Raw genomic sequence first — 53,487 nt, forward strand, 5'->3', positions numbered from 1 at the left:
AACTGCTGGACGAAGGCCGTGCAGGTGAGAACGTAGGTGTTCTGCTGCGTGGGACTAAGCGTGACGAAATCGAACGTGGTCAAGTATTGGCTAAACCAGGTTCAATCAAGCCACACACAACTTTCGAGTCAGAAGTTTATATCCTGAGCAAAGATGAAGGTGGCCGTCATACTCCATTCTTCAAAGGTTACCGTCCACAGTTCTACTTCCGTACAACTGACGTAACCGGTACTATCGAACTGCCAGAAGGCGTAGAGATGGTCATGCCAGGTGACAACATCAACATGATTGTGACCCTGATTGCACCAATCGCAATGGACGAAGGTCTGCGTTTTGCAATCCGTGAAGGCGGTCGTACTGTAGGTGCTGGTGTTGTTGCTAAAGTGATCGCATAATTTTTTTAATGTGTTCATTTTGGAAGGGCATCGATAGATGCCCTTTTTATACGTTGTCTTAAGAAGAACCTATCTCATCAATAGTTGTTCATTAAATCACTCTCCGATGGCAGACAAATCGCCGTTTGACAGTTATCCTTAATTGTTGGTGAGATAGGCTCTTGATACAACGGATGGGATTTGATATCGCTGAGATATATACTCAAGGGATTTCAAGAGGCAGCCGACAAAGCTGCAACTGAAAAGACGAAGAGTATAAAAGTCCTGCTGAATTATGGCGCCGAGTCAGATACAATTACAATTATCTTTGGGTTCGGTCTGATTTGTTTTGCTCTTGCGAGGCAAGCTGGCTATCTATTTACATCATAGTTACTTACATATAGTTACAGGTTGGTTTATGAGTGCGAATAGCGATGCTCAAGAAAGCGGGCGTGGTCTTGATATAGCAAAATGGCTATTGGTAGCTGTGCTGCTGGTAGCTGCTATAGTGGGTAATTATTATTACCGAGAGTATAACCTGCCTCTGCGTGCGATAGCCGTTGTGGCTATTGCTGCCTTTGCAGGAGCAGTTGCATTGTGGACAGTGAAAGGTAAAGCTGCATTAGCATTTGCCCGTGAAGCCCGCATTGAAATGCGTAAAGTCATTTGGCCAACTCGCCAGGAAGCTCTGCATACGACTTTGATTGTTGCAGCTGTAACCGCTGTCATGTCTCTGATCTTATGGGGACTGGACGGTATTCTGGTGCGTTTAGTTTCATTTATTACAGGCCTGAGGTTTTAAAAATGTCTGAATCCCCAAAAAAGCGTTGGTATGTCATACAGGCATTTTCTGGGTTTGAAGGTCGTGTTGCGCAATCTCTGCGTGAGCATATCAAATTACAAGATATGGAAGATTCTTTCGGCGAAGTAATGGTGCCGACAGAAGAAGTGGTTGAGATCCGCAGTGGCCAACGCCGTAAAAGCGAGCGTAAATTCTTCCCTGGTTATGTTTTGGTACAAATGGTAATGAACGATGCAACTTGGCATCTGGTTCGTAGTGTACCTCGCGTAATGGGTTTTATCGGTGGCACGTCTGACCGCCCGGCACCAATTAGCGATAAAGAAGTTGATGCGATTATGGATCGTCTTCAGCAAGTTGGTGATAAACCACGGCCAAAAACTCTGTTCGAGCCAGGCGAAATGGTTCGAGTCAGCGATGGTCCATTTGCAGACTTCAATGGTGTGGTAGAAGAAGTCGATTACGAGAAGAGCCGTTTGAAAGTATCGGTTTCTATCTTTGGTCGTGCTACGCCTGTTGAGCTGGACTTTAGTCAGGTAGAGAAAGTTTAATCTGACGATAAATCAAACAAGCTCACTTGCAAAGGGTGTGAAATTAGCATACAATTTCGCGCCTTTTGTTTTTATCTAGGCATTATTTTTTAATCATGTTTTCTAGATAACTTAGGTAAAAGTTTTAAGTGGTCTGGTCTTTATAGACGGGGCCTAAATTGTCAGGGGAGCCTCGCTTTGAGGCGATAAGACCCATATAGAGGAAATAAGATGGCTAAGAAAGTACAAGCCTACGTCAAGCTGCAAGTTGCAGCTGGTATGGCTAACCCAAGCCCACCAGTTGGCCCAGCACTGGGTCAGCAGGGTGTTAACATCATGGAATTCTGTAAAGCGTTCAATGCTAAAACTGAAAGCATTGAAAAAGGCCTGCCAATTCCAGTTGTTATTACTGTTTATGCGGACCGTTCTTTCACTTTCGTTACCAAAACCCCACCAGCGGCAGTTCTGCTGAAAAAAGCAGCGGGTGTCAAGTCTGGTTCCGGCAAGCCGAACAAAGACAAAGTTGGTAAAGTAACCAGCGCTCAGATTCGTGAGATTGCTGAAACTAAAGCTGCGGATATGACTGGTGCTGATGTTGACGCGATGATGCGTTCAATCGAAGGTACTGCTCGTTCCATGGGTCTGGTAGTGGAGGGTTAATCAATGGCTAAACTGACTAAGCGCATGCGCACTATCCGTGAAAAAGTTGATGCAACTAAACAATATGACATCAACGAAGCTGTTGCCCTGCTGAAAGAACTTGCTACCGCTAAATTTGTAGAAAGCGTTGACGTAGCTGTTAATCTTGGCATCGATGCTCGTAAATCTGACCAAAACGTTCGTGGTGCAACTGTGTTGCCACACGGTACCGGTCGTTCAGTACGTGTTGCTGTATTTACTCAGGGTGCAAACGCTGAAGCGGCTAAAGCTGCTGGCGCAGAACTGGTAGGTATGGAAGATCTGGCTGAACAGATTAAGAAAGGCGAGATGAACTTCGACGTAGTTATCGCATCTCCAGATGCAATGCGCGTTGTTGGTCAGCTGGGCCAAATCCTGGGTCCACGTGGCCTGATGCCAAACCCTAAAGTTGGTACTGTAACTCCTAACGTTGCTGAAGCGGTACAAAACGCTAAAGCTGGTCAGGTTCGTTACCGTAACGACAAGAACGGTATCATCCACACCACCATCGGTAAAGTTGACTTCGACGCTGACAAACTGCAAGAAAACCTGGAAGCTCTGTTGGTTGCGCTGAAAAAAGCCAAGCCATCTTCTGCTAAAGGCGTTTACATTAAGAAAGTTAGCCTGTCCACTACCATGGGTGCAGGTGTTGCGATCGACCAGTCTGGTCTGAACGCATCAGCAGCTTAATCATTATAAGCTGAGATAACGCTTTACCTTAGCGTCAGATTTGTCTAAAATCTGACGCTTAAAATTTGCCTGATTGTGTGTTTAATGACACATCACCTTTGAAAAATAAGGGGCTATCGGCAAATAACAAGTTTTCGGTTGGAGCTTGGCCTTAATCCAAGCCCCGTCCAAGACCGCAGGCGTAAGTACGTAGAAATAAATTACTTACTTAATATCCTGCGTAGACGGTGACAGAGCCAAATGAAATTTATTTTCTGGATTCTGCTCACCGTGTTTTAGCGCTCAGGCACATCCTGTGCTTTGAGTGAAGTGAGTTCCGGGTTTTCCCGGTTAATCCAGGAGCAAGAAGCTAATGGCACTAAATCTTCAAGACAAACAAGCGATTGTTGCTGAAGTCAGCGAAGTAGCCAAAGGCGCGCTGTCTGCGGTTGTTGCGGATTCTCGCGGCGTTACTGTAGATAAAATGACTGAACTGCGTAAAGCATGCCGTGAAGCTGGTGTTAGCGTACGTGTTGTACGTAATACCCTGCTGCGTCGTGCTGTTGAAGGTACTGAATATGAGTGCCTGAAAGAAGCGTTTGTTGGTCCAACCTTGATTGCTTTCTCTTCTGAACATCCGGGCGCAGCTGCTCGTCTGTTCAAAGATTTCGCGAAAGCGAATCCAGCATTCGAGATTAAAGCGGCAGCCTTTGAAGGTGAGTTTATCCCAGGATCAAATATCGATCGTCTGGCGACACTCCCAACTTACGATGAAGCAATTGCACGCCTGATGGCAACCATGAAAGAAGCCTCCGCAGGCAAACTGGTTCGCACTCTGGCTGCGCTACGCGATCAGAAAGAAGCAGCTTAATTGGCTATTTCCTTCGTTGCTTTTTAACGTATAAACTTTTTCTGAATTTTAGGAACACTTGTTATGTCTATCACTAAAGAACAAATTCTGGACGCAGTTGCAGAAATGTCTGTAATGGACGTTGTTGAACTGATCAGCATGATGGAAGAAAAATTCGGCGTTTCTGCTGCTGCAGCTGTTGCTGTAGTTGGTGGTGCTGCTGAAGCAGTTGAAGAAAAAACTGAATTCGACGTAATCCTGACTGGCATCGGTGCTAACAAAGTTGCTGTAATCAAAGCAGTACGCGGCGCAACTGGCCTGGGTCTGAAAGAAGCTAAAGACCTGGTTGAAAGCGCACCAGCAACACTGAAAGAAGGTATCAGCAAAGATGACGCTGAAGCTCTGAAAAAATCTCTGGAAGAAGCAGGTGCTTCTGTTGAGATCAAGTAAGATCAGTTTGAAGTTCGCAGCCTGATTTGTTAAGGCTGGCGGCTGGCGATTTTTTAATCGCCAGCCTTTTTGTGCTGTAAGGACATTGTTTGTAAGGTTTGTGGTTAATGGCCTTGTTTTAACAGCATTGTCTGAAAGCCAAATCATATTGCCTGCATAGATATATTGCCTGAAAGCAATATAACCTGAAAGGCATTATGTAGGGAGTTAACAGCATTTCACACTGTTTAGCTGTTAATGAACCCAGAATACTTCTTTCTATTGACGACTTAATATACTGCGTTCTCAGCTACGATCCACTCGGGTAGCTCGGTAGTCAGGTAACGCAATGAAATGATTTAAGAGTAATGGCAATGAGTGTTACGGAAAATATTCTATTTTCTGTTCGAAAAAATAGTGTTGCAGAGAGCTGTCCTTAAGGGCGGGCAGAGTGGGTCACTTATCAGCGAGCTGAGGAACCCTATGGTTTACTCCTATACCGAGAAAAAACGTATTCGTAAGGATTTTGGTAAACGTCCACAAGTTTTGGATGTTCCATACCTTCTTTCTATCCAACTTGACTCGTTCCAGAAGTTTATCGAGCAAGATCCTGAAGGCCAGAATGGACTTGAAGCGGCCTTCCGTTCTGTGTTCCCAATTCAGAGCTATAGCGGCAATTCAGAGCTGCAATATGTAAGCTACCGTCTTGGCGAGCCTGTTTTTGATGTTCAAGAGTGTCAGATCCGTGGTGTTACTTATTCCGCACCGCTGCGCGTTAAACTGCGTCTGGTGATCTATGAGCGCGAAGCGCCAGAAGGCACAGTCAAAGACATCAAAGAGCAAGAAGTCTACATGGGTGAAATTCCACTCATGACTGATAACGGGACTTTCGTTATCAACGGTACTGAGCGCGTTATCGTATCTCAGTTGCATCGTAGCCCAGGCGTTTTCTTTGACAGTGATAAGGGTAAAACCCATTCATCCGGTAAGGTACTGTATAACGCACGTATCATCCCTTACCGTGGTTCATGGTTAGATTTCGAATTTGATCCAAAAGATAACTTGTTTGTACGTATCGACCGCCGTCGTAAATTACCGGCTTCGATTATTTTGCGTGCGATGAGTTACTCCACTGAAGAAATCCTGAACCTGTTCTTCAACAAAACCGTTTTCGAAATTCGCGACAACAAATTGCAGATGACTCTGGTTCCAGAACGTCTGCGTGGCGAGACCGCTTCATTTGATATCGAAGCAAATGGCAAGGTCTATGTTGAAAAAGGCCGCCGTATTACCGCTCGTCATATCCGCCAGTTAGAAAAAGATCAGGTAAACTGCATTGAGGTACCTGTTGAATATATCGCTGGTAAGGTTGTAGCAAAAGATTACATCGACCAGAACACAGGTGAAATCATCTGTGCTGCTAACATGGAACTCTCTTTGGATCTGCTGGCGCGTCTTAGTCAGTCTGGTCACAAATCTATCGAGACCCTGTTTACCAACGATCTGGATCACGGTGCATACATTTCCGAAACTCTGCGTATTGACTCAACCAATGATCGCCTGAGCGCACTGGTTGAAATCTATCGTATGATGCGTCCGGGTGAACCACCGACACGTGAAGCTGCAGAGAATCTGTTTGAGAATCTGTTCTTCTCTGAAGATCGTTACGATCTGTCTGCGGTTGGCCGCATGAAATTCAACCGTTCACTGGATCGTGAAGAGGTTGAAGGTTCCGGTATCCTGAGCAAAGAAGACATCATTGACGTGATGAAGAAGCTCATCGATATCCGTAACGGTAAAGGTGAAGTCGACGATATCGACCATTTGGGCAACCGTCGTATCCGTTCCGTTGGCGAAATGGCTGAAAACCAGTTCCGTGTTGGTCTGGTACGTGTTGAGCGTGCAGTGAAAGAGCGTCTGTCTCTGGGCGATCTGGATACTTTGATGCCACAAGACATGATCAACGCGAAACCGATTTCTGCGGCGGTGAAAGAGTTCTTTGGTTCCAGTCAGTTGTCCCAGTTCATGGATCAGAACAACCCACTGTCTGAAATTACCCATAAACGCCGTATTTCTGCGTTGGGTCCAGGCGGTCTGACCCGTGAGCGTGCAGGCTTTGAAGTTCGAGACGTACACCCAACCCACTATGGTCGTGTATGTCCAATCGAAACGCCTGAAGGTCCGAACATCGGTCTGATTAACTCATTGTCCGTTTATGCGCGTACCAATGAGTACGGTTTCCTTGAAACCCCTTACCGTTTAGTTCGTGATGGTGTAGTGACCGATGAAATTCACTACCTGTCTGCGATCGAAGAAGGTAACTATGTTATTGCACAGGCTAACTCTGTATTGGATGAAGAAGGCCACTTCGTAGAAGAATTGGTCACTTGCCGTCATTACGATGAATCCAGCTTGTTCAACCGTGATCAAGTCCAGTACATGGACGTTTCGACACAACAGATCGTGTCTGTTGGTGCTTCCTTGATCCCATTCCTTGAACACGATGACGCCAACCGTGCCTTGATGGGTGCGAACATGCAACGTCAGGCAGTCCCGACTCTGCGCGCTGACAAGCCGTTGGTTGGTACAGGAATGGAACGTGCAGTAGCGGTTGACTCCGGTGTAACCTCTGTTGCTAAACGTGGTGGTGTGGTTCAGTACGTTGACGCATCCCGTATTGTAATCAAGGTTAACGAAGATGAAATGTACGCGGGTGAAGCGGGCATTGATATCTACAACCTGACCAAATATACCCGTTCTAACCAGAACACCTGCATCAATCAGATGCCATGTGTTTCTCTGGGCGAATTGGTAGAGCGTGGTGACGTACTGGCTGATGGTCCATCTACCGATTTAGGTGAGCTGGCACTGGGTCAGAACATGCGCGTGGCATTCATGCCATGGAATGGTTATAACTTCGAAGACTCCATCCTCGTATCTGAGCGTGTTGTTCAGGAAGACCGTTTCACCACTATTCACATTCAGGAACTGGCTTGTGTGTCTCGTGACACCAAACTGGGACCAGAAGAGATCACAGCCGACATCCCTAACGTGGGTGAAGCTGCACTGTCTAAGCTGGACGAGTCCGGTATCGTTTATATCGGTGCGGAAGTGAAAGGCGGCGACATTCTGGTTGGTAAAGTGACACCGAAAGGCGAAACTCAGCTGACACCAGAAGAAAAACTGCTGCGTGCGATCTTCGGTGAGAAAGCATCTGATGTGAAAGATTCTTCACTGCGCGTACCAAACGGTGTTTCCGGTACGGTTATTGACGTACAGGTCTTTACCCGTGATGGCGTAGAGAAAGATAAGCGTGCGTTGGAAATCGAAGAGATGCAGCTGCGTCAGGCGAAAAAAGATCTGACGGAAGAACTGCAAATTTTCGAAGCTGGTCTGTTTGCCCGTATTAACTCCGTGCTGGTTTCCGGTGGGGTTGAAGCGGAAAAACTCAATAAGCTGCCTCGTGGACGCTGGTTGGAGCTGGGCCTGGCTGATGAAGAAAAACAAAATCAGCTGGAGCAGCTGGCAGAACAGTATGACGAACTGAAAGCAGAGTTCGAGAAAAAACTGGATGCTAAACGCCGTAAGATCACACAAGGCGATGATTTGGCACCAGGCGTACTGAAAATTGTCAAAGTGTATCTGGCTGTGAAACGTCAGATCCAGCCTGGTGACAAGATGGCGGGTCGTCACGGTAACAAGGGTGTTATCTCCAAAATTAACCCGATCGAAGACATGCCTTACGATGAAAACGGAACAGCGGTAGACATCGTATTGAACCCGCTGGGCGTACCATCACGTATGAACATCGGTCAGATTCTGGAAACTCACTTGGGTATGGCGGCAAAAGGCATTGGTGACAAGATCAATGCGATGCTGAAACAGCAGCAAGAAGTTGCCAAACTGCGTGAATTCATCCAGAAAGCTTATGATTTGGGTGACGATACTCGTCAGAAAGTTGATTTGAGCACTTTCACCGACGAAGAAGTGATGCGTTTGGCAGAAAACCTGAAAAAAGGTATGCCAATTGCAACGCCAGTCTTTGACGGTGCGAAAGAAACCGAAATTAAAGAGCTGTTGAAATTGGGTGGCTTGCCGACTTCTGGTCAGATCACACTGTTTGATGGTCGCACCGGTGAACAATTTGAGCGTCAAGTAACTGTTGGTTACATGTACATGCTGAAATTGAACCACTTGGTTGATGACAAGATGCACGCCCGTTCTACCGGTTCTTACAGTCTGGTTACTCAGCAGCCGCTGGGTGGTAAGGCACAGTTCGGTGGTCAGCGCTTCGGTGAGATGGAAGTGTGGGCATTGGAAGCATACGGTGCTGCGTACACCCTGCAAGAAATGCTCACAGTTAAATCCGACGATGTTAACGGTCGTACCAAGATGTATAAAAACATCGTGGATGGTAACCACCAGATGGAACCAGGCATGCCGGAATCTTTCAACGTATTGCTGAAAGAAATCCGTTCGTTGGGTATCAACATCGAGCTGGAAGACGAATAAACCGTTTTCCCGCCAGTGATTATATACCCAATGGATTTCAAGATGCAGCGCGACGGCAAGGGAATGACAAATTCGTCGGGAACGAATTTGCCCAGCCAAAGGCTGGCCTCCGGTGAAAGGCTGGAGCCTTTCATTAATCCCCTGGAGCATAATAACTATGTGACAGGGGTGAGTAAGCGCAGCCAATAAAGCTGCAACTTGAAAGACGAAGGGTATACTGGTTATAGAGGTGAGTGGCATGGGCCACTCACCTAACAGGTCTAACTCCGACAGGAGCTATTTCGTGAAAGACTTATTGAAGTTTCTGAAAGCGCAAACTAAGACCGAAGAGTTTGATGCGATCAAAATTGCTCTGGCCTCTCCAGATATGATCCGTTCATGGTCATTCGGGGAAGTAAAAAAGCCGGAAACTATTAACTACCGTACGTTCAAGCCTGAGCGTGACGGTCTTTTCTGCGCACGTATTTTCGGGCCAGTAAAAGATTATGAATGCTTGTGTGGTAAATATAAGCGTTTAAAACACCGTGGTGTGATTTGTGAGAAATGTGGCGTTGAAGTCACCCAGACTAAAGTTCGTCGTGAACGTATGGGTCACATCGAGCTGGCATCTCCAACCGCTCACATTTGGTTCCTGAAATCTCTGCCATCCCGCATCGGTTTATTGCTGGATATGCCTCTGCGCGATATTGAACGCGTATTGTACTTCGAATCCTATGTGGTTGTTGAAGGCGGCATGACCAATCTTGAGCGTAGACAGATCCTGACTGAAGAACAGTATCTGGATGCGTTGGAAGAGTTCGGTGATGAATTTGACGCAAAAATGGGCGCAGAAGCGATCCAGTCTTTGCTGAAAAACATGGATCTGGAAAACGAGTGTGAAACCCTGCGTGAAGAGTTGAACGAAACCAACTCTGAAACCAAGCGCAAGAAGCTGACCAAGCGTATTAAACTGCTGGAAGCTTTCATTCAGTCTGGTAACAAGCCAGAGTGGATGGTTCTGACCGTTCTGCCAGTTCTGCCACCGGATCTGCGTCCACTGGTTCCACTGGATGGCGGTCGTTTCGCAACTTCAGACCTGAACGATCTGTATCGTCGAGTTATTAACCGTAATAACCGTCTGAAACGCCTGCTGGATCTGGCTGCGCCAGACATCATCGTACGTAACGAAAAACGTATGTTGCAGGAAGCGGTTGATGCGCTGCTGGACAACGGCCGTCGCGGTCGTGCAATTACCGGTTCCAACAAACGTCCTCTGAAATCCTTGGCTGACATGATCAAGGGTAAACAAGGTCGTTTCCGTCAGAACCTTCTGGGTAAACGTGTTGACTACTCAGGTCGTTCTGTAATTACCGTAGGTCCATACCTGCGTCTGCATCAGTGTGGTCTTCCTAAGAAGATGGCTCTGGAGCTGTTCAAGCCATTCATTTACGGCAAGCTGGAATTGCGTGGTCTAGCGACTACCATCAAAGCAGCCAAGAAAATGGTTGAGCGTGAAGAAGCCGTTGTATGGGATATCCTGGATGAAGTGATCCGTGAGCACCCGGTTCTGCTGAACCGTGCACCTACCCTTCACCGTTTGGGTATTCAGGCATTTGAACCTGTTCTGATCGAAGGTAAGGCTATCCAGTTGCACCCATTGGTGTGTGCGGCGTATAACGCCGACTTCGATGGTGACCAGATGGCTGTTCACGTACCGTTGACACTGGAAGCCCAGTTGGAAGCGCGTGCGTTGATGATGTCTACCAACAACATCCTGTCTCCAGCGAGCGGTGAACCAATCATCGTTCCATCTCAGGACGTTGTATTGGGTTTGTACTATATGACCCGTGACTGTGTTAACGCGAAAGGCGAAGGCATGGTTCTGAGTGGGCCTAAAGAAGCAGAGCGTGTTTACCGCGCAGGTCTGGCTTCTCTGCACGCTCGCGTTAAAGTTCGTATCACTGAAGAAGTGAGAGATGGCGAAGGCAATGTTACTGTTAATACAGGTTTGGTTGATACCACTATCGGTCGTGCCATCCTGTGGATGATCGTACCGAGAGGTCTGCCATATTCACTGATTAACCAGGCGCTGGGTAAAAAAGCAATTTCCAGAATGCTGAATACCTGTTACCGCATACTGGGCCTGAAACCAACAGTTATCTTAGCTGACCAGACCATGTATACCGGTTTTGCTTATGCTGCCCGTTCAGGGGTGTCTGTAGGTATCGATGACATGGTTATTCCTGAGAAGAAAGAAGGCATCATTGCTGAAGCGGAAGCTGAAGTGGCCGAAATTCAGGAACAGTTCCAGTCTGGTTTGGTAACTGCTGGCGAACGTTATAACAAGGTTATCGATATCTGGGCTGCGGCGAACGAACGTGTTGCTAAAGCGATGATGGAAAATCTGTCTACTGAAACTGTTATTAACCGTAACGGCGAAGAAGAACAGCAGGTTTCTTTCAACAACATCTTTATGATGGCCGATTCCGGTGCGCGTGGTTCTGCTGCTCAGATTCGTCAGTTGGCGGGTATGCGTGGCTTGATGGCAACTCCAGATGGTTCGATCATCGAAACACCAATCACCGCGAACTTCCGTGAAGGTTTGAACGTACTCCAGTACTTCATCTCAACCCACGGTGCTCGTAAAGGTCTTGCGGATACGGCATTGAAAACCGCGAACTCCGGTTACCTGACCCGTCGTCTGGTTGATGTTGCCCAAGACTTGGTCGTGACTGAAGATGACTGTGGTACTCACAACGGTATCCTGATGACTCCGGTTATCGAAGGTGGTGATGTTAAAGAACCACTGCGTGAGCGCGTATTGGGTCGTGTAACGGCTGAAGATGTTCTGAAACCAGGCACTGCGGACATTCTGGTAGAGCGTAATACTCTGCTGAACGAAAAATGGTGTGATCTGTTAGAAGAAAACTCCGTTGACAGTGTGAAAGTACGTTCTGTAGTAAGCTGTGAAACTGACTTCGGTGTTTGTGCGAACTGTTACGGTCGTGACCTTGCTCGTGGTCACCGAATCAACAAAGGTGAAGCTGTTGGTGTTATCGCGGCACAGTCAATCGGTGAGCCGGGTACACAGCTGACGATGCGTACGTTCCACATCGGTGGTGCGGCATCTCGTGCGGCAGCAGAATCCAGCATTCAGGTACGCAACAAAGGTCATTTGAAACTGAGCAACGCGAAATTCGTGACGAACTCAGCAGGCAAACTGGTTATTACTTCCCGTAATACCGAATTGCGCCTGATCGATGATTTCGGTCGTACGAAAGAAAGCTATAAAGTGCCTTACGGCTCGGTATTGGCGAAAGGTGATGGTGAGGCAGTAACCGGCGGTGAAACCGTTGCAAACTGGGATCCACATACCATGCCAGTCGTGAGTGAAGTGTCCGGTATCATCCAGTTCTACGACATGGTTGATGGCCAGACCATTACCCGTCAGACGGACGAATTGACCGGCCTATCTTCACTGGTGGTTCTGGATAGTGCAGAGCGTACCGGTAGTGGTAAAGACCTGCGTCCGGCACTGAAAATCGTAGATGCTCAGGGTAACGACGTTCTGATCTCAGGTACAGATATGCCAGCTCAGTACTTCCTGCCGGGTAAAGCGATTGTTCAGCTGGAAGATGGCATCTCCATTTCTGCGGGTGATACGCTGGCACGTATTCCTCAGGAATCTGGCGGTACTAAAGATATCACCGGTGGTCTGCCACGCGTTGCAGATTTGTTCGAAGCTCGTCGCCCGAAAGAACCTGCTATTCTGGCAGAAATCAGCGGTATCGTTTCCTTCGGTAAAGAAACCAAAGGTAAACGTCGTCTGGTGATCAGCCCGCTGGATGGTAGTGACGCATACGAAGAGATGATCCCTAAATGGCGTCAGCTCAACGTGTTCGAAGGTGAGGTTGTTGAACGCGGTGATGTTATCTCCGATGGCCCAGAGTCTCCACATGACATTCTGCGCCTGCGTGGTGTTCATGCGGTTGCTCGTTACATCACCAACGAAGTGCAGGAAGTTTACCGTCTGCAAGGCGTTAAGATTAACGATAAACACATCGAAGTTATCGTTCGTCAGATGTTGCGTAAAGCAACTATCGCAAATGCGGGTAGCTCTGAATTCCTTGAAGGTGAGCAGGTTGAATACGCGCGAGTTAAAGTCGCGAACCGTAAGCTGGAGCAGGATGGTAAAGTACCTGCGACTTTCCAACGTGATCTGTTGGGTATTACCAAAGCATCACTGGCAACAGAATCCTTCATCTCTGCGGCGTCGTTCCAGGAAACAACCCGCGTACTGACTGAAGCTGCTGTTGCAGGTAAACGTGATGAGCTGCGTGGCCTGAAAGAGAACGTCATTGTTGGTCGTTTGATCCCTGCTGGTACAGGTTATGCCTACCATCAGGATCGTATCCGCCGCCGTCACGAAAATGAAGTGACCGAAGCGCCACAAGTTAGCGTTGATGAAGCAACCGCAAACCTTGCTGAATTGTTGAATGCAGGTTTCGGTAGCAGCAATAACGAGTAATATCGTGATGAGTAGCATACTCTATATGTGTAGCTAATCGTGAAATGCCCTCTCTTAGTAGAGGGCATTTTTTTGGATGAAAAATAAAAATGAGACGAATCGTTCATGTTATTGCAATAGTTTCCTTACCGTTTTTGATGTGTTTTTCCAATCCGGTTTTAGCGCAACATCATAGCCAGCCAAGCTACCGTTATATGGAGATGATAAGAGATAGTGAAATCTATGCTTGGGTAGGTGAGCATGTTATTGAGGTTGGAGTAATCAAAAAAGGACAAATTTTACAAGCTATTAAAGAAACAGGAGAAGAAAGTGATTATTATGAATTCCATTTTGGTAATGGTAGTGGCTATATTGCCAAAGGAAATTTAAAGGGAATAAAGAAATCTGCATTTCCCAGTGATCCCTTCGATATTCTTCACAAGAAAGCCTCTCAAAATTTGGTGATTTTTAAAGCAGCTCAAGTCCACAGTACACCTGAAACTGATAGCAAACCAATTGCAGTTTTGATGGGAAATCTCCGCTACCCGGTTTTAGACAAATTACGTGATCATTCATACCATACTTGGTATGAAATTAATTTCGGGGATCGACTGGGTTACATTAGTGATCGGGATGCTGAACTAGACAATGGTGTTCCTCTGTTAACTTATCACCATATTCTTCGTGATAAAGAGAATAAACGTTTTCGCCACACCTCAACAACGACGTCTCTGACGGCTTTTCGTGAGCAGATGGATTACTTGAAACAGGCAGGTTACACGACTATTTCATTGTATGAACTGGAGGGCTATTTAAATAGTACGATTAATTTACCAGCAAAAGTGGTTGGTTTGACTTTCGATGATGGGTTAAAATCCGTTTACCGTTATGCTTACCCCATTTTGAAAAAGAATAACCAGAAAGCGACATTCTTTATTATTTCATCCCGAATTAAACGCTATCCACAAAAATGGAATCCTGATAGTTTACAATTTACTAGCCTTTCTGAATTATATGCTATGCAGGATGTGTTTGATTTCCAATCTCATACTCATTTTCTGCATCGTTTAGGAAAAGAGAAACAGCCCATATTATTTAGTCGGTCAAGTAATACTATTTTATATGATTTTGAACGTTCGAGACGTGCCTTGTCACAATTTAATCCACATGTGCTTTATCTCTCTTATCCTTTTGGTGGATACAATCTAAAAGCAATGAAGGCTGCTGAAAAAGCTGGGTTTCATTTAGCTGTCACTACGATACAAGGCAAAGTAAAACTGGGAGATAATCCATTTTCTTTGAAACGTTTATATATATTACGGACAGATCCCATTGAAAAAATGGCAAAAATGATTGCTAATAATCCAGATCCAATGTCTTTGCAACCGATTGATAATAGAATGTAAGATATAAAATCATTTAGTCGATAAATAATAATTGGTCACTCTTAATGTGATAATTTTTTCTGAGGATGGAAATTATGGATTTCTTGGAATTAATGCTGGAAATTTTTTATGACTTCATAAAGTGTATTATCAAGTTTTTTGCCTAGATATTTGAGATTACCATGAAGGATATTGTTGTTTCATTGCTTTCTATAGGTGTTTTATGCTGTATTATATTTTTATTCATAATGCCTAAGTTTATTTTCAATATCTTGTTATTGTTGATTTTTATTTGTTTGGTTTTTAAATTCCGTGGAAAAATAAGAAGATATTTGAATAAGAAAGTCTTTTAATAGCCTATTTCGCTGGGATCTTAAGTTAAATATTTCTTTATACCCTATAAACTTCAAGTTGCGGCTCGTAAGACGAAAACTGCTTATTATCTCCCCGCAGCGCGGGGAGATAATGAATGCGTATTGAAGTACAACGACAATATAATTATTTGGTAACTCAATCTATTTTTTGTTTTTTTATCATCTTGATAAAAGTTTCCCGTGCAGTTGGGGAACCCAGGCGTTCTGCTTCATCCAAAAATTTTAATGCCTTATCAATATCACCATTGCTAATTGCCTTCTTAATGGCATCATTAAAATACTGTTCGGTATCGTTCAGTACAGGCTTAATTGTGGTAGTAGCAGGTTGCAACGTAACTGTAGCCGGTGTTATCACAGGTGCAGATAATGTTTGTGTAGAGCCGACAGTGAGCGGTTTTGGTGCTGGTGTAGAAAATATTTGACCAATCAATATATTGCCTGCATTACGTTCTGATTTAACTTGTAGAGCTAAAGTCCCGGTTTCTGTATGGCGGGCGATGGGGTCAGGAATATTGGGGACTACGTTTCCGACTCCTTGAGCATAGGCTTTAGCAGGGTCGGTCATTTGTGTCGAGGTCTTTAAATCAGCAAGCGTAGTATAAACCAGCAGATAAATTCTCTGTTGTCCCAATGCAGGTGTTAGTTTTAATGTGCCTTCCAGTCTATCGACGGACATAATACCCGGCTGTTGATAGCGAAAATAATGGCTTGGGTAAAAAGCAGCAGGGCGTAGTTGTTCATCAAATATTAAAACATTTGGCGAATATACTTGTTTATCCTTAACCAAACTATTTAGTGTGACTTCCAATGAACCTTGATTAGTCGGTAGAGCAAATGTAGCTATTGCCCCACGAATATTTCCATCATTAAGTTGTTGTGATGAACTATCGAGACTAATAGTCTGTGTGGCATAAGTATTAATTGGCTGCCATTGTAATCTTTGTAAGGTTGGCAGGGGTAGAACCGATGCAATATCTTTGATTGTTTCTACGCCAGATTCTGTTCTATGAATTATTGCTGTATCAGATTTTACAGTATCTGATGCAGCATAACTTACAGTAGGAATTAGGTTACAAAGCAAAGCGCCGTAACACAATGAAAGTAATTTTTTTTTCATTACCACCAAGCCTCAAATTGGGCACCAAACGTAAATTCGTCATTTTTACCACGGCTGAATTGATGTGCTGCTGTATCACGGTAAGCTACTCCGTTGGTATAACCCCACTTTTCATTCCATTTGGCATAAGTAGCAAATACACGAATAGCAGGACGTGACCAGATACTGTCGCCGGCTTGCCATTGTTGAGCTAGAGTAATTTTGTACTGATCATTGTTGGCTTTGGTACGTTGAGATTTCACATTGTCATAGCCAACTTCCATCAAGGTACTCATTATGGGTGTCCACTTATACATTGGGCGGACACCAACGGTGTACCATGTGCTGCCGTTGTTATTGTCACGGTCAATATTCTGGTACATGGCAACATACATGAGATCCCATTTATTTGTGAGACTGATGGCGCCATGATTCAGAATGCGCAACATATGTCCGTCATTATTGACACTGGCTCCTTCGGAGCGGCCATTGTTGCTGGAGGTCATCGCATCAGTTGCGTATTGTAAGACAAATTTATTGAAGCCACCTAACATGCTTTGAGTATGTTCGGCAGTCAGCATCACACCGTCTTTGGAGGCTTTTTTATCAAGCTGGTATCCCTTGCGTGCATTAGCACGCCCATAATCAATACCAAATTCCAGTGTACCACCAGTATTGACAGGTAAGTTGGCTAACCGTATATCGAAAACATCATTTGAGGTTGGAGTCGGCTTACGTTCGCTTGCAATCCAACCATACGAACCGCCTTCTTCTGTATTACGGGTGACAGCGAAGGACAGCTTACCAAAACCGAGATCGACATTTTCTAAACCTGCGCCAGGACCGGAAATATCCCAGTAATAGAAATCGATCATATGTACATCGTGTCGCTGGTAGAAACGTTTACCAGCCCACATTGTTGCGCCAGGCAACCATTCAATGATATTGGTTGCTTGCACGTTAGCTTCACGAAATGCAGGGTTAGTGGTTTCCCAATCTTTTTCCTGAGCGACCGAGTAAGCTAAGTTGGTATCAAAGTAGAAACGTTTGTCACCATCTTTCCATAATTCTTGTCCTAACTTAAGTTCTGCGTAGGTCTCGCATTCGTTGCCGAGGCGGTACTTACTTTGGGCACCCGTGGTCGGGGTACATTTCTGTTCACCACCACGGCTTGCCCAGCCAATGCCTGAACGGGCATAGCCGTGGAAATCTACAGCAGCAGCCTGTATGGATAATAAACCAGTGAACATAGCCAATGAGATAGGCAGTATACGCATAATAATTCTCCTGTTATTTTTGGTAGCCGCAGATTTAGACTCCGGGTTCTTTATGTAAACGCTGGCATGCGCTTCCATCTTCACGGAAAAGATGACAGCGGTGGGGAGCTAACCCGATAGTAAAGTTCACTCCTTCTTCCACGAGAACAATATCAGGCTGGCGATAAACCAAATTTTGATGAATGGCAGGTATGCGGATGTGGATCTGAGTTTCATTGCCCAGTTGTTCTACGATCTGCACTGTCCCCTCTAACGTAACATCGGCTACATCATTAGGCAAAAGATGTTCAGGGCGGATACCCAGAGATACATTGTTTCCAACTGTGAGTCCCTTACTTTCGACAGGTAACCAGACAGGCTGACCATTAGGTAAAATTATTTGTACCTGATCGACGGCAATAGCGGAGACTTTTACTGGCAGGAAATTCATTTTCGGCGAACCAATAAAACCTGCAACAAAGCGATTGGCAGGGTAGTGATAGATTTCAAGAGGTTTGCCGACTTGAGCAATATTTCCCCCCTCCAGCACAACAATCTTATCTGCCAGAGTCATCGCTTCGGTTTGATCATGGGTTACATAGATCATCGTACGTTGCAGACGTTTATGCAGGCGCGAAATCTCAATTCTCATCTGCACACGTAAAGCAGCATCCAGATTGGAAAGAGGCTCATCCAACAAAAAAATATTTGGTTCGGCAACGAGTGTTCGGCCAATAGCAACCCGCTGACGCTGCCCACCAGACAGTGCTTTGGGACGACGATCCAGCAGATGGGCTAGCTGGAGGGTTTCTGCGACCTGTTGTACTCGCTTTTGAATATCGTTTTTTTTGGCCCCTGCCAGCTTCATGCCAAATGACATGTTGTCTGCAACGGATAAATGAGGATATAGCGCATAAGACTGAAAAACCATGCCAATGCTGCGTTTGGCTGGTGGGATATCATTCATTCGTTTCCCTGCGATGAGCAAATCACCGGATGTGATGTCTTCTAATCCCGCGATCATCCTGAGTAGCGTCGATTTTCCACACCCAGATGGGCCAACAAATACGACAAATTCTCCCTCCTGAATATCAAGATTGAGATCTCTAGAGATGACTGTTTCACCATATGATTTAGATACATTGCGGAATGTGACGCTGGACATGTGCTCCCTCCCTCGGATTTGCTACCTCAGTTTTCTATTTGTTTCCTATCCACCGTATAAGGCATCCAGTAAAAATTGATAGCAGAATTGTGTACAAAATAACAGACATGAGAATCCTCCATCCCAGAGTTTTTTGTAGGGGGAGGAATCAGGATGACGAGATTAAGGCGATTAGGTATTGGAAGAATAAATTATTAAATAAGATGTGATTTGAGTCGCATAAAATGATGCCATATTAGTATTAACGTTCTGATTTTAATTATTTTTGTAAGCTGGCTCACACTCATTTTGTTTAAGGCGTAGAACAAGGGAGGATGAGTATTTTCCTTGTTGATAGCACACTGGGAACCATTTTCTAGTCATGTAGTGAAGCAACTAGTAATGAAAATGAAACAGTTAGTAATAAAGTAGGTCATCCTGAACTGACAATTGATAAAAAGGACGGAATAATGACAAAAAAAATATTGAGAGTGGGTACCCGCACTCTGATGTTTTCCGTTTTGACGACTTGGATGCTGTCTGCTCCTGCTGTTGCAAAGCTTGAAGAAGGCAAACTGGTGATTTGGATTAATGGCGATAAAGGCTATAACGGACTGGCACAGGTCGGTGAAAAATTTGCAAAAGAAACGGGAATTTCTGTCGTTGTTGAGCATCCCGATAAACTGGAAGAAAAATATACCCAGATTGCAGCGACCGGAGATGGGCCGGATATTATTTTCTGGGCTCATGACCGTTTTGGTGGTTATGCTCAATCAGGTTTGGTCACTGAAATTACACCTGATAATTCTTTTATCAATAAGCTATTCCCTTTTACATGGGATGCGGTTCGTTATGACGGAAAATTGATGGGGTATCCTGTCGCAGTTGAAGCACTCTCCCTTATCTACAATAAAGATTTGATCAAATCCCCTCCAAAAGCATGGGAAGAAATTCCTGCCCTAGATAATGAACTGAAAAAGCAAAATAAAAGTGCAATTATGTTTAATTTGCAGGAGCCTTATTTCACCTGGCCGTTAATTGCAGCTGATGGTGGATATGCATTTAAGGCAGAAAATGGCACCTATAATGTTAAAGATAGTGGTGTTAATAATTCAGGTTCTAAAGCAGGGATGCAGTTTCTGGCTGATTTAATCAAAAATAAACATCTCAATGCTGATATTGATTATTCTATTGCTGAAGCCACCTTCAATAAAGGCAAAACAGCGATGACTATCAATGGGCCGTGGGCATGGGCAAATATAGATAAAAGCAAGATTAATTACGGAGTTACTTTATTGCCAACTTTCAAAGGAAATCCTTCTAAACCCTTTGTTGGCATCTTAACCGCAGGAATAAATGCAGCCAGTCCAAATAAAGAACTGGCGAAAGAGTTTTTGGAAAACTATTTGCTCACAAACGAAGGTTTGGCAATGATGGATAAAGATAAGCCGTTGGGAGCCGTGGCGTTGAAATCTTATCAAGCAATCCTGGAAAAAGATCCTCGTATTGCTGCCACGATGGGAAATGCTCAAAGGGGCGAAATTATGCCGAACATTTCACAAATGAGTAGCTTCTGGTACGCAATGCGTAGCGCGGTTCTTAATGTGGTTAGCGGCCGTCAAAAGGTTGATGCTGCCCTCAATGATGCCGAAGCGAGAATAACAAAATAAACGAATGACAGGCTCCTTTCAAATCAGGAGCCTTAGCGCCTATCTGAATAGGGGCTTAATTACCGGAAAGAAATAGTAACAGGAAGTGCAATATGTCAGCGACATTAGAAAAAACAGTATGGTGGCAGAGTTCTGTCCTGAAATGGTCTGCTATTGGTTTGTGTCTGCTTTGTACTGGTTATCTGGTTGTACTGATGTATGCGAAGGGAGAATATCTGTTCGCCATGCTGACATTGGTATTGCTGGGAAGTGGTATTTATATTTTTTCCAATCGTAAGGCTTATGCTTGGCGTTATACCTATCCAGGAATTGCTGGGATAGGGTTGTTTATACTATTTCCGCTTATCTGCACGATTGCCATTGCCTTTACAAATTACAGCAGCACTAATCAATTAACTTTTGAACGGGCTGAAACTCTGCTAATGAGTCGTCAATATCAGGCAGGACAGCCATTTAATTTCAAACTTTATTCTGTATCTGAACAGTGGGTTTTAGTACTGAACGTCTCTGATAGTTCTCAATGGCTGGTATCTTCTCCTTTTTCATTCTCTGGGACGGAAGAAATTACTTTACCTTTATATGAACAGGAAACAAATTTTGAAGGTGATGCTGCGACACTTCGTACCATTACCCAGCATCGGCAGGTATTAGGCCAACTGGTGGCTGTTCTTCCCGATGGCAGTAAGTTGAGAATGAGTTCCCTGCGTCAGTTTTCAGCTATACACCCCCTTTATTCCCTTAGCGAAGATGGAACGACACTGACGAATAAACAAACGGGCATACAATATCGACCGAATATGGAGACAGGGTTCTATCAATCCATTAACGCTAAGGGAGAATGGGATAAAGAAACATTGAGTCCTGGATTCACAGTTCCTATTGGTTGGAAAAACTTTTTACGGGTGATGCAGGATGAAGGTATTCAAAAACCTTTTTTGTCTATTTTTGTCTGGACGATGCTTTTTTCTTTGCTGACAGTTAGCTTAACGGCTGCGCTAGGCATGATCCTCGCTTGTATTATGCAGTGGGAAGCCCTTAAGGGGCGAGCAATTTACCGTGTACTACTTATTTTGCCTTATGCGGTTCCTTCATTTATCTCAATTTTGATTTTCAAGGGTTTGTTTAATCAGAGTTTTGGTGAAATAAATCTGGTATTGAATGGGTTGTTTGGCCTTAAACCGGACTGGTTTGCAGATCCGATATTGGCTCGAACGATGTTGATTGTCGTAAATACATGGTTGGGCTATCCCTATATGATGATCCTCTGTATGGGGTTGCTAAAGGCGATCCCGCATGATCTCTATGAAGCATCGGCGCTTGATGGAGCAGGGCCATGGCAAAACTTCACCAAAATTACCTTTCCATTATTGATTAAGCCTTTGACGCCGTTGCTGATTGCCAGCTTTGCTTTTAATTTCAATAATTTTGTCCTGATTCAGTTATTAACCAATGGTAGGCCAGATCATATTGGCACAACCACTCCAGCGGGTTATACCGATCTTTTGGTGAGTTATACCTACCGTATTGCGTTTGAAGGTGGTGGCGGGCAGGATTTTGGCCTGGCCGCAGCAATTGCGACACTAATATTCTTGTTAGTGGGTGCATTAGCCATCATCAATTTGAAAACCACTCGCATTAAATTTGACTAAGGAGAGAAAAGTATGGCGATGGTGCAACCCAAATCGCAACGCTGGCGGGTATGGATAACACATCTATTTATGCTGGCTTTTATCGCTTTGATTTTATTTCCTCTGTTGATGGTGATTGCTATTTCTTTGCGTCCGGGAAATTTTGCGACAGGTAGTCTCATCCCAGACGCTATTTCATGGGAACATTGGAAGCTCGCACTTGGCTATAGCGTAGAATCTTCTGATGGGCATATGATACCCCCGCCATTTCCCGTTATGCAGTGGCTGTGGAATTCGGTGAAAGTTGCATTTATTACTGCGACTGGAATTGTTGCATTATCAACTACCTGTGCGTATGCGTTTGCCAGAATGCGTTTTCGCGGTAAGAGTGTTTTACTTAAAAGTATGTTGATTTTTCAGATGTTCCCCGCAGTACTTTCGTTGGTAGCACTATATGCCCTGTTTGATCGGTTGGGAGAATATATTCCTTTTCTCGGACTCAATACCCATGGTGGGGTGATTTTTGCCTATATGGGAGGGATAGCTCTGCATGTATGGACGATCAAAGGTTATTTTGAAACGATAGATCGCTCGCTGGAAGAAGCGGCTATGTTGGATGGGGCATCATCGTGGCAAGTTTTCCGTTTGATATTGCTGCCGCTTTCTGTGCCGATATTGGCTGTCGTGTTTATCTTGTCTTTTATTGGTGTAATTACTGAAGTCCCCGTTGCCTCGTTGTTACTACAGGACGTAGACAATTACACGTTAGCTGTCGGTATGCAGCAATATCTTCACCCTCAAAACTATCTATGGGGCGATTTTGCCGCCGCCGCAGTGCTTTCTGCCATTCCTATTACTATGGTTTTTTTACTTGCCCAACGTTGGTTGGTCGGAGGATTGACTTCGGGAGGCGTGAAGGGTTGATGGTTGGTTAAAGTTAAAAATCCCCAGAAGCATATACCCAATGAATTTCAAGATGCAGCGCGGCGGCAAGAGAATGAATCCCCAGGAGCATAGATAACTATGTGACTGGGGTGAGTAAGCGTCGTCAACAAAGCTACAATCTGAAAGACGAAGAGTATATAAGTGATATTTCTGGTCTTGATTATAGCCATGGTGTTAACTGAAAACTGTTTTTTCCCTTCTACACAATTTAACAAGTTATAAACTTTGCTTTCTGGCTTCTCCTACTGCTTGCAGCAGTTGGTTGATATGCGTATCTGCAAACATTGTTTCCAATGTGGTGGTGAGTTTTCGCCGCCAGTTGGGATATTCCATCGTAGTACCGGGGATATTGACGGGATTTGCCATATCCAGCCAGTCTTCAGGCTGTAATCCTAACAGGGCGCAATTGCTATGGGCAATATAGCGATGTATAGCTTGATTGATAGAGACTGACAGGGGCAACTCAGCTTGCTTCGATAATGTAGTTTGCTGCGATGCATCTTGGGCATTCTCTGTAGACCGTATTTCAGGTTCTGGCAGATAACCGTGGCGGATTAAATTGGCTAATAATTCCTGCTTACAGCGTTTACGATCAGTATGTAACTCAGCGAGAAGTGTTTTATCAGGATATAAACCGATGGACTCACCTAGGCTCAGATCTCTGGCTTGCCAGAAACCACGTAGAGTAGGTAAGTCATGAGTGGTAATGGTTGCCATGGCTTGCTGAGGATATTCTTCTGGAGAACGGTATTCACCTTGTTCGTTGCGTTCAAAATAAAATACTTTATAAGAGTAAACGGCTCGTTCCCGTAATTTATTAACAATTTCTTCCGGTACAATTCCTAAATCTTCGCCAATTACCATGCAATGATTACGTTGACTTTCCAGAGCAAGTATTGCCAGCAGATCATCAACTGGATAATGGACATAAACACCTTTATCTGCTGTTTCGCCTTGTGGTATCCACCAGAGCCTGAGTAGAGACATGACATGATCAATGCGCAATGCACCACAATGGCTCATATTACTGCGTAGCAATTCAATGAAAGGCTGATAGGATTGAGCTTTTAATTCATGGGGATTCATTGGTGGAAGCCCCCAATTTTGTCCCCGTGGCCCTAAAATATCGGGTGGTGCACCTATTGATGCTTTAGTGCAGTAGATGTTTCGGTTACACCATGTTTCTGAACCGCCTTGTGCTACACCCACAGCAAGATCACGATAAATACCGATTGGCATATTATTGTTCTGGCTTGCCGTAAAACACTCGGCAAGCTGTGTATCGGCCAGCCACTGTAACCAAAGGAAAAACGCGACTTCCTGTGGATGTGAATGACAAAATGCTTTAACCGCTTCACTGTCTGGCTCACGGTATTTTTTCGGCCATACAGGCCAGCCCCAGTAAGCATTATTTTCTTCGTATAGTTGATGGTGAAGTGCATCGTAAGTTGCTTGAGAGTAAAGATTTTTACCACCCTTAAGCACAAATTTCTGAAAATCGATTTGTTGAATATCATCGTCGGGCCGACTCTTAAATTGTGGATAAGCCAGACGAAGTGCGTCCATTTTCAGTGCCATCACGGTAGTATAATCGACCCACTCAGCTTGACGGGCTTGCTGGAGTTTGCTTTGTGTTTCCGGCGAGTGCCACCATATTTGGGCTTCGGCATTCTGCCTAAAGTCTTCTACCTGATTCACTGCAATATAAATAATATTGAGCCAGTGGCGGGAAGACGGACTGTAAGGGCTGGCACTTTCGGGCATTGCGGGATATATGGCATGCAGGGGATTTAAGCCAACAAAATCGCCTCCATGTTGCGCTAGTTCTTGCAGCATGTATTTGAGGTCACCAAAATCACCAATTCCCCAGTTATTCTCTGAACGTAGGGTATAAAGCTGAACGCAGGCACCCCAAAGTTTTTCATCTTGTATTAGTGCCTTTGGCTCGTAGCAACGTTCGGGAGCGACAATAAGTTGCACGGATTGTTTTTGGGAAAGAGTTTCTTGTTCCACTTCTGTTATCAGCGTGAGTGTGTGGTATCCCAAAGGAAGCTCGATTGGTAAGGCAAGTTGTCGTTGGCAGCAGCCATGAAATATTTCACCTTGCTCAGTATGTATCTGCCATTGGTAGTTATCCGTGTCGCTCAGAGGCAGAACGGCTATCTGCCCTTGGGTAAGCACCTTAACCTTAGGTAAAGAGGGGACCACAGAAGAAGTATGTAAGTGAAAAACCGGCCTATCGACCGGTGTATCTGCACTCATGGCTTTCAATATGCGGTGCCTGATCTCAGTAGGGATAGCCTGTTGTTCTCCATAGGCATTAGTATATTCGCTGGCAATGCCAGCCTCAGTTGCCAAATCATTGAGGCTTTTATTTTTCATATTCAATCCCTCAATCTTTCAACCCCTATTGGGTCTGCCAGATGCGCTGTTGATAATCCTGAATAGTGCGGTCAGAACTAAATTTCCCCATTCGGGCTGTATTAAGCACGGTACTGTGTGTCCAGGACTGAGTATCTCGGTACAGAGTGTCAATTTGTTGATGAGCCTGGCAGTATGAGGCAAAGTCAGCCAGTACTAAATAAGGATCACCTCCGTCAGTCAGGCTATGCAGCATAAGGTCAAATGCGTGCGTATTTCCATGGCTGAATTCACCCTTGGAAAGGGTATCCAGTATGCCTTTCAGGTGGTGATCCTGCCGCAGAATATCTTGCGGGTCATAGCCATTATTTAGTAAGGCCTTGGCTTCTTCTACCGTCTTTCCGAAGATGAAGATATTGTCATTTCCAACTTGTTCAGCAATTTCGACATTTGCTCCATCCAATGTTCCGACAGTCAGGGCACCGTTTAAGGCCAGTTTCATGTTACCTGTACCAGAGGCTTCTTTGCCTGCCGTAGATATTTGTTCAGACACATCTGCGGCTGGGATCATTAATTCTGCTACAGAAACATTGTAATCGGGGATAAAAGCGATTTTGATGCGATCACGGACGATCGGATCATGATTGATCTTCTCGGCGGCATGATTTATCGCAGAAATAATGTTTTTTGCCAGATAGTAACCAGGGGCAGCTTTAGCGCCAAACAGGAATACACGAGGATGAATATCCAGCTCCGGATTTTCCTGAATCTGTCGGTAAAGTGACAGAATATGGAGAAGGTTTAGGTGTTGGCGTTTGTATTCATGCAGGCGCTTTATCTGCACATCAAAAATAGCATGGGGATCCAGTTTGAGTCCCATGACTTTATTGACATAGTTGGACAGGCGGATTTTATTGTCCTGTTTGATGGTTCGGTAAGCTGAACAGAATGCGCTGTCATCAGCATAAGGTTCAAGTTGTTTGACAATACTAAGGTCATTAACCCATTCGCAATTTAATGTCTGGCTAATCAGTGAAGAAAGCGCTGGATTACACTGTCTTAACCAACGGCGAGGGGTAACTCCATTGGTCACATTGTGGAATTTTGTCGGCCACAATTGATGATATTCGGGGAATAGATCTGTCACGATCAAAGATGAATGTAGTGCTGCGACTCCGTTAATAGCAAAGCAGGCGACAACGCAGAGATTAGCCATTCTGACTTGATTATCATGGATAACTGCCAGTTTTTCCCAGACTTGTTGGTTATTAGGCCAAGTCTGCTCCACGGTTTTTTTAAAATGTCGGTTAATTTCGTGAATGATGCGATGATGGCGTGGCAAAAGTTCGCGGATCAGGGATTCATCCCAACGCTCCAAACCTTCTGGTAGCAAAGTATGGTTGGTATAGGCAAAAGTTCTCCCTGTAATTTCCCATGCGGTTTCCCAGCTTAATTGGTGTTCATCAAGCAAAAGCCGCATCATTTCAGGAATGGCGATTGTGGGATGGGTATCGTTAAGCTGGATGACTTCGTATTGCGGCAGTGTTTCTATTTTACGTCCTGCTTGCTGGTGGCGACGCAGAATATCTGCTACTGCGCAGGCGCATTGAAAATACTGTTGCATCAGACGAAGGCGTTTACCCGTTTGGTGATTATCATTTGGGTAGAGCACCTTGGTTAGGCTGTCTGCTTCAATGCCTTGCTGTTCGGCATGCAGGAACTGCCCATCATTGAAAAGCGAGAGATCAAAGGGATTATCATATGTCGCTTGCCATAGGCGTAGTGGCTGAGTAACACCATTACCATACCCAATTACCGGTAAATCCCAGGCCTCACCGACGAGAGTAAATGCGGGAACCCATTTTTCATATCCATCGGCGGTTTTTGTGATTTCGCCACCAAAACTGACATTAACTTTTAATTGTGTGTTATGACGAAACCACGGATAACTGCTTCTTCCCCAATCATCGGGTGCTTCAATTTGCTGCCCGTGTTCAAAAGACTGGCGGAATAGTCCATATTGATAATTTAGGCCATATCCCGTAGCCGGTTGATTGAGAGTCGCCATTGAATCGAGAAAACAAGCTGCCAGCCGTCCCAATCCGCCATTACCTAATGCGGGATCGGCTTCTTCTTCCAATACCTCACTTAAAATGATGCCATATTTCGCTAAATAAGTTTGTATATCATCGTACCAACCAAGATTCAGTAAGTTATTAGCTGTCAGGCGCCCTATCAAAAACTCCATTGAGATATAGTTCACATGACGCTGATCGTCAGGGGATGGTATGGCGTGCTTTTGCTGAGAAGAAAAAGGGAGTAATTCAGAAAGGGCGGAACTGACAGCCTGCCATTGCTGATGCAGGGTCATTTCCTGAGCTGAATCAAGGCCAAAACGTTGCCATTGGCGTATGAATGCAGACTGAAACGCAGCTTTATCTAATTTGGGATTTTTATCTGCTGCGGATCTTTTATCGAATTCGGATAGTTGCATCGCGTTGTCATCCTGTCACTGAATAAGGGAAATGTGGGGGATTATTTAACGGGATATGCTGAGGGCTAGAGAGAAGTGAAACATCATCCCGTGAAAATATTCGCGGGGAGGAGTGCAAGGGCGTAGCTATTTCTTTCGAATCTTTTCGCAATTCCATTGAGAAATGGAAAGGTTACAATCCCAGAATGTGACAGGGTGCAATTTAACACAATGTAATCAATCAACTTGTTTGCAAAAGATGGGCGTTTCTCTAAATTTGGTTGGGCATTTGATAAATGCTAATGATGCAAGTGATCAAATAGCATCGGTCAAAATTTTCATACTCAATGCATTTCGGGTTTAAGCCAACAAAGCTACAGCTTGAAATACCAAGGGTATATTGATTTCGTTGCTTGTGAAGGGAGGAAATTAATGCTTATCCCATCGAAACTCAGTCGCCCCCTTCGCCTGAGTAATATGGTCATGCGGGAGCGCTTGCTAGACAAGCTCAATTCAGCACAGGATCATCGGCTTGTATTGATAACCAGTCCTGCCGGATATGGTAAAACCACCCTGATGTCACAGTGGGCTGCCAGACAGCATAATTTGGGGTGGTATTCACTGGATGACAGCGATAATCAGCCAGAACGTTTTGCCAGTTATTTGATTGCGGCCATTCAACAGGCAACACAGGGGCACTGTGTGAAAAGTGAGATTCTGGCCCAGAAACATCAATATGCCAACTTATCCGCATTGTTTGCTCAACTGTTTATTGAACTCAGTGAATGGAGGCAATCAGTTTTTCTGGTAATTGACGATTATCATCTGATAGTTAATGGCCTGATCCATGAAGCGATGCGTTTTTTTCTCCGCCACCAGCCAGAAAATTTAACGTTGATGATTTTATCACGCCATCTGCCGTTGTTAGGCGTTGCCAACCTGCGGGTACGAGAACAGTTATTGGAGATTGATAGCCAGCAATTGGCATTTGATTATCAGGAAACCCATCAGTTTTTTGCCAACCGTTTGGCAAATCCGTTGGACGCTGATAATTGCAGGCAACTATGCAACGATGTTGCGGGATGGGCAACGGCTTTGCAGCTTATTGCTCTTTCAGCCCGCCAATCGGGCAATGCGGCTGAAATATCAGCCAAGCGTCTTTCAGGGATTAATACAACTCATCTGGCTGATTACCTTGTCGATGAGGTTTTAAATCGAGTGGATCAGGCGACACGAGATTTTTTGCTGCATAGTTCTATTCTGCGTTCCATGAATGATGGGTTGATTGTTTGTCTGACAGGGGAGGAAAACGGTCAGCAACGTCTTGAAGATATTGAACGGCAGGGGTTGTTTATCCAGCGAATGGATGATTCTGGGGAATGGTTCTGTTTTCATCCACTATTTGCTTCATTTTTGCGGCAGCGTTGCCAATGGGAAATGGCAACGAAATTGCCTGAATTACACAGGGCGGCAGTAAAAGGATGGTTGATGCAGGGGTATCCGGGAGAAGCTATTCATCATGCCCTTGCTGCCGGAGATACTGTGTTGCTACGGGATATTTTGCTGCAACATGCTTGGGGGCTATTCAATCACAGCAAACTTTCCTTGCTGGAGGAGTGCATGAATGCACTGCCATATGAACAGTTATTGGAAAGTCCTCGTTTGGTATTGTTACAAGCATGGTTGGCGCAGAGTCAGCATCGCCATTATGAGGTAAATGCACTATTGAGTCAGGCTGAACAATCGTTGAAGCAGAAACAGATAGCCATTGAGCCGGAGTTGTTGGGGGAATTTGATGCTCTGCGAGCCCAAGTGAACATTAACGATGGGCGACCAGATGACGCAGATGCTTTGGCTGAGAAGGCATTGGCGACCCTGCTGCCCGATAATCAATATGGCCGTATTGTGGCAATGTCGGTGAAAGGGGAAGTCTTACATTGCAATGGGCAACTGAACAGCGCATTGGCCCTGATGAAGCAGACGGAGCAACTTGCCCGACTCTGCCATGTTTATCACTATGCGTTATGGGCTTTGTTACAGCAAAGTGAGATTTTGTTGGCGCAAGGTTATTTGCAGGCTGCCTATGATACCCAGACCCATGCATTTGATTTAATACGTGAACAGCATATGGAACAGCTGCCAATGCATGAATTTCTGCTGAGGATCCGTTCGCAGCTTCTGTGGTGTTGGGCCCGCATTGATGAATCTGAAGAGGCGGCACGCCGGGGGCTGGAAGTGCTGTCCAATTTCCAGCCACAACAGCAATTGCAATGTTTGACCCAATTAGCGAAATGTTCTTTGATCCGTGGGGATATTGATAATGCCCGTCGTTATTTATCCCGTTGTGAGAATCTGCTGAACAATGGGCATTATCATCGTGATTGGCGAACAAATACTGACAAACTGCGTGTCATCATCTGGCAGAGTTTGGAAGATAGCAACGCGGTGACTCAATGGTTGCTACAGGCAGAACGGCCAGAAAGCTTCTGTAACCATTTCAATCAAAATCAATGGCGCAATATTGCCCGGGCACAAATCCTGCTGGGGCAGTATGAAGAAGCCGAATCTATATTGAAGAAGTTGAATGAATATGCGAGAAAATTGTCTCTGGTTAGTGACTTGAACCGTAACCTTCTGCTGTGCAATCTGCTGTACTGGCAGCTTGGACGTAAAGCTGAGGCTCAGGATGCTTTGATGGAAGCATTGAGTTTAGCTAATCGCACAGGGTTCATTAGCCATTTTGTTATTGAAGGAGAATTAATGGCTTTGCAACTTCGCCAGCTCATTCAGCTCAACATATTGCCTGAAATGGAACAGCATCGTGCGCAGCGTATCCTGCGCGAAATCAACCGCCAGCATCGACATAAGTTTGCCCATTTTGATGAGGCGTTTGTTGAACAATTACTCACGCATCCTGATGTGCCGGAACTTATCCGCAATAGTCCGCTAACCCAGCGTGAATGGCAGGTATTGGGTTTGATTTATTCTGGTTATAGCAATGATCAAATAGCCACAGAGTTGGATGTGGCGGCGACCACGATTAAAACCCATATACGAAATTTGTACCAAAAGATGGGGATTACGCACCGGCAGGAAGCTATTCAGCAGGCCCAGAGTTTAATGCAGATGATAGGGTTGGGAGTTTAATTATTTTATCTAATACTATTTCTTAATGTGATTTGTTTATTTTTAATATTATTAATAAATATTAATCAAGGAGTATATGCCGTTAAAATATAAATTAAATTTTAAAAATATTTAATATTTTTTGTGGTCTTTTTGTGATCGTAATCCGATTTAAATGCGCTTAATCTCATCACAGCAGGGTATTTTTTTATTGTTTAAAATAACTAATAGTGGTGAGTCATTATGGAAATTAAGAACCATCTTGAAGATATGCTTTCCCGTTTTATTGGCCAAGGCCCTTACTTGGTTATTGACGGTGAAAAATATATTGATGCAGCATCAGGAACGTTTAATTTGCCGCTTGGATATACAAATCACAGGATTGCAGAAAAGCTCAAACAGCAAATTGATAGATGTACGCATTTGAGTTCGGCTTATACGCATGAAATGTCGCAGTATATTTTGAGTAAACTCGTGAAACATACGCCGGAAGGAATAGATCGTATTTGGTTTAGGGATGTTTCCGGTTCTGGGGCGGTTGAGTGTGCCATCCGTATAGCGCAAAAAGCCACTGGGCGTTCAGGCATTATTTCGTTCTTTCTTGCACATCATGGTCAATCTTTGGCGACAGCGCAGATCTCTGGTAATGCATTCAGAATAAAAGATTTCCATATCAATATTGATGGCTCGATAAAAATTCCGGCACCCGACAGTGTTTTGGCAGAATCACAATCACAGTCGGAAAAAGTGCCGTTTGTCGATTTGGAACAGTTCATTCAATTAGGCTCTAGCGACAATATCGCATGTCTGATTATTGAACCAATTCAGGGGAATGGCGGCAATACTGTTTTCCCTGTCGAGTTCTTCCGTAAGATTAGAGATATCTGTCATCAGCATGGCATCATCATTATTGCAGATGAAGTGCAAACAGGTTTTGGGCGTACAGGAACGTTCTTTGCATCGACGGGTTATGCCAAGGATCTGGAGCCGGATATCATCGTATTTGCTAAAGGTGCAGGTGCTATCGGTATTCCGGCTGGCGGTGTGTTGATGCGTCATTCACTGGATGTATTGGAATCGTTTGAACATTCGAGTACTTCTGGTGCTAATCCTCTTTCTTTGGTTGCCCTCAATGAAATTATCGACATTATTGAAGATGATCACATTTTGGAAAATGTACAACAAAATGAAAGCTATTTGCGCAATGGATTACTGGGGTTACAACATAAATACCCGGAAATCATGAAGGTCAGGGGGGTAGGTTATATGTATGGATTCGATACACCATCTCCCGATTTTGCGGCTCAAGTGATTGCAACTGCCAGTCGGCACCATTTGATCTTGCGCGGTTCCCGTTATGGTAAAGGGAAAGCAATTAAAGTCCGTCCACCACTGGTTTGTACACAGGCACATTTGAATGAAATCCTGCATAAGCTGGATCTGACATTCTCAGAATTAACTGCCTCTGCACCTGTATATAGGGAGATTGCATAATGCTAGCGCTTAAATACCATCAGGCATGGAATGTCCGGATCCAACAAGTTAATCCGTTGTTTTGTGTCGAAGCTGATGACGTTGTTGTTGATATCGCGGTGTGTGGGATCTGTGGCACAGATGTGGGGATTATTACTGATTCTTATCCTGTTGCTGTATCAGGAACCACGCTGGGCCATGAAACCGCTGGCATAGTTGCTCAAGTCGGCAAAGGTGTGACCCGGTTTCAAGTGGGAGATCGTGTTGTAATCAACCCGACTTATTCTTGCGGGCATTGTCGGATGTGCCAAATAGGAAACCCTAATCATTGTGAGAAAAAAATGGGGACGGAAGCCGGAGTTTCCTATGATGGTGCATTTGCGGGCCAATATCTGGCAAAAGAAAATCTGCTAATCAAGCTGGATGAACATGTCAGCATGGAAGACGCGTCGTTGACAGAGCCATTGAGTTGCACACTGACGGGAGTGGATAAACTTGGGATCACCCACACGAATATTCGCGCGGCAGTAGCGGGTGCCGGCCCTATGGGAATGCTGTATATCTGGGCATTGCATGAGCGGGGCGTCAAGGCATTTATGGTTGAGAAAAATGAGAGCCGGAGGCAGTTTGCCAAAAATAATTTGCCGCCGGAATGTCAGTTATATTCCGATTTTGATGAAGCGCTGATTCAGGAGTATGGCGATACGGCAATGTTGCTTGATTTATGCGTCGATACGACAGGGCAATTGACCGAGTATATTTTTGACCATCTGGCTCCCGGTGGAAAGTTACTGAATGTAGCCCTGAAAGATAAACATTCCAGTTTAGATATTATGAAAATTGCCGATAAAAGCCTCTCTGTCATCGGCTCCATTGATTCTTTGAACAACAGCTTTGAACGCGCTTATGCCATGATCCGTGATGGTATCATTCCCGTAGGACGCTTGATTAGCCATGTGTTTGATTTAAAAGATTATCAACAAGCTTTCCTCACAGTTGGCTGTGATATCGCGGCAAAAACTCAAATACCGCTCAGTACCCCAAACTGCAAGGTATTGATACGCATATCCGACTTAAAATAATGAATTTTTTGAAGGCTATTTTTGATGGATAAATGGAATGTCATTTTTGATATCGACGGCGTTATTGTTGATAGTGAACAACTGCACTTTGACGTATTACTTGATGTACTGTCTGATGCATTAGGCGAACAAGCACCAGACCAAATAGCGGATATTCAACCACAGCAATTGATAGGACTCAGTCTGGCGGAAACTTTGGATAAGGTTGGATGTCCATCATCAATGCAACAAGACATTACCCAAAAAATTATTTCGCGCTATAAAGCAAAATTGTCAGGGCATTATCTGCGTCCGGGAATTACTAATCTGATTGCTGCCCTGCAACAAAATGGTACTAATTTTGGATTTGTTTCCACGGCACCGCGTGATGTGTGTTTAACCAATCTTGCTCTGCTGGATCTGCATGAACTGCCAGCCTTGATTTCGGGTGATGATGTAGAAAGAACCAAGCCTTTTCCTGATCCCTATTTGGCTATGCTGAAGCTGAAAGCGATGGATGTTCATCAAACATTAGTGATTGAAGATACTGATTTGGGGATTGCGGCGGCAAAACAGGCTGGTATTCCGTCGATATATGCCTGGCCTCACGCTTTGTCTCTGACAGAGCAATATGAGCAGGCTACCGGCGTTATTGTGAAGTTAGCGGATATTCCCCAGTTTGAAGGTATTGTTTGAAAGTATTGCTTGAAGGTATTAGTCCCAAGTTAATGTGATGCTTTGATGATAAACATTGGATGTCTTTTTTGGTGCCCTTCGATAAATTTAGGGGAGGGCATGATTTTAAAAAAGAATAGCTTTAAAAGAATATAATTTGGAGGAATTAAGTTGTCTGAAGAATATTTAGCCTCTTCGATAAAGCAGCCGATCATGGCAACGCGGCTCTCGTTTTTTATTGCAGGATTCAGCATTGCGAGTTGGGCACCACTGATCCCGCTGGTAAAGGAACGATTGGGGTTGAGTGATGGCTCAATGGGGTTGCTGATATTGATATTTGGTATCGGCTCTTTCATTATGATGCCGATTGCCGGAATGCTGGCGACTCGTTTTGGTTGCCGGAAGGTTTTTACCTTCTTTGCCTTGCTGGCAATTTTGATATTACCGGGGCTTAGTGTGTTCTCTACACCATTGGCACTCGCTTGTACCTTATTTTTATTCGGAGCAGGAATTGGGGCGACCGATGTAGTGATCAATATCCATGCGGTTAATATTGAGAAACAGGTGCATCAGCCGGTTATGTCGGGTTTCCATGCGTTGTTCAGCTTGGGGGGGATTGCCGGTGCAGGTCTTGTCAGCTTATTGCTGTTTATGGGCATTCCTCCATTTCAGGTCACCGTTGCTGTGGCGTTATTCATTATCCTGTTGTTGCTGCCGACGTGGAATGGGTTACTGGATCACGCTGAAACGGAGGAAACGCCATTTTTTGCCTTACCCCGGGGCACTGTTATTCTGATTGGCTCTCTCTGTTTTGTCGTTTATTTAATGGAAGGTTCCATGCTGGATTGGAGCGGGATCTTGCTAAGTAGCGTACATGACATGAGTCTCCATCAGGCTGGTTTTGGCTACACACTCTTCGCCATTACGATGACATGCGGCCGATTGTTGGGCGATAGAATTATTGCGGCTTTTGGATACCGGCGTGTATTTTTGGGCAGCGCAATTTTAGCAACATCCGGTTTTGTTCTTATCTATCTGGCTACTGGCATGCTTCAGCTGGGAATTTCTTTCCTGATGATAGGTGCAGGGTTGTCTAACTTGGCACCGATGTTTTTCACCGCATCCGGGCAGCAAAAAGTAATGCCTGATGCGTTAGCAGTTTCTGCCGTTTCGACAATGGGATACTCGGGGATACTGCTTGGCCCGGCAATTATCGGAGGTTTAGCCCATCAAATAACGTTGCATGGCGCTTTTGGCTGGATTGCTTTGCTGTCTCTTTCATTATTAGCGGGATATGGTTTGATTAATCCCACCAAAAAATAACAGGATAAATATTGATGAATTTGCAGGAATGCCAGTGGTTGAATGAACCTGCTTCATGGTGGCATCAGGAAGATGAACTTCATGTCACGACGGATCATAAAACCGATTTCTGGCGTGATACATGGTATGGTTTTCAGCGTCACAGTGGTCATGTATTTGGTGGCTATATTGATGATTTTGAGCTTGAATATGGTTTTACCGTTCAGTTTTGCATTGAAGGCCAGTTTGAGCAGTTATACGATCAGGCTGGCATTATGTTGCTGGTGGATGAGCAACATTGGCTGAAAGCCGGAATCGAACATTCTGACGGGCAGGCAACCATTGGTAGTGTGCTGACAAATGGAGGCTCAGACTGGGCGATGGGAATTTTTCCGGGTAATCCCGATAAGTTTTGGCTGCGGCTCACTTATGGAGAGGATGCTATCCGGTTACAGTATTCCACTGATGGTGTGACATGGCCGTTACTGAGATTGTCTCCTTTTAAGGTGAGTAATCGGCGCATTTTTGTTGGCGCAATGTGTTGCTCGCCGGAGCGTGAAGGGTTACAGGTGAAATTTTCTGATTTCAGGTTGACGCCATCAATGAAAAAACACCTGCATGATTTGAGTTAGTGTGTTATGACGTACTAATGGTTTTTTATCCAATTATGATCTTATTTTGGCGCATTAAAAGATAAGGTGCTGTGGTTGCAGCACCTCAAAGAACGATTCTTTAAGATAATTACCGACCCAAATAATTATCCCAATCTTTCCAGACGGGTTGTAAACCGGATCTGGCTAAGGTCTCAGCGACCTGAAAAACGGGACGATTGTCGTGGGGAGCGAATTGTTCCAGCTCGTGATGCCCATCGGCATAGCCGCCCGGTTGGGTTTTGGAACCTGCACTGAGGTTATTGATCGCGAGTGGCACAACGTGATCACGGAAGAAAGGTGACTCGCGGGTGGAAAGTGAAAGTTCTACATCTGGTGCCAGCAGGCGAAATGCGCAAATCAATTGCACCAATTCGGCTTCATTCATGATGGAAGCTGGTTCAATGCCGCCTGCACAGGGGCGTAGCCGTGGGAAGGAGATGGAGTAACGACTTTTCCAGAATTGTTTTTGCAGGAAAAGCAGATGCTCCGCTACCATATAGCAATCGGTTTTCCAATTGTGGGATAACCCGATCAAAGCACCCAATCCAATCTTGTCGATACCTGCCCGTCCAAGGCGTTCTGGTGTTTCCAGCCGCCAGTGGAAATCCTGTTTTTTGCCTTTTAAATGGTGCAACTGATAGCTGGGTTGGTGATAAGTTTCTTGATAGACCATCACGCCATCCAGCCCCAGAGTTTTCAGTTCGGCGTACTCTTCTTGTGCCAATGGCTGGACTTCCATTGAGACTGAACTGAAATGGCGATGTATCAAGGGAAGATAGCGGCGAAAATAATCCATGCCAACTTTGTTTTGATGCTCTCCTGTTACCAGCAAGATGTGCTCAAATCCCAGTTTCTTCAGTGCCAGACATTCCGCCTCAATTTCCTGTTCATCCAGCGTCTTGCGTTTAATGTGATTACTCATGGAGAAACCACAATAGGTACAGTCGTTGGCACACAGGTTGGAAAGGTAGAGTGGGATAAAAAATCCCACGGTATTACCAAAACGCTGGCGGGTGAGTTGCTGCGCACGCTGGGCGAGCGGCTCAAGATACGGCAGAGCAGCGGGGGAAAGCAGTGCCATAAAATCATCCAGAGTCAGACGGTCGCTATTTAGTGCGCGTTTAACATTCTGTGATGTTTTACTGTTGATGCTCAGGGTGATGTCATCCCAATCCAATTGTTCCCAGCGCCGGCGAAAAGTGGCGGATTTCATAATGCCCCCAGAAAATCAGTCAGCGGGCTGGAAGCTTCAGCGTGAGATTTCTGGCTTGCTACACCCGCCTGATGTGACAGTTCGCCGGCTTCAATGGCGGTTTTGAACGCCAATGCCATTTTTACCGGATTGCGGGCAACTGCAATCGCGGTATTGACCAGCACCGCATCCGCGCCCATTTCGATGGCGGCCAGCGCATGGCTCGGCGCCCCGATACCTGCATCAACAACGACGGGAACGTTAGCCTGTTCGATGATGATTTGCAGAAAGTCGCGGGTCAGCAAGCCCTTATTTGAGCCGATAGGTGCCCCCAATGGCATGACAGCAGCACAGCCAACCTCTTCCAGCCGACGGCACAGGACGGGATCCGCACCACAATAAGGCAGGACGATAAACCCTTCTTTCACTAATTGTTCAGCCGCTTTCAGCGTTTCAATCGGATCGGGCAGCAGGTATTTGACATCGGGGTGGATCTCCAGTTTTACCCAGTTGGTTCCCAATGCTTCCCGCGCGAGATGAGCGGCGAATATCGCCTCTTCTGCGGTTTTTGCGCCAGAAGTATTGGGGAGCAGCTTAACACCCAACTGTTGCAGCGGCGCGAGAATGCCATCTTCATTGCCATGAAGATCGATTCGTTTCATCGCCATTGTTACTAATTGACTGCCAGAAGCGCGGATCGATTCGATCATTAATTCTGCATTCGAGAATTTGCCGGTTCCGGTAAACAGGCGGGAGTGAAAGTGAGAATCAGCAATCTTTAACATAATTAGACTCCAACAATATTCGCTACATTAACCACCGGCAATGGCCTGAAACAGCAGGATACTGTCCCCGTCATTAACCTGATGGGTATGCCATTCTGAACGCGGGATAATGGCCTGGTTGATGGCTAAGGCGATACCTGATTGAGTGCGTTGTATATGTTCAAGCAACTGTCTGATTGTGACGGGCGCACTGAGTGTGATCGGTTGATCGTTAACGATAATATTCATGCGATTTCTTTTCCTGTCTCATTTTTGCCGCTATTCGCGTTTTCAGGCTCATTTTTTGCAATAGTGGCTTGTTGGGCAACCGCTCGGCAAATCGGGCACTGTGATGACCGGGTAAGCTGTAACGTACCCCAGCTCTGTTGTTTGCCATCAAATAACCGGAGTTTTCCGTTTAAGGGAGAGGGAAGGCCAGCCAGCATCTTGATGGCTTCTAATGCTTGCAATGCGCCGATCACACCAACGATGGGACCTAATACTCCGGCTGTCCGACAATTGCGTTGCGGTTCTTCCTGATCGGGATAAAGGCAGGTATAGCAGCCGTACTGATAAGGAGGGGAGAGAACCAACAGTTGCCCGCTGAAACCGATGGCACTGCCGCTGATAAGTGGTTTGTTTTCTGCAACGCAAGCGGCATTGATGGCATGGCGGGTTGCCATGTTGTCGCAACAATCCAGTACTAAATCTGCTTTCCTGACCGCGTTCAACAAAGATTCATTATCTTGCCTTTTGGTCAGTTCTGTTACCGTGATCAGTGGGTTCAGGCCTGTTAGTTGTTTTACTGCCAACTTTGCTTTATTTGCGGGAATATCACCTGTGCGATAGAGGATCTGGCGTTGCAGATTGGAAATATGCAATTGGTCATCATCCGCAAGATAAAGAGTTCCGACTCCCGCTGCTGCGAGATAGAGTGCTGCAGGTGAGCCTAATCCACCGAGGCCAACAATCAGTACCTTGCTGATTTTTAGTTTTTCCTGACCTTCAGGGCCAATGTCTTCCAGTAATAATTGGCGACTGTAACGCATAAATTCTTGATCGTTTAACATAAAAGCCCCCGATCCTGACCTTCAACTAAATGAAGTAAACTGGCTGTTACCTGCCGCCAGTCTTTCGCTTTTGTAATGGCACTGACCAGTGCCACGCCACCGACATCGGTTGCAACAACATCCGGTACGCGTTCCAGTGAGATGCCGCCAATGGCAACGGTAGGGTATTCCGGTGTTATTTCCACTTGATGTTTGAGTGCGTCAAGTCCCTGTGGTGATGAAAGCATCTCTTTCGTGGTGGTAGGGAAAATATGCCCCAGTGCGATATAAGAAGGACGCAGGGCTTTTGCCCGCGCCAGTTCCTGTTGGTCATGGGTGGAAATACCCAGACGCAATCCCGCTTGCCGGATGGCATTGAGATCAGCGATATCCAGATCTTCTTGTCCCAAATGAACGCCATAGGCTTGGTGTTTAATAGCTAAGCGCCAGTAATCGTTAATGAACAAACGGGCGTTGTAGTGGCGGCCAAGTGTTATGGCAGTTTGAATATCTTTCTCTACCTGCTTTTCTGGTTGATCCTTGATACGCAGTTGCAGGGTTCTGACGCCTGCTTTCAGTAAGCGCTCAATCCATATCAGGGAATCCACGACAGGATAAAGCCCCAAGCGTTGTGCTGTCGGAGCAAAAGGAGCTGATAGATGTGTTGATGTGTCAGGCTGACTTTTCATGGGGCACCTCATCTGCGCTGTGATAAAGTTCACTGCCACGGGTGCGAAATTCTTCCGACATATGTTCCATTCCTGCTTCCTGTTCTAGTTTTGCTGCATAATCGCGTACATCTTGCGTAATTTTCATGGAGCAGAATTTTGGCCCGCACATAGAACAGAAATGGGCGACTTTGCCGGATTCTTGCGGCAGGGTTTCATCGTGATAGGCGCGGGCGGTATCAGGGTCAAGTGCCAGATTGAATTGATCTTCCCAGCGGAATTCAAAACGTGCTTTTGACATGGCATTGTCACGGATTTGAGCACCGGGATGGCCTTTGGCAAGATCAGCGGCATGGGCCGCGATTTTGTAAGTGATCAACCCCTGCTTCACATCTTCTTTATTGGGTAAGCCGAGATGTTCTTTGGGGGTGACGTAACACAGCATGGCACAGCCAAACCAACCGATCATGGCAGCCCCGATGCCGGAAGTGAAATGGTCATAACCGGGGGCGATATCGGTTGTCAGTGGCCCTAAGGTATAGAATGGCGCTTCGTGGCAATGCTCCAGCTCTTCCGTCATATTACGGCGGATTAACTGCATCGGGATATGCCCCGGCCCTTCGATCATGACTTGAACATCGTATTCCCATGCGATTTTGGTCAGCTCGCCGAGCGTGTGCAGTTCTGAAAATTGTGCTTCGTCGTTGGCATCTTGAATTGACCCAGGGCGCAGTCCATCCCCCAAAGAAAGGGAAACGTCATAGGCGGCGCAGAGTTCACAGATTTCCCGAAAGTGAGTATAGAGGAAGTTTTCCTGATGATGGGAAAGACACCATTTCGCCATGATGGAACCACCACGGGAAACAATGCCTGTCAGCCGTTTGGCGGTCATTGGAACATAGCGCAGCAATACACCGGCATGAATGGTGAAATAATCAACTCCTTGCTCGGCTTGCTCCAATAAAGTGTCGCGGAACATTTCCCATGTCAGGTTTTCCGCTATTCCGTTAACTTTTTCCAGTGCCTGATAAATCGGGACAGTGCCGATAGGAACCGGACTGTTGCGCAGTATCCATTCGCGGGTTTCGTGGATATAGCGTCCGGTGGAGAGATCCATCACGGTATCTGCGCCCCAGCGGGTAGACCAAATCAGTTTTTCCACCTCTTCTTCGATGGACGAAGTCACGGAGGAGTTACCGATGTTGGCATTTACTTTAACCAGGAAATTGCGGCCGATAATCATTGGCTCGGATTCTGGGTGGTTAATATTGGCGGGGATAATCGCGCGACCAGCCGCCACTTCCTGACGAACAAATTCTGGTGTGATGTTTTCCGGTAAATTGGCACCGAAATTTTGTCCCGGATGTTGTTGGCGGAGCACTTCACTGTGAATGCGTTCACGCCCCATATTTTCGCGCAGTGCGATAAATTCCATTTCTGGTGTGATGATGCCTTGGCGCGCATAGTGCAATTGGGTGACGCGCTTTCCTTGCTTGGCTTTCAGCGGATGCGGGCGATGGCGACAACGCAGGTGATCAAGCCCTGCGTCTGCGAGGCGTTGTTGGGTAAAGTCGGAGCTAAGAGTGGAAACGGGTTCAATATCATTGCGTTCGTCGATCCACGATTGGCGGATTTTGTGCAATCCCGTTTGTATATCCAGTACGGAAGTAGGATCGCCATAAGGGCCTGAGGTGTCATAAACCGGAACTGGTTCGTTTTCCTCAAATTGGGGATTCTCTTTGGTGCCGCCGGTGAGTGTAGAGGAAAGTTGGATCTCACGCATCGGAACTTGGATATCAGGGCGTAAGCCTTCAAGATAAATACGTTTTGAATTGGGAAAAGCCACCCCTTGAACGGTGTTGATAAACGTCTGTGCGGCATCTCGTTGAGCCTTGCGCGGCCTTGCCTGATGGGGTTTTGGCGAAATATCAGCTGTTGGGATAATGGTATTTGAAATAGCGGTATTATTGGACTTAGACATAGCAAATTCCTGACTGTGTTATCACCTGTCTCATTGCTGGTCAGGCTTAAGTTGAGAAAATTGCTTGTCTGGAGCTCGCAGGGAGTAATGGTTTGTAGCTGAACATGGTTTGTACACGATGCTGTCATAGGTGTACGTAATAATCAGCGAGGTGATTACTCTTGTTCCCTTCGCGGGTATTAGCCCGATCAGGTTCTGCGGATCCCGAATAAACGGTCTCAGCCTGTGTCCATCGTGGTATACGCTGAACGCTAGGCACTCCGACAAGAAAAACACCCCAGAGTATAAAGGGGATTATAAAAACTACAACCTTTAACTGTAACCTTTTAGTATGACTCTAAAGTCCAGTTCAATTGCGTCCATCCGTGAATTTCGGCTTCCAATTGCAAACGAGGGTCTGCATTGATGGTAAAAACTTCGTCAGCAAATAAACACATTGGTAAATCATTTATAGAGTCTGTGTAGAATGAAATATGCTGCGGAGATAAATTCTGTTCTGATAGCCATTGCTGCAAGCGGGTGACTTTTCCTTCGCGGAAAGTGAGGGTTCCCAGAACATTACCGGTATAGCAACCCTCTTCCATTACCATATCGATCCCCATTACGGTTTGGACACCGAATGCAGCTGCAATTTTCTTTACCACGAAAGAGACGGTGGCGGAAATAATAATGATGGGAATGTCTTGCTGCCGGTAAGTATCCAGTTGTTTTTGGGCTGCGGGATAGATGAGTGGTTTGATTTTTGTTTCTACAAAATCAGTTAGCCAGATATCTACTTGTTCTTGGGAGATTTTGTGCAGTGCCTGCATGCTGAATGCCAGATATTTGTGCATATCCAGCTTACCTGCACAGTAGTCAGCTATCATTTTCTGGTCTGCCTCAAGAAAACGGGGATCAGTAATGATATTTTTCTCCCATAGATATTGTGTCCATAACCGGCCGGAATCTTTGCAAATTAATGTTTCATCTAAATCAAATACGGCAATTCTCTGTGACATGGTTGATATTCCTCAATTTAATTTAATGTATTTTTATTTATTTAATTCGGATCGTATACCTGCAAATTTTCAATTTGTAGAGCAGTCAACAAAAATGACACTTGAAAGACGAAGAGTATAAATGAGTATTAATTAGGGTGGCTAATAGAGCAGATTGCAGACGGAAGATAATGAAAAGAGTATGCTGAATTTGGACAAAATGCCATGAAGACAATCGTACAACTCATGATGGAATAGATGATGATACAGCAAAAATTGACAGGTACAGAACAGGGCTGGTGGATTGTCAGTCTTGAGAATCAAGTCTGGCTACCACAGGGGGAATTACCAACAGGGACTGCCCGCGAATGGTCATTGCAGAACCACATGGCGCAGCCCATCGGAGAATGGTTGGGGGATACAGTGTGGCTGATCCGCCATAAAATGGCTTCAGATATGTCTTCTCACCGCTTATTTGTTGATCGGGAAACCAAATTATTTCAATTGGTAGGGCGTGCTGTGCAATTGGCTGAGTTTTATCGTTCACATCATTATTGTGGTTACTGTGGTCATGAAATGAAGCATAGTCAACATGAATGGGCCTGTTTGTGCAATCACTGTCAGGAATGTTATTACCCACAAATTGCTCCCAGTATTATTGTTGGCATTCGTCGTGATGACCATATTTTGTTGGCACAGCACCAGCGTAGCCGAAATGGTATTCATACTGTGCTTGCTGGGTTTGTGGAAATCGGTGAAACGTTGGAAGAAGCGGTGCATCGCGAAGTGATGGAAGAGAGTGGAATTAAAATCCGTAACTTGCGATATGTCGCTTCTCAACCATGGCCTTTCCCGAACTCCTTGATGGTAGGATTTTTGGCCGATTATGATAGTGGTGAAATTACAATTGATCCCGTTGAACTTATCAGCGCAGACTGGTATCGCTACGATAACCTTCCTTTGATCCCTCCTTCTGATACGATTTCCCGTCGTTTAATTGAAGATACGGTTGCGTTATGTCGCCAGCAGTCATGTTAATTACTCAATGAGTTGAGAAAGGCCTTTTAAAAACATGTTCGGATCTGCAAGGGGATAACCGGCAACGGCTAATACAACTGTGACTGTATATCCCCTTCATTTTAAAACCCATAAGGTATGGCAATATACCTTATTCTTTTTGTTCCTTTAGGCCCCGGTTTTCTAGCATAGGCTCAATACTTGGTGGCTTACCGCGGAAGTCGATATACAGCTTTTCCAGGTCTTCACTATTGCCACGTGACAGCACCTTATCGCGGAAACGTTGGCCATTCTCTGGCGTCAATCCTCCGTGTTCGGTAAACCAGGCAAAGGCATCGTCTGCCAGCATTTCTGTCCACAAATAAGCGTAATAGCCGGCAGCATAGCCGCCACCCCAAATGTGTTTGAAATAGCTGGAACGATAGCGCGGGGGCACGTAGCTGAGAGCGATATTGTCTTGTTGCAGAGACGCCCCTTCAAATTTATCTACATCCTTCTGTGGCTGATCAGCGGCCAGCATATGCCAGTGCATGTCCAACAATGCGGCTGACAGCAGCTCGGTCATGAGGTAACCTTTGTTGAATTTGTCAGCCTTATTGATCTTATCCACCAACGCCTGTGGCATGGCTTCACCGGTTTGGTAATGCTTGGCGTAATGGGCAAATACCTTTGGATCACGCGCCCAGTACTCATTAAGTTGTGAGGGAAATTCCACAAAATCACGGGCGGTATTGGTACCGGACAGGCTCGGATATTTCTGATCGGCAAACATGCCGTGCAAGGTATGCCCAAATTCATGGAACAGGATAATCACTTCATCATACGACAATAGTGCGGGCTGGCCCGGCGCAGGTTTGGTAAAGTTGGTGACGTTGTAAATCACCGGTTTGGTTCCAATGAGCTTTGACTGACCGACAAAATTATTCATCCAAGCTCCACCCCCTTTATTGTCACGTTTGAAGTTATCGGTATAAAACAACGCCAACGGCTTCCCGTCTTTATCGAAAACTTCATACACGCGGACATCGGGTTGATAAACCGGAATATCTTTACGTTCTTTAAAAGTGATGCCATACAGCAGATTAGCAGCATAGAATACGCCATTGTTCAGAACGTTATTCAGCTCGAAATACGGCTTAATCTGTGACTCATCCAAATCATATTTTGCTTGGCGTACCTGTTCAGCATAAAACGACCAATCCCAAGCCTCCAGCTTGAAGTCTCCTTTTTGCTGGTCAATCACTGCCTGAATGTCTTTGGCCTCGCGCTCAGCGCGTGCCGTTGCCGCTGGTACGATATCGCGTAAAAATTTCAGCGCGGCTTTAGGCGTTTTTGCCATCTGATTTTGCAGTTTCCACGATGCATAATCCGGGAAGCCCAGCAGATTAGCCTGCTCAGCACGGAGCTTCGCTAATTGGCTCAGGGTTTGACGCGTGTCATTATCGTCACCTTTTTCGGCTCGGCTCCACGAGGCTTCAAATAACGCCTTACGTGTATTGCGATCTTTCAGGTCTTGCAAACGTGGTTGCTGAGTGGTGTTTTGCAATACCAACAGCCATTGGTTGTCTAGCTTACGCTCATTGGCAGCCTGAGCAGCCGCAGCAATTTCGCCATCGGATAGCCCACCCAGCCAGGCTTTATCTTGAACCACCAGCGCGCCATTCTTGGTTGCTGCCAGCAATTTATTGGTGAACTGGGTACTGAGTATTGCTGCTTCCTGATTCAACGCTTTTAACTTTACTTTATCCGGATCAGACAAGTTAGCCCCTGCTAACTCGAAGCGTTGATAAGTCACTTCCACCAATCGGCGCGATTCCGGGTCCAGATTCAACGTTTCGCGCTGCTGATAAACAGCTTTGATACGGTTGAACAGTTTACTGTTCAACATAATTTCATCCTTCATCGCCGCCAGCTTTGGTGAAACATCCTCATCCAGTTTTTGTAGTTTGTCAGTGCTGTTAGCTGATGTCATCGCTCCAAATACGCTAATTACCCGTGTCAACATTGCGCCTGATTTCTCCAGTGCGACAAATGTATTTTCAAAGTCAGGCGTGGCGGGATTATTGGCTATTTTCCCGATCTCTTCCAGTTTCTGTTTAATACCGGCAGTAATTGCGGGTGCATAGTCTGTTTCTTTTATTTTATCGAACGGAGGAGCCTGAAATGGTAGTTCGCTTGTGGAGAAGAAAGGGTTTTTGCTCTTGTACTGCTGTTGATTAGCTTCACCGCTCACACTCACCTCCTTTACCTGATCACTTGATGCGTTCGTGTGATCAGAACCCGGTTTATTTTCTTCGGCCTGCGCCTGAGTGCCTAGTGCCAAGCCAATAGCCAGTACTAAAGTGGATAAACGTATCAATCGAAACTCCTCCATGTAGGTCGTCTAATAGGTTATTTATCAATGAAAATAACTTCATAAGTACTTTGATGCAGTCAATTAACTAACGTAAATCAATTCATTTAACGATTTACTGAAGAGCGCGAACAATGAAGGATGATGGCAACGTGAGAAGCCCTTCCTTCGTATAACACGTTGGTAACATAAATGTAACATAATGGAGGCAATGAGCTGGTGGGCATAGTCCTTGTTCCGGGTTTTGTGACTCCGCCCATAAATTTTTTCAGCCGGTGTTGTTCGTTATATACCCAATGGATTTCGAGTTAAGCCAATAAAGCCGTAGTTTGAAAGACTACAGGTGTTGCTGCTTGAACGTTTATTTATTGGAGGTCAAGACGGAAGTTCGGTTTCCGACGTGTTATCATGCACACGCTTTTTGTCGATAATCAAAGGGAGCCTGTCATGAATGAGTTGAAAAACGACCGCTATCTGCGTGCCTTATTGCGTCAGCCTGTTGATATCACACCTGTGTGGATGATGCGTCAGGCCGGTCGATATTTACCAGAATATAAAGCGACACGTCAGGAGGCGGGAGATTTCATCTCGTTATGTAAAAATACTGAGCTGGCTTGCGAAGTCACGCTTCAGCCCCTGCGCCGTTTTCCTCTGGATGCTGCGATCCTGTTTTCTGATATCTTGACTATTCCTGATGCGATGGGGTTGGGGCTTTATTTTGAAGCAGGAGAAGGGCCACGTTTTCAATCTCCGATTCTTAATCATGCCGATGTGGAAAAATTGCCTGTCCCTGATCCAGAAATGGCGCTGGGCTATGTGATGGATGTTGTTCGTGCGATCCGCAAGGCGTTGGCAGGTCAGGTTCCTCTGATCGGTTTTTCCGGTAGCCCGTGGACACTGGCAACCTATATGGTTGAAGGAGGAAGCAGCAAGGCATTTACCAAAATTAAAGCCATGATGTATGCTGAACCTGCGACATTGCATATGTTACTGGATAAATTGGCAAACAGCGTTATTCTATATCTAAACGCGCAAATTAAAGCGGGCGCTCAATCTGTCATGATTTTCGATACTTGGGGTGGAGTCTTATCTCATCGCGCTTATCTGGAGTTTTCCCTGCAATATATGCATAAAATTGTAGATGGGTTGATCCGTGAACACGAAGGCCGTCGTGTGCCTGTTACCCTGTTTACCAAAGGGGGAGGCCAATGGCTTGAGGCGATGGCGGCAACGGGGTGTGATGCACTTGGGTTGGATTGGACGACGAATATTGCTGATGCCCGCCGTCGTGTTGGAGATAAGGTTGCTTTACAGGGTAATATGGACCCATCTACGCTGTATGCTGCACCGGCACGAATTGAAGAAGAAGTTTCGAGAATTTTACAAGATTTTGGTGTAGGCAACGGGCATGTTTTCAATTTGGGACATGGCATTCATCAGGATGTTCCACCAGAGCATGCCGGTGCCTTTGTCGAAGCAGTACACAGACTTTCAGCAAAATATCATCAATGACTTTATGATTGACACAAAGGCACTACGTCAGGAACAGATAGAGACATCACGGCAGGTTATCCGCCATGATGTGTTTTCTACATCTTTTACGCCAAAGTTGATTGCGGGTGCTGATGTTGGGTTTGAAGATGGCGGTGCGGTGACGCGTGCCGCTATTGCGGTTTTGCACTATCCCTCATTAGAATTGATCGAATACCAAATCGCCAGAATTGACACAGTACTTCCTTATATCCCCGGCTTACTCTCATTTCGTGAATATCCTGCATTGATGGCTGCATGGCAAAAATTAAGACTGCGGCCTGATTTGCTTATGGTGGATGGTCAGGGGATTGCCCATCCCCGACGTTTTGGAATAGCCAGCCATTTTGGATTGCTGGTGGATGTTCCAACAATCGGTGTAGCAAAAAGCCGCCTGTGTGGTGAACATGCATCTGTAGGAGATGCTCCGGGAAGTCGTCAGCCGTTGGTGGATCGTGGTGAACAGATCGGTGTCGTATTCCGCAGCAAAAAAAGATGTAATCCGCTCTATATTTCCATCGGTCATCAGATCAGTATTAACAGCGCGGTATTCTGGGTTGAACAGTGTATGAAAGGTTATAGACTCCCTGAACCGACTCGTTGGGCGGATGGGATCGCCTCAAATAGGCCGTTTTTTAAGCAAACAATGCAGAAAAATCTATAATTGTGGCGGAAATGTGTGGATATTCTTGATTTTCAGGTAAACTTCGGCGCAAATTAAGCATTATGAGTAACGACCAATGTTAAGAAACCCGATCCACCTGAGGTTGGAGAAGCTTGAAAGTTGGCAACATTTGACTTTTATGGCTAGTCTATGTGAGCGGATGTATCCAAACTATCAGGTGTTTTGTCTCCAGAGTGGGTTTGCAGACCCCTTACAGTATCGCCGTATTTTGGATCTTGTGTGGGAAGTATTGGTCGTTAAAGATGCAAAAGTGAATTTTGATAGTCAGCTGGAAAAGTTAGAGACCATTATCCCATCATCAGAGAGTTATGATATTTATGGTGTGTATCCAGCGATTGATGCGTGCATTGCATTGAGTGAAGCAATTCATTCTCGTTTGAGTGGCTCGACGTTAGAACATGCAATAGCTGTCAGTGAAATGTCCGTCCGTACTGTTGCTATGCTGGAAATGACGCAGGCTGGTAGGGAAATGACTGAGGATGAATTAAAAGTATTACCTACCATTGAAGAAGAGTGGGACATTCAATGGGAAATTTACCGTTTATTGGCTAATTGCGAAGAACGGGACATCGAACTAATTAAAGGATTAAAAGCTGATCTCCGTGAATCGGAGGTTAGCAATATCGGCATAAATTTGGAGCAATAACTCATAAAAACGTGACTTAATGCTTGATTTGCCGTATTTAAAGGCTTCACATTTGCCCTCACTCTGTTCTACATTGGGGGGCGAAAAGAAGTGGCTATCGGTGCGTGTATGCAGGGGTGCTGTCAAATCGGCATATCCGTCGCACTCGATGCTTTGCAAACGATAAACACACTGTAAGGATAATCTATGAATAAGACCGAATTAGTTGATGCAATTGCAGCAGGCGCAGATCTGACTAAAACTCAGGCTAAAGCTGCTCTGGAGTCAACTTTGAATGCAATCACTGAATCCCTGAAAAATGGTGATGCAGTGCAGCTGGTAGGCTTTGGTACTTTCAAAGTTAACCACCGCGCAGAACGTACAGGCCGTAACCCACAGACTGGTAAAGAAATTAAAATTGCAGCAGCAAACGTACCTGCTTTCTCCGCTGGTAAAGCACTGAAAGACGCAGTTAAGTAATCTCATTGCGAAAAAAAATGAGAGGGGGATATTTAAAACCCCTTTTGTTGATTCTACAGGGGCTGTTAGCATTAGGGTTCATCTCTTTGCTCAGCGCCTGTTCGATTCAACCCAAAACACCACTTTTCAACGCCAGTGGTCTTGTAACTGATAACGGCGTTATCCGTTTATGGCGACTGAATGATCAAAATAGTAAGCCTCAGGTCATTATGAGCGTTTACAGCCCCTATCATAATAAAAGTACTACTGTTACTTTCTACGAATATCGTCATGGCAGTTTGTGGCAAATCCGTCGCAATGTGCTTGGTAATTCCTTAAGTGATAAAACGCCAATTGAGGAAACATTGCGTATCGATCAAAACAACGCAGTCATTTTTAAACTGCGGCAATTAAAAGAACGTAATGAAATACTTTCCGATAATGATGTGAAACGTCTACAGCTTGATGCCAGGCAGGTACTGGACGTCAGCAACTCCTTAATTGCAAAAGGAAGTAAGCTATTACAGGGGCACTGGCAGCACGGTCAGGTTACTGCTTGTTCGGGGAAACAATTATCCATTGAGTTTGAACCTGATGATCAGAAATGGCTTAAGGAAAGGCAAAGTAATAGCTCTGGCTCATTGACTATTGCTTGGCTGGATTCGTCAGCGGGAAAACAGTTATTGTTGGTCGCCAATGATGATTTTTGTCGTTGGGAACCGACGAAAGATAAGCTGTAAAGCTGTTACTTTCGTCGGTGTAGAATTGACTTATTTCAAGCGGGCAATCGCTCGATAGCCGATATCTTTGCGGTAAAAACACCCTTCCCAGTTAATGTGCCCCACTCTCTGGTAGGCTTTTTTCTGTGCTTCGGCAATATCGTTGCCCAAAGCGGCGACACACAAAACACGCCCGCCTGCAGTGACAACGTTTTCATCCTTAAAATCTGTCCCTGCGTGAAAGATCTTTTCATCGGTTTCTGTATCTTGCGCTAACCCGCTGATAACATCACCTTTAGCGTAATTGGCGGGGTATCCTCCTGCCGCCAGTACAACACCTAATGCCGGGCGGGGATCCCATAAGGATATTTTCCCGTTTAATTGGCCTTGTGCCCCTGCAAGACAAAGTTCGACTAAATCAGAGTGCAAACGCATCATAATGGGTTGAGTTTCAGGATCACCAAAACGGCAGTTAAATTCGATGACTTTGGGTTCACCTTGTTTATCAATCATCAGGCCAGCATAGAGAAAGCCGACATAAGTACGCCCCTCGGCTGCCATTCCCTCGACAGTAGGGTAAATGATTTTTTCCATGACACATTGGTGAATATCATTCGTGACGACAGGGGCTGGTGAGTAAGCGCCCATACCGCCGGTATTTGGCCCGGTATCGCCGTCACCTACACGTTTGTGATCCTGACTGGTAGCCATAGGAACCACGTTTTTACCATCAACCATGACAATAAAACTGGCTTCTTCGCCATCCAAAAATTCTTCAATGACGATACGATGCCCTGCATCACCAAACGCATTACCTGCCAGCATGTCTTTAACGGCATTCTGCGCTTCTTCTATAGTCATGGCGACAACGACACCTTTACCAGCAGCCAGGCCATCCGCTTTAATGACAATCGGAATTCCCGTTTTTTCCAAATAGGCCAGTGCTGGCTCAATTTCCGTGAAATTCTGGTAGGCTGCGGTGGGAATATGATGACGGGCGAGGAAATCTTTGGTGAAGGCTTTGGAACCTTCGAGTTGAGCCGCCGCTTTTGTCGGGCCGAAAATAGTTAGCCCTGCTTGCCGGAAAGCATCAACTACACCGATAACCAGTGGAGCCTCAGGCCCCACGATGGTCAAACCGATATCATGGCTTTGGGCAAACTTCAGTAATCCATCAATATCGGTCGCGGTAATGTTCACATTTTCTAAATTCGCTTCCAGCGCAGTGCCTGCATTACCCGGTGCGACATAAACCTTATCTGCCAAAGGTGATTGTGCCGCTTTCCATGCTAACGCATGTTCTCTTCCACCATTGCCGATAATCAATACATTCATTTAAGGCTCCTATTATTCAGGCGAAAGATTGTTAATGGCGGAAATGACGCATGCCAGTGAAGATCATTGCGATACCGTGTTCATCAGCAGCAGCAATAACTTCATCATCCCGAATGGAACCACCCGGTTGGATGACACAGCTCACACCTACTGCGGCTGCGGCATCAATGCCATCCCGGAACGGGAAAAAGGCATCTGAAGCCATGGCACAGCCTCTAACCTCTAATCTTTCATCTTCCGCTTTAATACCCGCTATTTTAGCTGAGTAAACACGGCTCATTTGCCCTGCGCCAATACCAATTGTCATATTGTTCTTGGCATAAACAATGGCATTGGATTTGACAAATTTTGCTACTTTCCAGCAGAACAGCGCATCCTGCATTTCTTGTTTCGTTGGCTGGCGTTTGGAGACAACCCGCAGATCATCCTCGTCTACCATACCTAAATCGCGATCCTGTACCAGTAATCCACCGTTAACACGTTTGAAATCGAGTTCTGCAACTGGTGAGTGCCATTCTCCGCATGCCAGAACACGGACATTTTGTTTGGTCGCCAGAATTGGCAAGGCTGTTTCATTAATAGAAGGAGCAATAATGACTTCAACAAATTGGCGTTCGATAATAGTTTTCGCGGTATCAGCATCCAATTCTCGGTTAAACGCAATGATGCCACCGAATGCGGAAGTAGGATCAGTTTTGAAAGCATGGTCATAAGCGGTATGAATATCAGTACTCACTGCAACACCACAAGGATTGGCGTGTTTGACAATCACACAGGCAGGTTCGGAAAATACTTTTACACACTCTAACGCAGCGTCGGTATCCGCAATATTATTATAAGAAAGCGCTTTACCCTGTAATTGGGTTGCTGTAGCAATCGAAGCTTCAGTAATTTCTTCTTCTATATAGAAAGCTGCATCTTGATGGCTGTTCTCACCATAACGCATATCTTGCTTTTTAATGTAGTTCAGATTCAGAGTGCGGGGAAAACGCCCTGATGGTTGTCTTGTCTCACCATGATAAGGGGGAACCAGTGTGCCAAAGTAGTTAGCAATCATGCTGTCATAAGCGGCTGTATGCTCGAATGCCTTGATGGCTAAATTAAAGCGGGTAGGTTGCGTCAGCGAGTTTTGGTTGCTATCCATTTCCTCAATAATATTGTTGTAATCCTGGCTATTGACAACAATCACAACATCCTTGTGATTTTTAGCCGCAGAGCGAACCATTGTCGGGCCACCGATATCAATATTTTCGATGGCATCTTCCAGGGAGCAGTCTGGTTTTGCGACGGTTTGGGCGAAGGGATAAAGATTAACGACCACCATATCAATCGGGGCAATCTGATGTTTTGCCATTACATCATCATCCTGCCCACGTCGGCCTAGAATGCCGCCATGAACTTTAGGGTGAAGAGTTTTAACCCGCCCATCCATCATTTCGGGGAAACCCGTGTAGTCGGAAACCTCAGTGACATTTAGTCCGGCTTCGGCCAGTAGGCGAGCAGTGCCCCCTGTTGAAAGCAGTTCGACACCGCGTTTAGATAAGGCTTTGGCGAATTCAACAACCCCCACTTTGTCAGAAACACTCAGCAGGGCGCGATGGATAGGACGAAGCTGTTGCATTGGTGTGATCCCTTGAATTTCATAAAACAAGAATGTGTTATTGAGAAAATCCACTGATTGAGAGAAAAAAATGGCTTAAGCAATAACATTTCAAAACAACCTAAAAAAATCATGTGGCGATTTTTCCTTCTCAGATTGTAACGAAAACGTTTGCGTGATGCTCGACAAATTTTAGCAAAATATCAAATTGTGGATAACTTTGTGTGTAATATGGTATAAACTGGCGTTTTGCTGTGTAATGCAGCGAGCAGTAATTTTTTTGAAAAAAACTCTTGTCAGCGGCGGAAAACCCCCTATAATGCGCCACCACTGACCGACGCTGCGCTGAGACAGGCCGCGGCGGGAAGTCGGAAAAGAGCGAAAATAAACGCTTGACTCCGGAGGCAAACAGCGTAAGATACGCAGCCTCGCAACCCGGAAGTCACTTCCCGGTTGCCCCGCTCTTTAACAAGTTAATCAGACAATCTGTGTGGGCACTCGCAGGACTGTATCTCACGCCGCAAGGCGAAAAAGATTACCAAGTCTTGAAGAGTGAACAACAGTTAATTCATTATGAACTAACA

Annotated in this window: 39 protein-coding genes, 1 pseudogene and 1 riboswitch; of the genes and pseudogenes, 25 read left to right on the forward strand and 15 right to left on the reverse strand. The window is 45.4% G+C overall.

Features of this window, described 5'->3' with window-relative positions; genetic code table 11:
* From tuf to AACQ81_RS07140, 10 genes and pseudogenes are all read left to right on the forward strand, one after another.
* Window positions 1-395: pseudogene (tuf, locus tag AACQ81_RS07095) on the forward strand (elongation factor Tu); the annotation flags it as partial.
* Window positions 396-792: 397 nt separating this feature from the next.
* Window positions 793-1,176, forward strand: a complete 384-nt coding sequence (gene secE, locus AACQ81_RS07100) for a preprotein translocase subunit SecE (protein ID WP_092552024.1) — start codon at window positions 793-795, stop codon at window positions 1,174-1,176.
* A 2-nt stretch (window positions 1,177-1,178) separates the two neighbouring features.
* Window positions 1,179-1,724 (forward strand): transcription termination/antitermination protein NusG, encoded by a 546-nt coding sequence (nusG, locus tag AACQ81_RS07105; protein WP_092552027.1) that lies wholly within the window; start codon window positions 1,179-1,181, stop codon window positions 1,722-1,724.
* Window positions 1,725-1,934: 210 nt separating this feature from the next.
* Window positions 1,935-2,363 (forward strand): 50S ribosomal protein L11, encoded by a 429-nt coding sequence (gene rplK, locus AACQ81_RS07110; protein ID WP_038237931.1) that lies wholly within the window; start codon window positions 1,935-1,937, stop codon window positions 2,361-2,363.
* A gap of 3 nt (window positions 2,364-2,366) precedes the next feature.
* Window positions 2,367-3,071, forward strand: coding sequence for a 50S ribosomal protein L1 (rplA, locus tag AACQ81_RS07115; RefSeq protein WP_237386772.1), 705 nt, complete (start codon window positions 2,367-2,369; stop codon window positions 3,069-3,071).
* A 352-nt stretch (window positions 3,072-3,423) separates the two neighbouring features.
* Window positions 3,424-3,921: a 50S ribosomal protein L10 gene (gene rplJ / locus AACQ81_RS07120; RefSeq protein WP_237386773.1), complete on the forward strand. Its 498-nt coding sequence runs from the start codon at window positions 3,424-3,426 to the stop codon at window positions 3,919-3,921.
* A gap of 63 nt (window positions 3,922-3,984) precedes the next feature.
* On the forward strand, window positions 3,985-4,350 hold the full coding sequence (gene rplL, locus AACQ81_RS07125) for a 50S ribosomal protein L7/L12 (RefSeq protein ID WP_237386774.1): 366 nt from the start codon (window positions 3,985-3,987) through the stop codon (window positions 4,348-4,350).
* 462 nt (window positions 4,351-4,812) lie between these two features.
* Window positions 4,813-8,841 (forward strand): DNA-directed RNA polymerase subunit beta, encoded by a 4,029-nt coding sequence (rpoB, locus tag AACQ81_RS07130; RefSeq protein WP_237386775.1) that lies wholly within the window; start codon window positions 4,813-4,815, stop codon window positions 8,839-8,841.
* A 283-nt stretch (window positions 8,842-9,124) separates the two neighbouring features.
* Entirely contained in the window at window positions 9,125-13,348 is a 4,224-nt protein-coding gene (rpoC, locus tag AACQ81_RS07135) for a DNA-directed RNA polymerase subunit beta' (RefSeq protein ID WP_237386776.1), read from the forward strand.
* Window positions 13,349-13,437: 89 nt separating this feature from the next.
* Window positions 13,438-14,733 (forward strand): polysaccharide deacetylase family protein, encoded by a 1,296-nt coding sequence (locus AACQ81_RS07140; protein WP_443089536.1) that lies wholly within the window; start codon window positions 13,438-13,440, stop codon window positions 14,731-14,733.
* A 489-nt stretch (window positions 14,734-15,222) separates the two neighbouring features.
* On the opposite strand, the gene malM is transcribed toward AACQ81_RS07140, so the two are convergent.
* The 3 genes from malM to malK are packed head-to-tail and all read right to left on the reverse strand — an operon-like array spanning window position 15,223 to window position 18,603.
* Window positions 15,223-16,203, reverse strand: coding sequence for a maltose operon protein MalM (gene malM / locus AACQ81_RS07145; protein WP_237386777.1), 981 nt, complete (start codon window positions 16,201-16,203; stop codon window positions 15,223-15,225).
* Complete coding sequence (locus AACQ81_RS07150; RefSeq protein WP_237386778.1) at window positions 16,203-17,459, reverse strand: maltoporin; 1,257 nt, start codon at window positions 17,457-17,459, stop codon at window positions 16,203-16,205. The genes malM and AACQ81_RS07150 overlap by 1 nt, the downstream gene beginning before the upstream one ends.
* A gap of 34 nt (window positions 17,460-17,493) precedes the next feature.
* Window positions 17,494-18,603, reverse strand: coding sequence for a maltose/maltodextrin ABC transporter ATP-binding protein MalK (gene malK / locus AACQ81_RS07155; RefSeq protein WP_237386779.1), 1,110 nt, complete (start codon window positions 18,601-18,603; stop codon window positions 17,494-17,496).
* A gap of 449 nt (window positions 18,604-19,052) precedes the next feature.
* Here malK and malE point away from each other — a divergent pair, with 449 nt between their 5' ends.
* From malE to malG, 3 genes are all read left to right on the forward strand, one after another.
* Complete coding sequence (malE, locus tag AACQ81_RS07160) at window positions 19,053-20,252, forward strand: maltose/maltodextrin ABC transporter substrate-binding protein MalE (protein ID WP_237386780.1); 1,200 nt, start codon at window positions 19,053-19,055, stop codon at window positions 20,250-20,252.
* Between the two features lie 92 nt (window positions 20,253-20,344).
* Window positions 20,345-21,901, forward strand: coding sequence for a maltose ABC transporter permease MalF (malF, locus tag AACQ81_RS07165; protein WP_237386781.1), 1,557 nt, complete (start codon window positions 20,345-20,347; stop codon window positions 21,899-21,901).
* A 12-nt stretch (window positions 21,902-21,913) separates the two neighbouring features.
* Complete coding sequence (malG, locus tag AACQ81_RS07170; protein ID WP_237386782.1) at window positions 21,914-22,804, forward strand: maltose ABC transporter permease MalG; 891 nt, start codon at window positions 21,914-21,916, stop codon at window positions 22,802-22,804.
* A 237-nt stretch (window positions 22,805-23,041) separates the two neighbouring features.
* Here the strand turns inward: malG and malQ are convergent, their stop codons facing one another.
* Together malQ and malP are read right to left on the reverse strand one after the other, a co-directional pair.
* Window positions 23,042-25,207 (reverse strand): 4-alpha-glucanotransferase, encoded by a 2,166-nt coding sequence (malQ, locus tag AACQ81_RS07175; RefSeq protein WP_237386783.1) that lies wholly within the window; start codon window positions 25,205-25,207, stop codon window positions 23,042-23,044.
* Window positions 25,208-25,232: 25 nt separating this feature from the next.
* Window positions 25,233-27,680, reverse strand: coding sequence for a maltodextrin phosphorylase (gene malP / locus AACQ81_RS07180; protein WP_237386784.1), 2,448 nt, complete (start codon window positions 27,678-27,680; stop codon window positions 25,233-25,235).
* A gap of 411 nt (window positions 27,681-28,091) precedes the next feature.
* Here malP and malT point away from each other — a divergent pair, with 411 nt between their 5' ends.
* The 6 genes from malT (at window position 28,092) to AACQ81_RS07210 (ending at window position 35,928) form a co-directional block, all read left to right on the forward strand.
* The gene (gene malT, locus AACQ81_RS07185) at window positions 28,092-30,806 is read left to right on the forward strand and encodes an HTH-type transcriptional regulator MalT (RefSeq protein ID WP_237386785.1); all 2,715 of its coding nucleotides are present in this window, start codon (window positions 28,092-28,094) and stop codon (window positions 30,804-30,806) included.
* A gap of 222 nt (window positions 30,807-31,028) precedes the next feature.
* Complete coding sequence (locus tag AACQ81_RS07190) at window positions 31,029-32,279, forward strand: aspartate aminotransferase family protein (protein WP_237386786.1); 1,251 nt, start codon at window positions 31,029-31,031, stop codon at window positions 32,277-32,279.
* On the forward strand, window positions 32,279-33,340 hold the full coding sequence (locus AACQ81_RS07195) for a zinc-dependent alcohol dehydrogenase (protein WP_237386787.1): 1,062 nt from the start codon (window positions 32,279-32,281) through the stop codon (window positions 33,338-33,340). Before AACQ81_RS07190 ends, AACQ81_RS07195 begins: the two co-directional genes overlap by 1 nt.
* 24 nt (window positions 33,341-33,364) lie before the next feature.
* Entirely contained in the window at window positions 33,365-34,015 is a 651-nt protein-coding gene (locus tag AACQ81_RS07200) for an HAD family hydrolase (protein WP_237386788.1), read from the forward strand.
* A gap of 192 nt (window positions 34,016-34,207) precedes the next feature.
* Window positions 34,208-35,317: an MFS transporter gene (locus AACQ81_RS07205; protein ID WP_443089537.1), complete on the forward strand. Its 1,110-nt coding sequence runs from the start codon at window positions 34,208-34,210 to the stop codon at window positions 35,315-35,317.
* Window positions 35,318-35,331: 14 nt separating this feature from the next.
* Window positions 35,332-35,928, forward strand: coding sequence for a DUF1349 domain-containing protein (locus AACQ81_RS07210; RefSeq protein WP_237386790.1), 597 nt, complete (start codon window positions 35,332-35,334; stop codon window positions 35,926-35,928).
* A gap of 109 nt (window positions 35,929-36,037) precedes the next feature.
* Here AACQ81_RS07210 and thiH read toward each other — a convergent pair whose 3' ends face one another.
* From thiH to AACQ81_RS07245, 7 genes are all read right to left on the reverse strand, one after another.
* Window positions 36,038-37,162, reverse strand: a complete 1,125-nt coding sequence (gene thiH, locus AACQ81_RS07215; protein WP_237386791.1) for a 2-iminoacetate synthase ThiH — start codon at window positions 37,160-37,162, stop codon at window positions 36,038-36,040.
* The gene (locus AACQ81_RS07220; protein ID WP_237386792.1) at window positions 37,159-37,926 is read right to left on the reverse strand and encodes a thiazole synthase; all 768 of its coding nucleotides are present in this window, start codon (window positions 37,924-37,926) and stop codon (window positions 37,159-37,161) included. Before AACQ81_RS07220 ends, thiH begins: the two co-directional genes overlap by 4 nt.
* A gap of 27 nt (window positions 37,927-37,953) precedes the next feature.
* Window positions 37,954-38,154, reverse strand: coding sequence for a sulfur carrier protein ThiS (gene thiS / locus AACQ81_RS07225; protein ID WP_237386793.1), 201 nt, complete (start codon window positions 38,152-38,154; stop codon window positions 37,954-37,956).
* On the reverse strand, window positions 38,151-38,975 hold the full coding sequence (locus tag AACQ81_RS07230; protein ID WP_237386794.1) for a HesA/MoeB/ThiF family protein: 825 nt from the start codon (window positions 38,973-38,975) through the stop codon (window positions 38,151-38,153). Before AACQ81_RS07230 ends, thiS begins: the two co-directional genes overlap by 4 nt.
* A complete protein-coding gene (gene thiE / locus AACQ81_RS07235) occupies window positions 38,969-39,643 on the reverse strand; it encodes a thiamine phosphate synthase (RefSeq protein ID WP_237386795.1) in 675 nt (224 codons plus the stop codon). The genes AACQ81_RS07230 and thiE overlap by 7 nt, the downstream gene beginning before the upstream one ends.
* The gene (gene thiC, locus AACQ81_RS07240; protein ID WP_237386796.1) at window positions 39,627-41,603 is read right to left on the reverse strand and encodes a phosphomethylpyrimidine synthase ThiC; all 1,977 of its coding nucleotides are present in this window, start codon (window positions 41,601-41,603) and stop codon (window positions 39,627-39,629) included. Before thiC ends, thiE begins: the two co-directional genes overlap by 17 nt.
* Before the next feature lie 148 nt (window positions 41,604-41,751).
* A riboswitch (TPP riboswitch) is annotated at window positions 41,752-41,876 on the reverse strand.
* A gap of 53 nt (window positions 41,877-41,929) precedes the next feature.
* Window positions 41,930-42,601, reverse strand: coding sequence for an HAD family hydrolase (locus AACQ81_RS07245; RefSeq protein WP_237386797.1), 672 nt, complete (start codon window positions 42,599-42,601; stop codon window positions 41,930-41,932).
* A 240-nt stretch (window positions 42,602-42,841) separates the two neighbouring features.
* On the opposite strand from AACQ81_RS07245, the gene nudC reads away from it, so the two are divergent.
* Window positions 42,842-43,618: an NAD(+) diphosphatase gene (nudC, locus tag AACQ81_RS07250; RefSeq protein WP_237386798.1), complete on the forward strand. Its 777-nt coding sequence runs from the start codon at window positions 42,842-42,844 to the stop codon at window positions 43,616-43,618.
* Between the two features lie 130 nt (window positions 43,619-43,748).
* Here nudC and dcp read toward each other — a convergent pair whose 3' ends face one another.
* A complete protein-coding gene (gene dcp / locus AACQ81_RS07255; protein ID WP_237386805.1) occupies window positions 43,749-45,953 on the reverse strand; it encodes a peptidyl-dipeptidase Dcp in 2,205 nt (734 codons plus the stop codon).
* A 444-nt stretch (window positions 45,954-46,397) separates the two neighbouring features.
* On the opposite strand from dcp, the gene hemE reads away from it, so the two are divergent.
* From hemE to AACQ81_RS07280, 5 genes are all read left to right on the forward strand, one after another.
* Entirely contained in the window at window positions 46,398-47,462 is a 1,065-nt protein-coding gene (hemE, locus tag AACQ81_RS07260) for a uroporphyrinogen decarboxylase (RefSeq protein WP_237386799.1), read from the forward strand.
* 4 nt (window positions 47,463-47,466) lie between these two features.
* On the forward strand, window positions 47,467-48,144 hold the full coding sequence (gene nfi, locus AACQ81_RS07265) for a deoxyribonuclease V (RefSeq protein ID WP_237386800.1): 678 nt from the start codon (window positions 47,467-47,469) through the stop codon (window positions 48,142-48,144).
* Between the two features lie 76 nt (window positions 48,145-48,220).
* On the forward strand, window positions 48,221-48,811 hold the full coding sequence (locus AACQ81_RS07270; RefSeq protein ID WP_237386801.1) for a YjaG family protein: 591 nt from the start codon (window positions 48,221-48,223) through the stop codon (window positions 48,809-48,811).
* A 186-nt stretch (window positions 48,812-48,997) separates the two neighbouring features.
* Window positions 48,998-49,270: a nucleoid-associated protein HU-alpha gene (gene hupA, locus AACQ81_RS07275; protein ID WP_010848914.1), complete on the forward strand. Its 273-nt coding sequence runs from the start codon at window positions 48,998-49,000 to the stop codon at window positions 49,268-49,270.
* A gap of 17 nt (window positions 49,271-49,287) precedes the next feature.
* A complete protein-coding gene (locus AACQ81_RS07280; RefSeq protein ID WP_237386806.1) occupies window positions 49,288-49,989 on the forward strand; it encodes a DUF1481 domain-containing protein in 702 nt (233 codons plus the stop codon).
* A gap of 30 nt (window positions 49,990-50,019) precedes the next feature.
* On the opposite strand, the gene purD is transcribed toward AACQ81_RS07280, so the two are convergent.
* Together purD and purH are read right to left on the reverse strand one after the other, a co-directional pair.
* Complete coding sequence (gene purD, locus AACQ81_RS07285) at window positions 50,020-51,303, reverse strand: phosphoribosylamine--glycine ligase (protein ID WP_237386802.1); 1,284 nt, start codon at window positions 51,301-51,303, stop codon at window positions 50,020-50,022.
* Between the two features lie 31 nt (window positions 51,304-51,334).
* Window positions 51,335-52,924 (reverse strand): bifunctional phosphoribosylaminoimidazolecarboxamide formyltransferase/IMP cyclohydrolase, encoded by a 1,590-nt coding sequence (purH, locus tag AACQ81_RS07290; protein WP_237386803.1) that lies wholly within the window; start codon window positions 52,922-52,924, stop codon window positions 51,335-51,337.
* Window positions 52,925-53,487 lie beyond the last annotated feature (563 nt).

The sequence above is a fragment of the Xenorhabdus sp. Sc-CR9 genome (genome assembly GCF_963897815.1).
Lineage (GTDB): Bacteria > Pseudomonadota > Gammaproteobacteria > Enterobacterales > Enterobacteriaceae > Xenorhabdus.

Bases quoted from the DNA above. Each gene is read 5' to 3' on its own strand.
- secE (WP_092552024.1), top strand. From the start codon at position 793: ATGAGTGCGAATAGCGATGCTCAAGAAAGCGGGCGTGGTCTTGATATA.
- nusG (WP_092552027.1), top strand. From the start codon at position 1,179: ATGTCTGAATCCCCAAAAAAGCGTTGGTATGTCATACAGGCATTTTCT.
- rplK (WP_038237931.1), top strand. From the start codon at position 1,935: ATGGCTAAGAAAGTACAAGCCTACGTCAAGCTGCAAGTTGCAGCTGGT.
- rplA (WP_237386772.1), top strand. From the start codon at position 2,367: ATGGCTAAACTGACTAAGCGCATGCGCACTATCCGTGAAAAAGTTGAT.
- rplJ (WP_237386773.1), top strand. From the start codon at position 3,424: ATGGCACTAAATCTTCAAGACAAACAAGCGATTGTTGCTGAAGTCAGC.
- rplL (WP_237386774.1), top strand. From the start codon at position 3,985: ATGTCTATCACTAAAGAACAAATTCTGGACGCAGTTGCAGAAATGTCT.
- rpoB (WP_237386775.1), top strand. From the start codon at position 4,813: ATGGTTTACTCCTATACCGAGAAAAAACGTATTCGTAAGGATTTTGGT.
- AACQ81_RS07140 (WP_443089536.1), top strand. From the start codon at position 13,438: ATGAGACGAATCGTTCATGTTATTGCAATAGTTTCCTTACCGTTTTTG.
- malM (WP_237386777.1), bottom strand. From the start codon at position 16,203: ATGAAAAAAAAATTACTTTCATTGTGTTACGGCGCTTTGCTTTGTAAC.
- AACQ81_RS07150 (WP_237386778.1), bottom strand. From the start codon at position 17,459: ATGCGTATACTGCCTATCTCATTGGCTATGTTCACTGGTTTATTATCC.
- malK (WP_237386779.1), bottom strand. From the start codon at position 18,603: ATGTCCAGCGTCACATTCCGCAATGTATCTAAATCATATGGTGAAACA.
- malE (WP_237386780.1), top strand. From the start codon at position 19,053: ATGACAAAAAAAATATTGAGAGTGGGTACCCGCACTCTGATGTTTTCC.
- malF (WP_237386781.1), top strand. From the start codon at position 20,345: ATGTCAGCGACATTAGAAAAAACAGTATGGTGGCAGAGTTCTGTCCTG.
- malG (WP_237386782.1), top strand. From the start codon at position 21,914: ATGGCGATGGTGCAACCCAAATCGCAACGCTGGCGGGTATGGATAACA.
- malQ (WP_237386783.1), bottom strand. From the start codon at position 25,207: ATGAAAAATAAAAGCCTCAATGATTTGGCAACTGAGGCTGGCATTGCC.
- malP (WP_237386784.1), bottom strand. From the start codon at position 27,680: ATGCAACTATCCGAATTCGATAAAAGATCCGCAGCAGATAAAAATCCC.
- malT (WP_237386785.1), top strand. From the start codon at position 28,092: ATGCTTATCCCATCGAAACTCAGTCGCCCCCTTCGCCTGAGTAATATG.
- AACQ81_RS07190 (WP_237386786.1), top strand. From the start codon at position 31,029: ATGGAAATTAAGAACCATCTTGAAGATATGCTTTCCCGTTTTATTGGC.
- AACQ81_RS07195 (WP_237386787.1), top strand. From the start codon at position 32,279: ATGCTAGCGCTTAAATACCATCAGGCATGGAATGTCCGGATCCAACAA.
- AACQ81_RS07200 (WP_237386788.1), top strand. From the start codon at position 33,365: ATGGATAAATGGAATGTCATTTTTGATATCGACGGCGTTATTGTTGAT.
- AACQ81_RS07205 (WP_443089537.1), top strand. From the start codon at position 34,208: ATGGCAACGCGGCTCTCGTTTTTTATTGCAGGATTCAGCATTGCGAGT.
- AACQ81_RS07210 (WP_237386790.1), top strand. From the start codon at position 35,332: ATGAATTTGCAGGAATGCCAGTGGTTGAATGAACCTGCTTCATGGTGG.
- thiH (WP_237386791.1), bottom strand. From the start codon at position 37,162: ATGAAATCCGCCACTTTTCGCCGGCGCTGGGAACAATTGGATTGGGAT.
- AACQ81_RS07220 (WP_237386792.1), bottom strand. From the start codon at position 37,926: ATGTTAAAGATTGCTGATTCTCACTTTCACTCCCGCCTGTTTACCGGA.
- thiS (WP_237386793.1), bottom strand. From the start codon at position 38,154: ATGAATATTATCGTTAACGATCAACCGATCACACTCAGTGCGCCCGTC.
- AACQ81_RS07230 (WP_237386794.1), bottom strand. From the start codon at position 38,975: ATGTTAAACGATCAAGAATTTATGCGTTACAGTCGCCAATTATTACTG.
- thiE (WP_237386795.1), bottom strand. From the start codon at position 39,643: ATGAAAAGTCAGCCTGACACATCAACACATCTATCAGCTCCTTTTGCT.
- thiC (WP_237386796.1), bottom strand. From the start codon at position 41,603: ATGTCTAAGTCCAATAATACCGCTATTTCAAATACCATTATCCCAACA.
- AACQ81_RS07245 (WP_237386797.1), bottom strand. From the start codon at position 42,601: ATGTCACAGAGAATTGCCGTATTTGATTTAGATGAAACATTAATTTGC.
- nudC (WP_237386798.1), top strand. From the start codon at position 42,842: ATGATACAGCAAAAATTGACAGGTACAGAACAGGGCTGGTGGATTGTC.
- hemE (WP_237386799.1), top strand. From the start codon at position 46,398: ATGAATGAGTTGAAAAACGACCGCTATCTGCGTGCCTTATTGCGTCAG.
- nfi (WP_237386800.1), top strand. From the start codon at position 47,467: ATGATTGACACAAAGGCACTACGTCAGGAACAGATAGAGACATCACGG.
- AACQ81_RS07270 (WP_237386801.1), top strand. From the start codon at position 48,221: ATGTTAAGAAACCCGATCCACCTGAGGTTGGAGAAGCTTGAAAGTTGG.
- hupA (WP_010848914.1), top strand. From the start codon at position 48,998: ATGAATAAGACCGAATTAGTTGATGCAATTGCAGCAGGCGCAGATCTG.
- AACQ81_RS07280 (WP_237386806.1), top strand. From the start codon at position 49,288: ATGAGAGGGGGATATTTAAAACCCCTTTTGTTGATTCTACAGGGGCTG.
- purD (WP_237386802.1), bottom strand. From the start codon at position 51,303: ATGAATGTATTGATTATCGGCAATGGTGGAAGAGAACATGCGTTAGCA.
- purH (WP_237386803.1), bottom strand. From the start codon at position 52,924: ATGCAACAGCTTCGTCCTATCCATCGCGCCCTGCTGAGTGTTTCTGAC.